Annotated in this window: 49 protein-coding genes; 29 read left to right on the forward strand and 20 right to left on the reverse strand. The window is 66.4% G+C overall.

Features of this window, described 5'->3' with window-relative positions:
- Positions 1 to 94 precede the first annotated feature (94 nt).
- Positions 95 to 1,129 (forward strand): IS110 family RNA-guided transposase, encoded by a 1,035-nt coding sequence (locus D2V04_RS10845; RefSeq protein ID WP_119511379.1) that lies wholly within the window; start codon positions 95 to 97, stop codon positions 1,127 to 1,129.
- 168 nt (positions 1,130 to 1,297) lie between these two features.
- On the opposite strand, the gene D2V04_RS10850 is transcribed toward D2V04_RS10845, so the two are convergent.
- The 5 genes from D2V04_RS10850 to D2V04_RS10870 all read right to left on the reverse strand — a co-directional run bounded on the left by D2V04_RS10850 (position 1,298) and on the right by D2V04_RS10870 (position 3,760).
- Positions 1,298 to 1,708, reverse strand: a complete 411-nt coding sequence (locus tag D2V04_RS10850; protein ID WP_119513723.1) for an SRPBCC domain-containing protein — start codon at positions 1,706 to 1,708, stop codon at positions 1,298 to 1,300.
- Positions 1,705 to 2,031, reverse strand: coding sequence for an ArsR/SmtB family transcription factor (locus D2V04_RS10855; protein WP_119513724.1), 327 nt, complete (start codon positions 2,029 to 2,031; stop codon positions 1,705 to 1,707). The genes D2V04_RS10850 and D2V04_RS10855 overlap by 4 nt, the downstream gene beginning before the upstream one ends.
- A gap of 263 nt (positions 2,032 to 2,294) precedes the next feature.
- Positions 2,295 to 2,681 carry a group III truncated hemoglobin gene (locus D2V04_RS10860; RefSeq protein WP_119513725.1) on the reverse strand — a complete coding sequence of 129 codons (387 nt, stop codon included), beginning with the start codon at positions 2,679 to 2,681 and terminating at the stop codon, positions 2,295 to 2,297.
- Position 2,682: 1 nt separating this feature from the next.
- The gene (locus D2V04_RS10865; RefSeq protein ID WP_119513726.1) at positions 2,683 to 3,042 is read right to left on the reverse strand and encodes a response regulator transcription factor; all 360 of its coding nucleotides are present in this window, start codon (positions 3,040 to 3,042) and stop codon (positions 2,683 to 2,685) included.
- 28 nt (positions 3,043 to 3,070) lie between these two features.
- A complete protein-coding gene (locus D2V04_RS10870; protein ID WP_119513727.1) occupies positions 3,071 to 3,760 on the reverse strand; it encodes an alternative oxidase in 690 nt (229 codons plus the stop codon).
- Between the two features lie 122 nt (positions 3,761 to 3,882).
- Between D2V04_RS10870 and D2V04_RS10875 the strand changes: the two genes are divergently transcribed.
- Positions 3,883 to 5,385, forward strand: coding sequence for a sensor histidine kinase (locus tag D2V04_RS10875; RefSeq protein WP_407672092.1), 1,503 nt, complete (start codon positions 3,883 to 3,885; stop codon positions 5,383 to 5,385).
- Positions 5,375 to 5,986 carry a response regulator FixJ gene (gene fixJ, locus D2V04_RS10880; RefSeq protein WP_119513728.1) on the forward strand — a complete coding sequence of 204 codons (612 nt, stop codon included), beginning with the start codon at positions 5,375 to 5,377 and terminating at the stop codon, positions 5,984 to 5,986. The genes D2V04_RS10875 and fixJ overlap by 11 nt, the downstream gene beginning before the upstream one ends.
- Before the next feature lie 92 nt (positions 5,987 to 6,078).
- Here fixJ and D2V04_RS10885 read toward each other — a convergent pair whose 3' ends face one another.
- Positions 6,079 to 7,449, reverse strand: a complete 1,371-nt coding sequence (locus D2V04_RS10885; protein WP_228766382.1) for a sugar porter family MFS transporter — start codon at positions 7,447 to 7,449, stop codon at positions 6,079 to 6,081.
- Between the two features lie 4 nt (positions 7,450 to 7,453).
- Positions 7,454 to 9,250: a beta-L-arabinofuranosidase domain-containing protein gene (locus D2V04_RS10890; protein WP_182849739.1), complete on the reverse strand. Its 1,797-nt coding sequence runs from the start codon at positions 9,248 to 9,250 to the stop codon at positions 7,454 to 7,456.
- Between the two features lie 460 nt (positions 9,251 to 9,710).
- Here D2V04_RS10890 and D2V04_RS10895 point away from each other — a divergent pair, with 460 nt between their 5' ends.
- From D2V04_RS10895 to D2V04_RS10915, 5 genes are all read left to right on the forward strand, one after another.
- Complete coding sequence (locus D2V04_RS10895) at positions 9,711 to 10,124, forward strand: MbcA/ParS/Xre antitoxin family protein (RefSeq protein ID WP_119513730.1); 414 nt, start codon at positions 9,711 to 9,713, stop codon at positions 10,122 to 10,124.
- On the forward strand, positions 10,121 to 10,846 hold the full coding sequence (locus D2V04_RS10900) for an RES family NAD+ phosphorylase (protein ID WP_119513731.1): 726 nt from the start codon (positions 10,121 to 10,123) through the stop codon (positions 10,844 to 10,846). The genes D2V04_RS10895 and D2V04_RS10900 overlap by 4 nt, the downstream gene beginning before the upstream one ends.
- A 296-nt stretch (positions 10,847 to 11,142) precedes the next feature.
- Entirely contained in the window at positions 11,143 to 13,908 is a 2,766-nt protein-coding gene (locus tag D2V04_RS10905) for a TonB-dependent receptor (protein WP_119513732.1), read from the forward strand.
- 189 nt (positions 13,909 to 14,097) lie between these two features.
- Entirely contained in the window at positions 14,098 to 15,612 is a 1,515-nt protein-coding gene (gene phoA, locus D2V04_RS10910) for an alkaline phosphatase (RefSeq protein WP_119513733.1), read from the forward strand.
- Positions 15,602 to 16,129: a hypothetical protein gene (locus D2V04_RS10915; RefSeq protein ID WP_119513734.1), complete on the forward strand. Its 528-nt coding sequence runs from the start codon at positions 15,602 to 15,604 to the stop codon at positions 16,127 to 16,129. Before phoA ends, D2V04_RS10915 begins: the two co-directional genes overlap by 11 nt.
- Here D2V04_RS10915 and D2V04_RS10920 read toward each other — a convergent pair.
- The 3 genes from D2V04_RS10920 to D2V04_RS10930 form a co-directional block, all read right to left on the reverse strand.
- The gene (locus D2V04_RS10920; RefSeq protein ID WP_119513735.1) at positions 16,074 to 18,395 is read right to left on the reverse strand and encodes a CHASE2 domain-containing protein; all 2,322 of its coding nucleotides are present in this window, start codon (positions 18,393 to 18,395) and stop codon (positions 16,074 to 16,076) included. The two genes, D2V04_RS10915 and D2V04_RS10920, sit on opposite strands and share 56 nt — an antisense overlap.
- A complete protein-coding gene (locus D2V04_RS10925; protein WP_182849740.1) occupies positions 18,392 to 19,627 on the reverse strand; it encodes a FecR family protein in 1,236 nt (411 codons plus the stop codon). Before D2V04_RS10925 ends, D2V04_RS10920 begins: the two co-directional genes overlap by 4 nt.
- A gap of 99 nt (positions 19,628 to 19,726) precedes the next feature.
- Positions 19,727 to 20,413, reverse strand: coding sequence for a response regulator transcription factor (locus tag D2V04_RS10930; RefSeq protein ID WP_119514241.1), 687 nt, complete (start codon positions 20,411 to 20,413; stop codon positions 19,727 to 19,729).
- Positions 20,414 to 20,829: 416 nt separating this feature from the next.
- Here D2V04_RS10930 and D2V04_RS10935 point away from each other — a divergent pair, with 416 nt between their 5' ends.
- The 4 genes from D2V04_RS10935 (at position 20,830) to D2V04_RS10950 (ending at position 23,918) form a co-directional block, all read left to right on the forward strand.
- Positions 20,830 to 21,369, forward strand: coding sequence for a hypothetical protein (locus D2V04_RS10935; protein WP_147391815.1), 540 nt, complete (start codon positions 20,830 to 20,832; stop codon positions 21,367 to 21,369).
- Positions 21,370 to 21,449: 80 nt separating this feature from the next.
- Positions 21,450 to 22,730, forward strand: coding sequence for an Nramp family divalent metal transporter (locus D2V04_RS10940; protein ID WP_119513738.1), 1,281 nt, complete (start codon positions 21,450 to 21,452; stop codon positions 22,728 to 22,730).
- Between the two features lie 16 nt (positions 22,731 to 22,746).
- On the forward strand, positions 22,747 to 23,376 hold the full coding sequence (locus tag D2V04_RS10945; protein WP_119513739.1) for a uracil-DNA glycosylase family protein: 630 nt from the start codon (positions 22,747 to 22,749) through the stop codon (positions 23,374 to 23,376).
- A complete protein-coding gene (locus D2V04_RS10950; RefSeq protein ID WP_119513740.1) occupies positions 23,373 to 23,918 on the forward strand; it encodes a DUF488 domain-containing protein in 546 nt (181 codons plus the stop codon). Before D2V04_RS10945 ends, D2V04_RS10950 begins: the two co-directional genes overlap by 4 nt.
- Here the strand turns inward: D2V04_RS10950 and D2V04_RS10955 are convergent, their stop codons facing one another.
- Genes D2V04_RS10955 through D2V04_RS10965 form a run of 3 tightly spaced genes read right to left on the reverse strand, consistent with a single transcriptional unit; the run spans position 23,919 to position 26,895 of the window.
- Complete coding sequence (locus D2V04_RS10955) at positions 23,919 to 25,178, reverse strand: adenosylmethionine--8-amino-7-oxononanoate transaminase (protein WP_119513741.1); 1,260 nt, start codon at positions 25,176 to 25,178, stop codon at positions 23,919 to 23,921.
- A complete protein-coding gene (bioD, locus tag D2V04_RS10960) occupies positions 25,175 to 25,801 on the reverse strand; it encodes a dethiobiotin synthase (protein ID WP_119513742.1) in 627 nt (208 codons plus the stop codon). The genes D2V04_RS10955 and bioD overlap by 4 nt, the downstream gene beginning before the upstream one ends.
- A complete protein-coding gene (locus D2V04_RS10965) occupies positions 25,798 to 26,895 on the reverse strand; it encodes an 8-amino-7-oxononanoate synthase (RefSeq protein ID WP_228766384.1) in 1,098 nt (365 codons plus the stop codon). Before D2V04_RS10965 ends, bioD begins: the two co-directional genes overlap by 4 nt.
- Before the next feature lie 142 nt (positions 26,896 to 27,037).
- On the opposite strand from D2V04_RS10965, the gene D2V04_RS10970 reads away from it, so the two are divergent.
- The 11 genes from D2V04_RS10970 (at position 27,038) to D2V04_RS11020 (ending at position 38,948) form a co-directional block, all read left to right on the forward strand.
- The gene (locus D2V04_RS10970; RefSeq protein WP_119513744.1) at positions 27,038 to 27,502 is read left to right on the forward strand and encodes an Rrf2 family transcriptional regulator; all 465 of its coding nucleotides are present in this window, start codon (positions 27,038 to 27,040) and stop codon (positions 27,500 to 27,502) included.
- Positions 27,492 to 28,385 (forward strand): NAD(P)/FAD-dependent oxidoreductase, encoded by an 894-nt coding sequence (locus D2V04_RS10975; RefSeq protein ID WP_119513745.1) that lies wholly within the window; start codon positions 27,492 to 27,494, stop codon positions 28,383 to 28,385. Before D2V04_RS10970 ends, D2V04_RS10975 begins: the two co-directional genes overlap by 11 nt.
- A 3-nt stretch (positions 28,386 to 28,388) precedes the next feature.
- Positions 28,389 to 29,066, forward strand: coding sequence for a class I SAM-dependent methyltransferase (locus D2V04_RS10980; protein WP_119513746.1), 678 nt, complete (start codon positions 28,389 to 28,391; stop codon positions 29,064 to 29,066).
- A 49-nt stretch (positions 29,067 to 29,115) separates the two neighbouring features.
- Positions 29,116 to 29,712: a TetR/AcrR family transcriptional regulator gene (locus D2V04_RS10985; protein WP_119513747.1), complete on the forward strand. Its 597-nt coding sequence runs from the start codon at positions 29,116 to 29,118 to the stop codon at positions 29,710 to 29,712.
- Between the two features lie 293 nt (positions 29,713 to 30,005).
- Positions 30,006 to 31,271, forward strand: coding sequence for an efflux RND transporter periplasmic adaptor subunit (locus D2V04_RS10990; RefSeq protein WP_119513748.1), 1,266 nt, complete (start codon positions 30,006 to 30,008; stop codon positions 31,269 to 31,271).
- Positions 31,272 to 31,319: 48 nt separating this feature from the next.
- Positions 31,320 to 34,499 carry an efflux RND transporter permease subunit gene (locus D2V04_RS10995; RefSeq protein WP_119513749.1) on the forward strand — a complete coding sequence of 1,060 codons (3,180 nt, stop codon included), beginning with the start codon at positions 31,320 to 31,322 and terminating at the stop codon, positions 34,497 to 34,499.
- A gap of 8 nt (positions 34,500 to 34,507) precedes the next feature.
- Complete coding sequence (locus tag D2V04_RS11000; protein ID WP_119513750.1) at positions 34,508 to 35,917, forward strand: efflux transporter outer membrane subunit; 1,410 nt, start codon at positions 34,508 to 34,510, stop codon at positions 35,915 to 35,917.
- 234 nt (positions 35,918 to 36,151) lie between these two features.
- A complete protein-coding gene (locus tag D2V04_RS11005) occupies positions 36,152 to 36,607 on the forward strand; it encodes a carboxymuconolactone decarboxylase family protein (RefSeq protein WP_119513751.1) in 456 nt (151 codons plus the stop codon).
- Positions 36,604 to 37,464, forward strand: a complete 861-nt coding sequence (locus D2V04_RS11010; RefSeq protein WP_119513752.1) for a sigma-70 family RNA polymerase sigma factor — start codon at positions 36,604 to 36,606, stop codon at positions 37,462 to 37,464. Before D2V04_RS11005 ends, D2V04_RS11010 begins: the two co-directional genes overlap by 4 nt.
- Positions 37,465 to 37,566: 102 nt before the next feature.
- A complete protein-coding gene (locus D2V04_RS11015; RefSeq protein WP_119513753.1) occupies positions 37,567 to 38,106 on the forward strand; it encodes an NADPH-dependent FMN reductase in 540 nt (179 codons plus the stop codon).
- Positions 38,103 to 38,948, forward strand: coding sequence for an arylamine N-acetyltransferase family protein (locus D2V04_RS11020; RefSeq protein ID WP_119513754.1), 846 nt, complete (start codon positions 38,103 to 38,105; stop codon positions 38,946 to 38,948). The genes D2V04_RS11015 and D2V04_RS11020 overlap by 4 nt, the downstream gene beginning before the upstream one ends.
- Positions 38,949 to 38,957: 9 nt before the next feature.
- Here the strand turns inward: D2V04_RS11020 and D2V04_RS11025 are convergent, their stop codons facing one another.
- Positions 38,958 to 42,251 (reverse strand): glycoside hydrolase family 3 N-terminal domain-containing protein, encoded by a 3,294-nt coding sequence (locus tag D2V04_RS11025; RefSeq protein WP_119513755.1) that lies wholly within the window; start codon positions 42,249 to 42,251, stop codon positions 38,958 to 38,960.
- Between the two features lie 636 nt (positions 42,252 to 42,887).
- Between D2V04_RS11025 and D2V04_RS11030 the strand changes: the two genes are divergently transcribed.
- Positions 42,888 to 44,147 (forward strand): MFS transporter, encoded by a 1,260-nt coding sequence (locus D2V04_RS11030; protein ID WP_228766385.1) that lies wholly within the window; start codon positions 42,888 to 42,890, stop codon positions 44,145 to 44,147.
- 16 nt (positions 44,148 to 44,163) lie between these two features.
- Here D2V04_RS11030 and D2V04_RS11035 read toward each other — a convergent pair whose 3' ends face one another.
- The 4 genes from D2V04_RS11035 to egtB form a co-directional block, all read right to left on the reverse strand.
- A complete protein-coding gene (locus tag D2V04_RS11035) occupies positions 44,164 to 45,711 on the reverse strand; it encodes an MFS transporter (RefSeq protein ID WP_228766386.1) in 1,548 nt (515 codons plus the stop codon).
- Positions 45,712 to 45,773: 62 nt separating this feature from the next.
- Complete coding sequence (locus D2V04_RS11040) at positions 45,774 to 46,475, reverse strand: retropepsin-like aspartic protease family protein (RefSeq protein ID WP_228766387.1); 702 nt, start codon at positions 46,473 to 46,475, stop codon at positions 45,774 to 45,776.
- Positions 46,476 to 46,515: 40 nt separating this feature from the next.
- Positions 46,516 to 47,502 carry an L-histidine N(alpha)-methyltransferase gene (gene egtD, locus D2V04_RS11045; protein WP_119513757.1) on the reverse strand — a complete coding sequence of 329 codons (987 nt, stop codon included), beginning with the start codon at positions 47,500 to 47,502 and terminating at the stop codon, positions 46,516 to 46,518.
- Positions 47,502 to 48,773 (reverse strand): ergothioneine biosynthesis protein EgtB, encoded by a 1,272-nt coding sequence (gene egtB / locus D2V04_RS11050; RefSeq protein ID WP_119513758.1) that lies wholly within the window; start codon positions 48,771 to 48,773, stop codon positions 47,502 to 47,504. The genes egtD and egtB overlap by 1 nt, the downstream gene beginning before the upstream one ends.
- Positions 48,774 to 49,067: 294 nt before the next feature.
- On the opposite strand from egtB, the gene D2V04_RS11055 reads away from it, so the two are divergent.
- Positions 49,068 to 50,636 (forward strand): DUF1570 domain-containing protein, encoded by a 1,569-nt coding sequence (locus tag D2V04_RS11055; protein ID WP_182849741.1) that lies wholly within the window; start codon positions 49,068 to 49,070, stop codon positions 50,634 to 50,636.
- Positions 50,637 to 50,679: 43 nt separating this feature from the next.
- Here D2V04_RS11055 and D2V04_RS11060 read toward each other — a convergent pair whose 3' ends face one another.
- Positions 50,680 to 52,053 (reverse strand): class II 3-deoxy-7-phosphoheptulonate synthase, encoded by a 1,374-nt coding sequence (locus D2V04_RS11060; RefSeq protein ID WP_119513760.1) that lies wholly within the window; start codon positions 52,051 to 52,053, stop codon positions 50,680 to 50,682.
- Between the two features lie 103 nt (positions 52,054 to 52,156).
- On the reverse strand, positions 52,157 to 55,102 hold the full coding sequence (locus tag D2V04_RS11065; protein WP_119513761.1) for a M16 family metallopeptidase: 2,946 nt from the start codon (positions 55,100 to 55,102) through the stop codon (positions 52,157 to 52,159).
- Positions 55,103 to 55,190: 88 nt separating this feature from the next.
- Here D2V04_RS11065 and D2V04_RS11070 point away from each other — a divergent pair, with 88 nt between their 5' ends.
- The 4 genes from D2V04_RS11070 (at position 55,191) to rimI (ending at position 57,583) form a co-directional block, all read left to right on the forward strand.
- Entirely contained in the window at positions 55,191 to 55,769 is a 579-nt protein-coding gene (locus D2V04_RS11070) for a NifU family protein (protein ID WP_119513762.1), read from the forward strand.
- A 24-nt stretch (positions 55,770 to 55,793) separates the two neighbouring features.
- On the forward strand, positions 55,794 to 56,402 hold the full coding sequence (locus D2V04_RS11075; protein ID WP_119513763.1) for a malonic semialdehyde reductase: 609 nt from the start codon (positions 55,794 to 55,796) through the stop codon (positions 56,400 to 56,402).
- A gap of 117 nt (positions 56,403 to 56,519) precedes the next feature.
- On the forward strand, positions 56,520 to 57,131 hold the full coding sequence (tsaB, locus tag D2V04_RS11080; protein WP_119513764.1) for a tRNA (adenosine(37)-N6)-threonylcarbamoyltransferase complex dimerization subunit type 1 TsaB: 612 nt from the start codon (positions 56,520 to 56,522) through the stop codon (positions 57,129 to 57,131).
- Positions 57,128 to 57,583, forward strand: coding sequence for a ribosomal protein S18-alanine N-acetyltransferase (gene rimI / locus D2V04_RS11085; protein WP_119513765.1), 456 nt, complete (start codon positions 57,128 to 57,130; stop codon positions 57,581 to 57,583). Before tsaB ends, rimI begins: the two co-directional genes overlap by 4 nt.
- Positions 57,584 to 57,671: the final 88 nt, after the last annotated feature.

The raw sequence follows: 57,671 nt of genomic DNA on the forward strand, positions 1-57,671 counted from the left end.
AAACCAGATGAGGTGGATGGCTCCCGCTCACGGCATCTAGGTGCCAAGGTGTGAAGACCGTCAGGTATTCACGAGCAAAATGGGAGCCACCCAGATGGATATTAGCACGATCGGTCTCGATTTGGCCAAGAACGTTTTCCAGGTTCACGGCGTAGATGCACAGGGCACGGCCGTTGTTCGCAAGGCATTGCGGCGCTCGCAGATGCTTCCCTTCTTCGAGAAGCTTCCGCCTTGCGTGGTTGGCATGGAGGCCTGCGGCACGTCGCATTACTGGGCTCGGGAGCTGATCAAGCTGGGCCATGAGGTTCGGCTGATGCCGCCGGCTTACGTCAAGCCCTACGTGAAGCGCGGCAAGACCGATGCTGCGGATGCGGAAGCAATCTGCGAGGCAGTGACGCGCCCCACGATGCGCTTTGTGCCGGTGAAGTCAGCGGAGCAGCAGGCGGCGCTGTCGATGCACCGCACGCGGGATCTGTTCGTCAAGCAGCGCACGCAGCTAATCAACATGATGCGAGGGCTTTTGGCCGAGTTCGGCATCGACATCCCCCAAGGCATCAATCGAGCTTTGGAGAAGGCACGTGCGATCGTCGACGGGGAAGCGCCTGACGTGCCGTCCGATGCTCTTCGCATCGTTGAGCGGCTGTCGCAGCAAGCCCTCGATGTCCACGCCCAGGTACGGGAGATCGAACGTGATCTGATCGGGTGGCAGCGCAAGAGCGACGTTGCCACCCGCCTCATGACGATCCCGGGCATTGGCCCGATCGGAGCGACGGCACTCGCAGCGTCGGTCAGTGATCCATCTCAGTTCCGCTCTGGCCGGCAGTTCGCGGCCTGGCTGGGGCTAACCCCGCTTCAGAAGTCCAGCGGCGGCAAAGAGCGGCTCGGCCGCATCTCGAAGATGGGCGACAGGTATCTTCGTAAGCTCCTGGTGGTCGGCATGACGGCAGTGGTGCGGAACGCGAAAAGAAAACCGGAGGCGGTCGATCCCAACGTTCTCGCCTTGCTGGCGCGCAAGCCCGCACGGGTGGTCACCGTGGCTTTGGCAAACAAAACAGCGAGAATCGTCTGGGCCATCATGACCCGCGGGGAAGTCTATCGTGAGCGCCACGTGCCTGCGTTGGCGGCGTAGAGGCAAAACGGAATAGCGGCGAAAGCCACTTCAGGAGTTGTGAGAGCAAAGCGAGATGATGGCGAACCGGTCAGACCGGGAACCGGGACAACCCAGCGAATGGCCGAGGCGATACAGCCTGTAAACCAGTTCGGGACCCAGTTCGCGGACACCATCAGGGCCAGCAGTCTACTTCATGGCTGCATCAACAGGCCGGACAGAAGTCTGCACCCGACCCAAGCGCCAGCACATCGCATTTGCCCTTGCAACGCGGGAGCCATCCACAGAGGTCTGTTCCATCCGCAGCCGTGTGCCGGCCGGCGTTGCATCGAGCGTCCAATGCACCACGCTCTCGAGGCCCGGGCCGTTCCAACGGTAGCTCAGCGACCGTAACGGTTCGATCGCCAGGACTTCCCCTTCGACCTTGCCCCACTCGGCCACCATCTCGAACCGCTCACCCACCTCCGGGCGAAAGTCATTCGGCATGATCCATTCGGCGAGCAGATCGCTCTGTGTCAACGCGCGCCAGAGCCGCTCGGGCGGATGCGCGAACTCGCGTTCGACGACGAGCGTGCGGGTTTCGTTCGGGCTAGCGGTCAATTGTCCATCCTCGTCAGCAGATCGTCGAGATCGTCGAGCCGTGCTTCCCAGAACGTCCGCATCTGACCGGTCCAGTCGTCGAGCGACGCCAGCCGGGCCGGTAGCGCGCGATAGTAGGTGGAACGCCCTGCCCGCCGCCCTTCGACCAGCCCGCCCTCCTTCAGCACGCCGAGATGCTTGGAGATCGCCGGCTGCGAGATCCCCGACCCATGGGTAAGGCCGCCCACGGTCAGTTCTCCCTCGCGGCACAGCCGTTCGAAGATCGCCCGGCGGCTCGCGTCGGCGAACATTCGGAAAAGAGGATCGGGATCGGGCGCAGGCATCGCGAACCCATAACCCGTCAGTTATGGATAAGTCAAATACCCTGCACCGCATCGGTTTGAGAGAAGCCCAACCAAAACCTCGAGATCACTCCCGATAGCGAGTGATCTTCCAGCATTGCTTCGAACAGTTGCCGAACGCATCGCCTGCCACCACGACATTAGCGCCGGCGAGGAGCGAGCGATAGCTATGTGGCGCGGGAGTTGCAGAGCCGGTATTGCCAGAGGGGGGCTATCCATCGCGAATACCGCGTGCCATGCGTTCGCTATGGTCGCGCGGCCCTGTCGCGATAGAACTGAATGCCGAGTTGGAGGCTCTCGGCAATCCGATCGGCCTTGTCCTGGAAAGCTGCGGCAGCCGCAGGCGAGAGAAGGTCGTCGGTGGTTTCCCGCCACAGACCTAGCCAGCGCTCGAACGCTTCGCCGGTCATCGCAGTGTCGTGGCGGACGTGCGCCTGCATGGGATTCCCCTTGTAGCGGCCGCTGGTGAGCATGACCGAGGACCAGAAGGCCTTGAGCTTCTCCAGATGATGCGGCCAGTCGTCGATCGCGCCATTGAAGATGGGACCGAGCAGCGCATCCCGCCGAACACGAGCATAGAATTCCGGCACCAGCCGGTTGATGTCGTCTTCCGTGATGAGGGGATCGGTCAATTTAAGCGGCCTCACAATGGTCGAGCGCTCCGCGCAAGGCGTGCGTCAGCTCTTCGCCGAAGAGCGGTTTTTCTATCACGACGGCGCCGGCGGCGCCGGCGCGGGTACGTGTGCTGGCGGTCGGGTTGGTCACCAGCAGGATTGCCGGCATCGCGTGCCCATCTTGCCGCAGTTCCGCGAGGAAGGCAGCGCCGTCCCCGCAGTAGCCCTGATCCACGACCAGGCAACCGGCGGAGGAGACTTCGACCTCCTCCGCGGCGCCGTTTACGATGTCGAACCCTTCGAGCGCCAGCGCGAATTCGAGCGAGGACAGGACCGGACGGTCGCCGATGAACAGCAGAATGGGCGATCGCGTGCTCATGTCCTGTCCTCGCAGTGGCCGCTTTCGATCAGGCGGCCCGCTTCCAGTTCGGCTGCAGTTCGACGTGCGGCGGGCATTCGGCCACTGCGCCGACTGGCAACCCCGCGAGCTCGTTGGCAAAGCCATGGTTGACGTCGCGGTGATGCGCTTCGTCGGCGCGGACCACGAGCACCACGTCGCGGAGCGTCGCATCCTCGGGCAGGCCCCAGTAACGCTTGGCGATCTCCGGCGCCGGAATGTTCTCGCTGCGCCCCTCATCGATTTCGGCGAGGTAGTGCGTGTAGCTGATCACCGCCTCTTCCTCGAAGTAGCCGACCACCCGGTGCGCCGTCTTCGAGCTGACGAGATAGAGCGCGAAGAAGAACAGGTAGAACACCCATTGCACGCCGATGATGACCGCCCGTTCGAACAGCGTCGGCTTGGAGACCTCGATGAAGGTCATCAGATGCATGCGCTCGTTCTCGGCCTCGTCCATGAGCGTCTTGATCCAGCCCCTGTCGTCGCACATGCGGCGCAGACAGGCGAGGTGGTTGATCGTCGCGCCGACCATGCCCGGCACGGCGGCGACGGTCTCCAGCACGACGGCGCGATGACCGTAACGCTCGGCAAAGAACGTGTCGGCGCACCAGCGCAGCGCCTTGGTGAAGCCGAAGGCGATCCGATCGGAGACCCCGCGGGGCTTGTGATGAATGCCGAGATCGATGAAGGGTGCGGTCATTGAACTTCTCCACTTGGCGGCGCGATCCGTGCGCCGGAAGTACGCCCCATCTACGGAGCCGAAGGGAGCCGCGAAATTTGGATGATCTCCCTAACCTCAGGTCCCTAAGGGCTTTACCGGAGGTGGCCCGGGCGGCCTTTACCAGCCGCTTCCTTCCGCGCCTGTCGGTTCCGACTGCGCTGATGCTGGCCGTGCTCGCTATCGCGGCCGGAGCGGCGGTCCGTCTGCTGTTCGCCGAAGAGCTGGGGCAGCGGGCCACGTTCATCTTCTTCGTGCCGGGGGTGGTCGTGGCAAGCGCGCTTTCGGGTCTTCGCGCCGGCGGGCTGGCCGCACTCGGTGGCGCGGCAGCAGGTCTGTGGTGCGAGCGGATGACGGCCCCTCTCGAAAGCGGCAGCCTGATCGCGGCCGGTGCCTTCGTGCTCTTCGGCCTTGCCATTGCGCTTGGCGGTGAGTGGTTCCAGCGCGCGCGGGTCGAGACCGAGGCCGCCGCCGCGGGCCTCGCACGGCGCGAGGCGCACCTGCGGTCGATCCTCGAGACGGTACCCGACGCCATGGTGGTGATCGACGAACGCGGCCTGATCCGCGACTTCAGCCACGCTGCGGAACGGATGTTCGGCTGGACCGCCGGCGAAGTCGCGGGCCGCAACGTACAGCTTCTCATGCCCGAGCCCTACCGCAGCGCGCACGACGGTTATCTCGATCGCTACTACCGTACTGGCGAGAAACGGATCATCGGCAAGGGACGCGTTGTCGTGGGAGAGCGCAAGGACGGCTCGACCTTTCCGATCGAACTGGCGGTCGGCGAGATGAGCGCCGAGGGACAGCGCTTCTTCACAGGCTTTATCCGCGATCTGACCGAGCGCCAGCAGGCCGAGGCGCGGCTGCAGGAACTGCAGAACGAACTCGTTCACGTCTCGCGCCTGACCGCGCTCGGGGAGATGGCTTCGGCGCTCGCGCACGAAATCAACCAGCCGCTCTCGGCGATCGCCAACTACCTCAAAGGCAGCCGCATGCTGCTTGCCCGGCCCGACGTGCCGCACGAGCGGGTCGCAGACGCGGTAGACAAGGCGGCGACCGAGGCGCTCCGCGCCGGCGACATCATTCGCCGCTTGCGCGAGTTCGTCGCGCGCGGCGAGATCGAGCGCTCGGTCGAAAGCCTGCCCAAGCTGGTCGAGGAAGCGAGCGCGCTGGCACTGGTCGGCGCCAAGGAGCACGGCATTCGCGTGCGATATGCGTTCAGCCCCGACGTGGATCTCGTCCTGGCCGACAAAGTGCAAATCCAGCAAGTGGTGCTCAACCTGGTGCGCAACGCGGTCGATGCGCTGGCAGAGTCCGGCTCCGACCAGCGCGAGCTTGCCATTTCCATCGAGCCGGTGGACGACGGGATGGCACAAGTGACAGTCGCGGACAGCGGCCATGGAATCGCCCCGGAGGTTGCCGAACGGCTGTTCCAGCCCTTCATCACGACCAAGCGCGCGGGTATGGGGGTGGGCCTGTCGATCTCGCGCACGATCGTCGAAGCGCACGGTGGCCGCATCTGGGGGCAGCCGCGCGCAGGCGGCGGCGCGCTGTTCGGCTTTACCGTGCAGCGGGTCGGAAAGGAGGAGCTCTACGATGCCGAGTGAGCCGATCGTCTATGTGATCGACGACGACGAGAGTGCCCGCGATTCGCTGGAGTTCCTGCTCGACGTCTCTGGGATCAGAGTGCGTTCGTTCGCTTCGGCCGATGCCTTTCTCAAGTCCTCCCCGCCGCTGGCCGGTGCGTGCATCGTCACCGATGTGCGCATGCCCGGACGTAGCGGGGTCGAACTGGTTCAGGAGTTGAAGGAGCGTGGCGCCTCGGTGCCCGTGATCGTCATGACCGGACATGCCGACGTACCGCTGGCGATCCAGGCGATGAAAGCGGGCGTGACGGACTTCATCGAAAAACCGTTCGACGACGTGACGATGCTGGCGGCGATCCGCGGCGCTCTGGCCCAGCAAGCGGGCGAGGACCACGCGCAAGCGGAGCGGCAGCAGATACTCGATCGCATGGCCACGCTGTCCCCGCGCGAACGCGAGGTCATGGATGGGCTGGTCGCGGGCCAGGCAAACAAGGCGATCGCGTTCGATCTCGATATCAGCGCGCGCACGGTCGAAGTCTACCGCGCCAACGCGATGATGAAGATGCAGGCCAGAACCTTGTCCGATCTCGTGCGCATGGTGACAGTCGCACGGCTGGCCTGAGGCCGAATCCGGCGCGAACCGTTGGGATGATTCCGGCGTTCAGCTTGCACGCCTAGCTGGGTCTCCTGCCGCCCCAGCCCAGGCTCGTCCGATCATCGAGAGGCCTTTTGCAGGTTCATGTCCTCTAGCGCGATGCCGTTGGTTTCGGGCATCTTCTTCCAGGCCCAGAGAAACTGCAGCAGCATCATCGCGCCGAAGAAGGCGAACACCCATCCGCCCAGGCGGGTGGCGAACACCGGGAAGGCCCAGGTGATCGCGGCCGCCATCACCCAGTGAACGGTGCTGCCGAGCGCCTGCCCCTTGCCCCGGACGGCGCTCGGGAAGATTTCGGAGATGAAGACCCAGATCACAGCGCCTTGGGAAAGTGCGAAAGCTGCTATGAAGCCCAGCAGGCCGATCAGCACGATAGTGCCGTCCGGCCGCGCACTCTCGAACTGCCACGCGACGACGAACAGCGCGGCCGCGGTGGCGATCGATCCGAAGAGGAGCAGAGGCCGCCGGCCAAAGTGGTCGATCAGGAACAGCGCGGCGACCGTGAACACGAGATTCGTACCCCCGATGGCAATCGACTGCAGCAATGCGCCATCCGCTGCCGCCCCGCTCAACTCGAAGATATGTGGCGCGTAGTAGAGCAGTGCGTTGATGCCCGAGAGCTGGTTGAACATCGCGATCGCGATTGCGCAGGCCACGGGAAAGGAATGGGCGCGGCTGAACAGCCGGGGCTGCGCCCGCGTCGCGTCGAGCTCGCGCGCCGCCGCCTCCCGCATGCGGCGTACATCACTGGCCGGATCAGCGAATCCGAGCCGCTCCATGACCGTGAGCGCACGGGCATCACGACCGGCCGCGACGAGCCAGCGGGGGCTCTCGGGCAGCACCAGCGTCACCATCAGGAACAGCGCAGACGGTAGGGTGACAATGCCGAACATCCATCGCCATGCGGTGTCCGGCGGAAATAGCCCGGCGATGACGTAGTTCGAAATGAACGCCAGCAGGATGCCGAAGACGATGTTGAGCTGGTTGAGCGCCACCAGGCGCCCGCGCACATGAGCGGGCGACACTTCGGCAATGTAGATAGGCGTGATGACCGATGCCGCGCCGATCGCCAGTCCGGCGAGGAGGCGGAAGGCGAGGAAGACCGCCCAGCTCTCGGCCAGTGCCGATCCGAGCGAGGAGACGACATAGGCGATGGCGACCGAGAGTAGCACGGCCTTGCGGCCGAAGCGGTCCGACGGCCAGCCGGCGACGAGCGAGCCCACGATCGTGCCGATCAGCGCCGAAGCCACGGTGAAGCCAAGCTGCGCGTCGCTGAGCGCAAAACGCTCCTGGAGCGCGGAGGTCGTGCCGGAAATCACCGCCGTGTCGAGCCCGAACAGCAGACCGCCGAGCGCCGCGCCGGCCGCAGTCAGGATCATGATTGCGGTGAGGCGCCCTTGCGCCGGCGATGCGAAGTGCGTGTTGCTCATGGGATCAGGCCTTCACGATCGGGAATTCGGACATGCGGAGTAGCGTGCATCCGTATGGAACGAGCCGCAGCGTCTCGGCCGGCGCATCGGTCGACACCGGGCTGAACGGCAAGGAGCCATGGGTCTGGTGGTATCGATCCCATCCCGGAATCCTGCGTCCGGTGGTGCTCAGGCTGAACGGCGCGTTGGCGTCGATCCACGGACAGTCCGAAACGGCAGCGGCACGATCGAGACTGACGGCGGCTCCGGGTTCCAGCGCGTAGTTCCATGGCGTCGTCGGAAAGACCTCAGAGGTGGCGATGCCGCTCCGTTCACCGATCTTGTGCCATTCCTCGCCTATCGGAAGGGCGAATACCAGGGGGCCGCGTTCCAGGCTGACGAGCTGCTTGTGCCACATGCTGCGCGTGATCTTCGCCGGGAAGATCAGCTCCACGGTATCGCCCGTGCGCCAGACGCGCTCGAGTCTCGCGATCCGTCCGGAGGAGACGGGCGTCTCATCCTGGCCGTTTATCTTGATCGTCGCTCCCTCGGCCCAGCCCGGAATGCGAAGGTGAAGCGGAAAGGCCATCGGCCGGGCGGTTTGGAGTACGATCCGAACGCCGTCTTCGAACGGGTAGGAGGTCTGCTGTTCTGCCTGGACCTCGACACCGCCGATAGTGACGCGCGCGTTGCTGGGGCCGTAGTTTAGCACCGCCAGTCCGCCGTCCGCGCTCGCCGCCCACATGGATTGGACGAACTTGGGCCAGCCCTGATGCATATTGACGGTGCAGCACGGGTAACCATCCAACAGACCGATCAGTTGGGAGGTGCCGCCATGCTGCTGCGCATACTGCTCGACATCGCGGCTGATCATCACCTGATTGGGCTGCTGGAAGTACTGCCGCGCCATGTAGTCTTCGGTCGTTTGCGCAGGCAGCGCATTGTAGGCGATACGTTCCAAGCGATCGAGAACAGCCACGTCGCCGGTGATCTGGCCGAGCGCTTCCAGTGAGAACATGAACTCCACCACGGTGCAGAGTTCGGTGCCTTGGATCGGGTTGGTACCGTGGAGCGGCTCATCGCCCGAGAACATTCCCGTGACCTGACCGTGATCGCGCTCGAGAAACGCCAGACCGTGGCGGATCGCATCGATGTGCTCCGAGCGACCATCAAGAAGATAAGCCAGCGCGGGCTGCTTCACGCCCATGGCCACGTTGACCCCGTGCGCGGTCGGCGGCTGCTCTGCGGCGAAGCCGGCGGTCCAGTCGCTCGTCTGGCCTACGAGGGTGCGGGCCAGCTCGAGCAGCGACCGCTCGCCCGTCCGATTGTACAGCCAGAGCGCACTTGCGGTGTTTTCGCCACCGCGATGCCGCGCCCATTCGGTCCAGTGGTCGAGCGGCTGGGTCGGGAGCTGCCGCTGCTGGTACGTGAAATAGCGCGACATGAAATCCAGTACCCGGCGATCCCCCGTAGCCTCGTGGTGCTGCTGGAGCACTTTGAGCATGACCATACGGGGCCACCAGTCCGCCGAGTTGGCTCGCTGGATTCCATTCTCGTCCTTGCCGGTTCCTCGATCATCAGGCGGGCCGAAATATCCGCTCGGCTGCTGACTGCGCAGAGCGAACTCGATCCACGGCTGGGCCTTGTCCTTGAGACGCTGGTTATCGAGGATGTGAGCAAGGGGGACCAAGCCGTCGAGCCAGTATGGCCCTCGTTCCCAAGCGTCGCCCTCGCCCCCCAGCCACGCGTTCTGCGGGCCCACCAGCGAATAGAACTCGTCGAGGCGGCCGGTCAGCCCTTCCGCCATCGTCTCGAGTTGCATCGCAAGCCAGCCTTTTGCTCGCACGGCCCCCAGCGGCAGGGGAGCGAAAGGCTGATCCGCCAGAGGTGCCCGGTTGAATATCGCGCCGTTCACAGTGGCCACAGGCGCTCGATTCGTCCTGCCAAGCCCGGCAGCCGGCATCATCGCCAGGCCCACTGCGGCTCCTCCGACGAACTCTCGACGACTGACCATCCGGTCCCCTCCTCTTTTTTAAAACAATTTTCTTTTTTGCTACGCCAACTCTCCTGCCTTGGAAAGCTTTTGCTCGCTCGACCGGTCCGCGGAGGTCGTCCGTCTTCCGCACGACAACCACAAATGCGTCGGCGCCGTGGGCAAACGCCTGAGCAGGTAATGGCGCCGAGGGGCTGGACTGCTTCAATGTCGGCGCCCGCCCGGAGCGGGCAGTCTTGCCATCTGACATTAATGCCTATATAAAATGTCAAATGACAGGAGCCGCACCATGGCCGTTCTGACACGCATCGATACCGAAACCGGGCCTTTCGTCCCCAATCCAATCACCGACGCCGAGGCCGGCGCGATGTTCCGAGCAGCGGTGCGTCTGTTCGGCCATTGGGGTCTGACCGACGAACAAGCCGCGACGCTGCTCGACATCGGCGTCCGCAGCTACCGCCGCTGGAAGGCAGGAGACCCGGGCCGCATCGGTCGCGACGGCAAGGCGCGGTTGTCGAACCTGATGGGCATTCACAAGGCGCTCCGTATCATCTTCACCGACGCCGCGCGCGGCTATCGATGGATCAAGGAGCCCAGCGAAGCATTCGGCGGACGCTCGGCGATCGATGTCATGCTGGGCGGAGAACTCACCGATTTGATGCGGGTGCGGCGCTATCTCGACGCCGAGCGCGGCGGCTGGTGATCGATCCAGCGACCGTCCCCGTCCGCCGCATCGAATGGCGGCGCGCGCGGCGCATTATCCGCAGCGTTCATCCGCCTATCGATCTGTTCGAAGACATTGCCGATCCAGAGGATTGGCCTCTGCTCGTTTCGGCCGAGCAGAAGACCAATCCGCGCCTCATGGAGACAATTGGCAATATCGATCTCGTACCGCCAGCCCGCCGGGTCAGTGGGCCCGGCGCATCGTACCTGATGGCACCGTTCACGCATGTCAGCCGCGATCGTCTCAGCCGATTCACCGATGGCAGTTACGGAGTCTTGTACGTCGCGGACCGGTTCAAGACGGCACTCGCCGAAACCATCCATCATCACGCCCGTTTCATGGCCCGCACGCGCGAGAGCGAAGGCTGGACATCGCAGTTCCGCGAGATCGTCCTCGACATCGCGCTCGACGCACACGACCTCAGGGACGGCGCCAACGCCTTCGACGAAGTGCTCGACCCCGCCAGTCATGATGCCAGCCGGAAGCTCGCCACCGCGCTGCGCGCTGCCGGCAGCGACGGCATTGCCTATCCGAGCTGCCGCGACCGTGACGGGGAATGTACCGCGCTGTTCCACCCCGATCTGGCCTCCCATCCGGTTCAGGGGCGCCACCTCGACTATCACTGGAACGGCGAACGGGTGGACTTCTATCGTGATGCGACAGGCGGCGAAGTCTTCCGGATCGACGAAGACTCCGACTGACCAACGAGCCGTGGGACACTTGCTCCCGGAAACCGGCTCGTGCGCGCCCGCCGACCGACCCGCACAAAAAACGACGCCCGTCACGCCTTCGCAATGAATCCGCAAAGGAGGCGTAACAACTCTTCCCCACCAGCGCCCTCGTTCACATCGGAACAGCCACGAAGGGGCAAGGCGGTGCATTCGTCCAAGGCGATGCCTCCGCTGATTGCGGCTGCCTGAGCTCCCATCCCGGAGCCCGGCGCGCCGCGCGTATGCCGCCGCCCGACTGGCGTGAATTCCAGGGGGAATGAGCGAAAATGAAGAGTACCGTAAACGTCCGCGCCTCGAGTCTTCTTGCCGGGGTCGCATTCGCCGCACTGTCCGCTGCGCCGGTCTTCGCGCAGACTGCGCCGGTCGCGGAAGCGGACGCATCGACCGCAGCCGAAGCCGAAGCAAACGCCATCGTGGTCACCGGCTACCGCCAGAGCCTCCGGGAAGCGATCGACATCAAGCGCGAGACGATCGGCTTTTCGGATTCGATCGTCGCCACCGACATCGCAGATTTCCCCGAGCAGAACCTGTCGGAGGCGCTGCAGCGCATTCCGGGCGTCACGATCGAGCGCGAGAAAGGCCTCGGCACGCGCGTCAACGTCCGCGGCCTGCCGACCGAGTTCACGCTGGTGACGATCAACGATCTCGCCACCGCATCCGGCTCGGGTGGCCGCGACGTCGAGTTCGACATCTTCGCTTCCGAGCTGATCCAGTCGGTCACCGTCCAGAAGTCGCCGACCGCGGCGGACGAGGAAGGCGGCATCGCGGGTTCGGTGAAGATCCGCACCGCGCGCCCGTTCGATAATCCGGGGCTGCGCGTGGTGGGCTCCGTGGAAGGTGCGTACAACTCGATTTCGGAAGAGATCGATCCGCAGTTCTCCTTCCTTGCGAGCCACACGTTCGGGGACTTCGGCGTGCTCCTCTCGGTGTCGAAGGGCCAGAGGACCAATCGCACCGATTCCAACTCCGGCATCAACTTCCGACCGATCTCACGCTGGACCGACCGGGGGAATGCGCAGACGGATCAGGCGCTCGCCGTGCTGGAGCGCGACGCCGGTATCGTGTTCGACGATGTCGGCGATCCCGACGAGGTCAACCGCGTGGTGTTCCTCGACAAGGTCGGCGACCGGATCTACCTCAACGATCAGGACAAGCTGGGCTTCTCGGGTTCGCTGCAATACCGCCCGAGCGACCAGTTCAGCGTGACGTTCGACGCCTTCCTGGGCTCGTTCGACACCGTCGAGGACGAGTACGACGCGGCCGCCTATTCCGCTTCGAGCCGATCGACCCTCGACGTCATTCACGAATATGACGACACAACGCTGGCGGACAGCGGGATCGTCGTCCTGCGCGACGTGTCGTACACGGCAACCCAGCACGAGTTTCTGAGCAAGGAACGGATCACCGAAACCGACTATCGCCAATTCGGCGGTGAAATGAACTGGGCGCCCGGCAACTGGGAAATCGATTTGCTGGCCGGCTATTCGAGCGCCAGCAAATCGCGCGACAATGCGAACCTGAAGCATGTCGCCTACGCCCCGTCGCGCACCCGCTATACCGAAACCGGCGGCGAGACGATCCCGAGCGACGATCCGAACACGATCGACATGTACAACTCGCCCCAATCCTATCTCTTCGAGGCCTACGAGACGACCTACGAAGAGATCGAGGACGACAAGTACACGGCCCAGCTCAACGTCACCTATAACTTCGACGGCGTGCTGAAGCGCGTCAACTTCGGTTCGCGCTACACCAACAAGACGACCGAGCGTCAGTACGGCGAGGAGAAGATCCAGGGGCCAACCCGCGGCGATACCTCGTACGTGAACGAGCGGACGCTGGCGGACAGCGAGCTCGGCTACGTAACCGAGATCGTCGGCGGCAAGGACTATCAGGCTGGCGATCTCGACTGGCAGCAGATCTCCAACGACTACGCGCGCGATTTCTTCCGCCCCGAGGGCTTCCTCTCGCCGTTCGATGACGGCCAGTTCTACCGCGTGAAGGAAGAGACGATCGCCGCCTACGGCATGGCCGACTTCGAGTTCGACATCGCCTCCATGCCCGTCTTCGTGAATGCGGGCGCACGCTACATCAAGACGACCGTGCGCTCGTCGGGCTTCCACCAGGTGCAGAACCCCGACGGCTCGACCGGCTATACCGACGAGCCGGTCTCGAGCGAGGGCAGCTACGAAAAGGTCCTGCCGTCCTTCAACGCGCATATCGAGCTGGCGAGCGACCTTCTGATCCGCGCGGCCGCCTCGCAGACGCTGATCCGCCCGGCACTGACCGACCTCGCCTACAAGCGCACGGCGAGCTGGAACGAGTTCCGCTTCACCGACGGCAACCCCAGCCTCAAGCCGACTTACGCCGACCAGTGGGAAGTCGGCATCGAGAAATATCTCGGCAGCGACGGTCTGCTCGCAGCGTCGTACTTCTGGAAGAACATCAAGGGCGTGGTGCAGAACGAGCTCACCGGCGTGGTCGAGGATGTCACCAAGTACAATGCCAACGGCACGATCGACGGGGTCTACGATTTCGACGTCTACCAGCCGGTGAACGCCGATGGTTCGTACAAGGTGAGCGGCGTCGAACTGGTCGCGGTCGTGCCGTTCCGGTGGTTCCACGAAGCGCTGGAAGGCTTCGGCGTGAACGCCAACTACACCTTCCTCGACAGTTCGCTGACAGGCGAGTCCGATCTCGACATTCCGACATCGCCGATCGGGCTTTCCGACAACACCTATAACGCGACGCTCTTCTACGAACGCGGCCCGTTCGCGGCGCGCGTATCCTACAACCACAAGAGCGCCTATGTGGAGCGGATCGAGCGGAACATGTATCCGGTCTATCGCGACGCCTACGGCCAGGTCGACCTCGCCGTCAGTTATCAGGTGACCGACAACTTCCGGGTCGAACTCCAGGGCATCAACATCACCGACGAGGCGACGACTGGGTACACGATGGATCCCGCCTTCCCGACCACCTACGAATTCTCGGGAAGTCGCATCAGCCTCGGCGTGCGCGCGCAGTTCTGATCGTCCGACTGGATCGACCCCGACGTCTATACGATCCGCACGGCAGTCATTTTGCCGGCACGTCGGACGACCCCGCGCTGCGGCGCCCCGGATTCGAGGCCCGCACATTCCGGGCCTCGATGACGCCGAACCGCTCGAAGGGCGGACGCGCTGACCGCTCTCCTCAAGTTCATACGTCAGGATAAACCAATGCCGCTTCCACTTCGCCGCCCGTCGATCTTGCTGCTTTGTGCGCTGGCCGCAGTGCCCGCGTCCGGTCAGGATCGGGCCGCAACGCCCGCGGCCGATCCGACGCGCGCGGCGCAAGGCGACCTGAGCGTGCCAGCGGGTGCGCGCCGCATCGGCGACGACATGACCGAGCGCTACCGCGACATGCTGGCGGAGCGCGACGTGCGCAACGTCATCCTGCTGATCGGCGACGGCATGGGCGATTCGGAGATCACGATCGCGCGCAACTATGCCGAGGGCGCTGGCGGCGCGTTCAAGGGCATCGATGCGCTGCCGGTCTCGGGCCAGTACACGCACTACGCGCTCGATCGCGAGACCGGGAAGCCCAACTACGTGACCGATTCCGCCGCGTCCGCGACCGCCTGGGCCTCGGGCGTGAAAACCTACAACGGCGCGATCGGCGTCGACATCCACGCCAGGCCGCATCCGACGCTGCTCGAGATGGCGAAGGCGGCGGGCCTCGCCACCGGCAACGTCACCAGCGGCGAGATCGAGGATGCGACGCCGGCGGCGCAGATCGCGCACGTGACGCAGCGCAAGTGCTACGGCCCGGTCGCGACGAGCGAGGTGTGCCCGGCCAATGCGCTCGAAAACGGCGGCGCCGGATCGATCGCGGAACAGGCGCTGGCGCTGCGGCCAGACGTGCTGCTGGGCGGCGGCGAGGCCACGTTCGCGGAGGTCGCCAAGGCCGGACCGTTCGAAGGGCGCACGCTGCTGCAGCAGGCCGAAGCGCGCGGTTACGCGATCGTTCACGACGCAGAGGAGCTGCAGGCGGTGGGGGAAGCGGACCAGCGCCGGCCGCTGCTCGGCCTGTTCGCGCCCGGCGTCATGCCGGTGCGCTGGACCGGCCCGAAGGCCTCGTATCACGGCAATCTCGACCAGCCGCCGGTTCACTGCGCCGACAATCCCGAACGGACCGAAGCCCTCCCGACGCTCGCTGCCATGGCCGAAAAAGCGATCGAACTGCTGAAGGACGACGCGGACGGCTTCTTCCTGCAGGTCGAAGGCGCCTCGATCGACAAGCAGAACCATGCCGCCAATCCCTGCGGCCAGATCGGCGAGACCGTCGATTTGGACGAGGCCGTGCAGGTCGCGCTCGCCTTTGCGCGCGCCGATGGCCACACGCTGGTGATCGTGACCGCCGACCATGCGCACAGCAGCCAGATCGTCGGCAACGGCACCCGCGCGCCAGGCCTGACAGCGGCGCTCAGAACGCACGACGAGGCCGTGATGACAATCAGCTACGGCACCGCCGAAGAGGGGTCGCAGGGCCATACCGGCGCGCAGCTTCGCGTCGCGGCCTATGGTCCGCGTGCGATCAACTTCACCGGCCTGACCGACCAGACGGACATGTTCTACATTATCCGCGACGCGCTGGTCTGGGCGGCTCGGCCTCGGGCGAACAGGAACGGTCTGGGGAGGACCAAAGCAGCGGAGCCGTCCGCCGGTAAAAATTCCGCTATCGGTGGGGGATGACGGCGCGCCGCAGGGCGAGTATCGCTCCGACATGCGCAAGTTCCCCAAGCTCACCGCCTTGCTCGCAATCGCCGCATTGGCGGGTTGCGCGACGCATGAACCGATCACGGCCTCGCGGGGGACCCTGCCGCAGGGAGGGACTTACCGGATCCTCTCGCAGGACGCACCGTCCTACGTGAAGGATCTGATCTCCGAGCAGCTGACCGAGCTCGGGTTCGAACAATCGGACAAGCCTGCTTATGTGATTCAGATCGGCACCTCGGAACGTCCCGCGACGGTCGGAGCGCTCGTGCCCGATCCCGAAGAGCAGCAATGGCTCCGACGGCCGTGGCTCGGTAGCCGGCAGATCGTGCGCGGGGTGACCGTCAGTATGAGCGAGAGCGGGAGCGGACAGGAGATCTATCGTTCGACTGCCGCGGTCAGGAGCGGGACGGACGACGTGCAGGAACATCTGGAGCCGCTCATCGCGACGATGCTGGCGCCTCGCCCTCGTCAGGATATTCCTCCGGCTCGCTGAGCAGCGGAAGACCGAGCACGAAGGTAGAGCCCGCGCCCACGCGGCTTTCGCAGCGAACCCAGCCGCCATGCCGGGCGGCGACGGTATGAACCTGGGCGAGGCCCAGTCCGACGCCATTGCCCTGCCCCTTCCCCGGCGCCTGCCGAAACCGCTCGAACAGGACGGCGAGGTGATCCGGCGCAATGCCCGGTCCTTCGTCGGCGATGGTGCAGGTCACCATCGGATCGCCCTGCTCTTCGATCACGTCGATCGAGCAGCGCAGGCGCGCTCCGGGCGGACTGTGATAGACGGCGTTCTCGATCAGATTGACGACCGCCCGCGTCAGCAGCGAGCGTTCGCCCGCCACGAACAAAGTGGCATCTTCGCCGGTCAGTTCGACATTCAGGTCCTTGGCAGTGATGCGCGGCCATAGCTGGTCGAGCGCATCGACGAGCATGTCGGCCACGTTGACCGGCTCCGGCTGGTAAGGGAGCGATTCGGCCCGTGCGAGCTGCACGAAGCCTTCGGCCAGCGCGATCGTGCGCCGGGCATGACTCTCGATCCGTCCTACGATCTGCGGGTCGACCTGCTGCCCACCGATATCGGCGAGCAGGGCCAGGATCGAGGTCTGCGGCGAGCGCATGTCGTGCGAGAGGAATTCCAGCATATCTTCTCGCTGGCGCAGCGCTTCTGACAAGGTGGTGATGTCTGTCGTCCGCACCACCCAGCCGAGCAACTCACCGCTGGCGGACCAGCGCGGCGCCACGCGAATTTCGAAGGAGCGACCGCTGGCGGAGCGCGCACGATAGCGCCCCGGTTCTTCCGGCGCCGGCCAGGGCGGCAGGTCGCTTCCTTCGGGCTCGAGCCGCCCTTCGGCCGCAGGAACGGGCTGGAAGCGCGCATAAAGCGCAGGCAGATCGCGCTCGTCCGGTGCGAGCCCCAGTTCCTCCGCAAGTGCTTCGGCTTCGGCATTGGCGAGAACGATCGCACCGCTGCGATCGGCGATGAACACACCGTCGGGTAACTGGCGCAGGCTCTCGGTCACGAAGCGGCGCAGATTGCGGCTCTGCCCGATCGCATCATTGAGCAGCGCCATCTGCCGCGACACCGGATCGGGAGCGGACGGCAGCGGACCCGCAGGAGCGAGCACGTCCGGCTCCGCTCGGAAGCGCTCGAGCTCCTCGATCATGTAGCTGTTCGCGGCGGCCAGGCGCCGCCAACCCCACAAGGGATAGACCACCGCGAGAGCAGCCAGTCCGGGCACGGGTGTCAGCCACAGGCGGAACCCCAGCAGCGCCGCTGCCGCAGCCGCGAGCAGGAGGACTGCCAGCCCGGCGATCAGCGCGACGAGCGCCCAGGGCTGCAGCACGCGCAAGGCGGCCAGCAGCACCCAGAGCGGCACAAGCGCGAGAAGGACCCGGGACCAGAGGCTCGCCTCCGCAATCATCCTGTCCGACAGGAGGCCGTCGAGCAGGTGGGCCTGAACTTCGATCCCCGGCAGAATGCCGCCGGGGTTACCCCCGCCTGTGGCATAGCGATCGCCGAGCCCCTCCGCCGTGGCGCCGACCAGCACGAGCCGATCGCGCAGCAGCTCGGCCGGCACTTCACCGCGCAGGACCGACGATGCGCCGATCGTCGGGAAGTGCCCGGCCGAGCCTGCGAACGGAATCAGGAGCGGTCGCTGGCCTTCTTCGGGCAGGTCGGCGGAAGGATCGGCCGCGCGCTGCATCAGCACCATCAGATGCGGCCAGCGGCCGCGCTCGTCCCCAGCGATCAGCTGCGTCCGCCTGACCTTTCCGTCGCTGTCGGGGAGCAGATTGACATGTCCCATCCCGGCCGCCGCCTCGCGCACGGCGGGAACGGGCGGAATGATGTCGAACGGCGCGCCATTGGTGCCCGGCGCCCGCATCAGCAACGGAACGAAGACCGGCGCCGGACCGGCCATGGCACGCCCGAGGGCCATGTCTCCGGCCTTGGGATCGACGAGCAGAACGTCGTAGGCGACGGCAACCGGATCGGCTTCGCCTAGCTTCCCCAGGAGCTCCGCCTGCACCTGTCGCGACCAGGGCCAGGCGCCCGTCTCACGCGTGCTGTGATCGTCGATCGCCACGATCAGGATACGCGGATCGGGATCGTGGCGATCGAACTGCAGGAGGACATCGTAGAGCAGCGCGTCGAGCCCCTGCGTTGTGCGGTCGTGAACCAGAAGCAGCGCCAGCGCCGAGGACAGCAGCGCGACCAGCCACCACTCGGCAGCCAGGCGCCGCTGCCCGGTTCGCCGGATCATTGGTCGGGGCTGATGGTCAGTCGCTCGGTCGGCGACCAGTTCTCATGCACTTCGCCGTCCACGAACTGCAGCGCCATGACCCGCCAGTAGTAGGTGCCCGGTGGAAGATCGGTCACCGCGAAGCTCTGCTCGGTCAGGCCAACTTCGTCCACGACCGGGTCGCTCCCATCTTCCTGACGCGAGAGTTGGAACCGGAACTGCCGCTCGCCGTCGCCCATCACCCTCCATCGAAAGAGATACTGGCGGTAGTCGCCCGTCCGAGTCTCCGTGGCGGTGCCCGAAATATCGTTCAGTCGCCGCTGAAACCCGTAAGTCTCGTACATCCCTTCGAGGCCATGGCCGTCTATAGCGGCCACGCGCACGAACCAGGTTCCGTCCTCGATCGGCGGCAGGCGAACTTCGGTCGTTTGTACCGTGGTTTCGGTCGCGACGTCGAGGAAGCCCGCGTCCTGCGCGATCTGCACGTGGTAGGCCTTCGCCCCTGGGAGCGGCTCCAGTTCGAACGCGAGCTCACGTTGGTCCTGAGTCTCGCCTGGATTTGTGAGGCGCGGCGGTGGAAGCAGCGCGACCGGCGCGCTCAGCTCCGTGCCCGCTGCAACCGCGCCGAATCCGGCGGGAAGATCGCGGCTCACCTCTCCCGAGCTCGCCATCGTCACTTCACCCGAGAGCGTCTCGGTCGCTGCCTGCTTGCCGGCCGCATCATAGCGGATCCGAAATTCGGTCCCGCGCACGGCCGAGACGCTGATCGGCGTTGAAATACGAAACTCGTCGGCCTCGTTAAGTGGCGAGACGATCGCCTTCGCCCGTCCTTGTTCCACCGCAAAAAGACGCTCCACGGCTCCCGTCAGCGACAGCTTGCGCAAGCGCCGGACCGTGACCCTGCTCTGCGACGGCAGCGCCACCGCGGATTGGTCCGGAAGACCCATGGAGACGAAGGAATTCGCCGCGGTCGCCAGTTCGTCGCCCTCGTGCACCGCCATCCCTGGCGACACGGTGAGCAGGCGGCCGTCGCGGCGAAGCTGCACGGCTCCACGGAACGAGATGATGTGGGCCGTGACCGGCTCGTACCGCAACAGGTGCTTGGGAATGCGTATGGACCGCCCGATCGCGATGCGCCGCGGATTGCCGATGCGGTTGAGCCGCTGGACGATGGCATAGTCCTCGATCCGCCGGAAGTGCTGCTGCGCGAGCTCGTAGAGGCTGTCGCCTTCGCGCATGGGGTACAGCACCACCTCCGCCCCCTCCGACTGCTGGGCGCCTGCCGAAACAGGCTGCAGCGTAGCCGCGAGCAGTGGCAGAAGAAGAAGTCGCCAGCGCATGGTACCCCCAAGCTAACCCGTCGGTTCGAGCCGGTACCCATAGCCGTATAGTGGAACAATCCGAAAGCCGTGATCGGCCCGAAGCTTCAGTTTCGCCCGCACTTTCGAAACGTGCGTATCGACCGTGCGCGTCTGCACATCGGGATTTCCGCCCCAGACGGATTCGAAGATGTACGACCGCGACAGGCTGCGGTTGAGATTGCGGAAAAGCAGGAGTGCAAGCGAGAACTCCTTCATCGTGACCGGTATGACCTCGCCGGCAACGCTGACCTCCGCCGCCTGGACATCGAAGCGATACAGGCCGAACTGCTCGAACCTGTCCTTCGGCGGCTCCGGATAGGCGCGGCGCACGACTGCATCGATCCGTGCGAGCAGAACGGCCGGTTGCACCGGCTTGGTCACGTAGTCGTCGACACCGGCGCGGAAAGCGGCGAGGACGTCTTCCTCCACGGAGCGGACTGTGATCATCACGATCGGCGGCGACGCCTCGATCGTATCGGTCACCCAGCGTGCGATCTCGAGCCCCGACATGTCCGGAACGTTCCAGTCGAGCAGCAGCATGTCGATTGTTTCGCTGCGGAGGAACTTCATCAACTGCTTCCCGGTCTCAAAGGTGAAGCAGTGATGCCCGGCTGCGGACAGGGTCGTGTTCAACTGGTCCGCAACGGTGGGGTCGTCTTCGAGAATCGCTATGCGCATCGATACATTCTGCCCCTGGAGGAAACGCTGAAACACGCGTCGGGTCGTCGCACGGAAGGTTCCGCATTCCCTTGCGTCAGTCCGCGCCCTCAGGACATCGTGACGGCCCGTATTCCAAGCGCCAAAGCGTCGATTTTACATTCCTTTACAGTTTGAAGACGGTCGCCCGACGCTTGTATCCTTTGCAGATTCGGTACTGCCGATCCACCGTCTTGCCCGAATTTCTTTGGGCTTGCGCGATCCCCGGGCCGCTGCTCTGAACTTGCGGTGGAGAGGGAGATCGTATGGCAACGTGCAACCGCTGGCGCTTGGCCGCCGTGCTGGCATTGGCCGTCTTCACAGCGTCGAGGGCGCAGGCGCAGGAGCCCCCGTGCGGCTCTGGCGCGCAGTCTGCCGTATGCTTCGGGACGATCGAGGTGCCGGACGATCAGCGGGCGGCCTTCTCACTGGCGGCGAGGCAGGCCGTCGATGCGCTCCACTCCGGGGAGTTCGCCGAGGACCTAGAGGTTTTCATCGCGCGCCATGGAACGGACGGCGAGCATGCCGCGGCATGGGCGGCAGTGGACCCGGCCGCCACCATCGCAGCTTTGAAGGCCGGTATCCCCGGGCAAAGGGTCGCCACTTACGGGGGCTTGCGCGGCTGGTTTCTCAAAACCTTCTTCGGCAACGTGGCCTACGACGGATCGGCCGACGGTCCGATCCTGTTGAACAGGGCGGCATTGCCGCGTTCGGTGCCGTCGATCGCCAACACTTTCGCTCATGAAATCGCGCACCGCGCCGGCTTGCGTCACCCGCACAGCAGCGGCGATCTCGCGACCGCGCGATGCGAGCCGCCCTATGTTATCGGCACGCTTGTCGAGAAACACGCGGCTGGCCCGGACTGGCGGCCGGACAGCGATGACTGCCATCTGTTTCGCAGCCGACCGGCAGTGGCCATGACGGCGCAGGGACTGTAGAGCCACACGCACGAAGACGCGAGCCGAGGGACCGGCGCGAGCCTCGTAGTGAGGCGGATTTGCGAGCGGGGGAGCGACAGTTGCAGCCAGAGGATCGTGCGCCGAGCGAACCGGACAGCGACCGCACGTCCCCTCCGCGCACGAACCGCTGGAAGCTGATCGGCCCCGGCCTCGTCGCTGCGGCCACCGGCGTCGGCGCGGGCGATCTGGTAGCAACGCTCGTCGCAGGTTCGCGGTTCGGCTACGCGCTGCTCTGGGCGGCCGTGCTCGGCTGCATCGTGAAGATCGCCCTGTCGGAAGGCGCGGCGCGCTATCATCTCTCAACCGAATCGACGATCTTCGAAGGCTGGCGCTCGCTGGGTGCATGGACGAGTTGGTACTTCGGCATCTACATTCTCGTCTGGGGCTTCATCTACGGCGCAACCGCGATGAGCGCGACAGCTCTGCCGCTCGCGGTCCTGTTCCCGGTCCTGCCCCTGCCCGCCTGGGCGATCGTCGCCGGCGTCGCCAGCTTCCTGTTCGTCGCGCTCAATCGGTACGAGACCTTCGAACGGGTGATGAAGGTGCTCGTCGCCGTCATGTTCGTGGTCATCACCGGCCTCGCCGTCCTCGTTGCCCCGGGTCTGGGCGGCGTCCTTGGCGGCCTCGTTCCTTCGCTGCCGGAAGGATCGGTGTTCTACACGCTCGGCCTGATCGGGGGCGTCGGCGGGACGATCACCACCGCGGCCTACGGGTACTGGGTGAACACCAAGGGATGGCGGGGGCCAGCGTGGATTCCGATGATGCGGCTCGACAACGGCGTCGCCTATGCGGTCACCGGGACATTCGTCGTCGCAATGCTGATCGTGGGCGCCGAGCTGCTGCACAGTGCGCAGATCGCCCTTGCGGCGGGTGACAGGGGCCTCCTCAACCTCAGCGACGTGCTCGAGGAGCGGTTTGGCCAGCCGGTGGCGATCGCTTTCCTCGTCGGGTTCGCCGCGACGGCGATGTCGTCGCTGTTCGGCGTCTGGCACGGTGTGAGCCTGCTGTTCTCCGACTTCGTCGAGCATATGCGCGGGCAGACCGAGCGGAGCGAACGACCCGAGCGCCAATGGCCATTCCGCGCCTATCTCGCCTGGCTCACCTTCCCGCCGATGCTGCTGCTGTTCTTCGACGAGCCGTTCCTGCTCGTCATCATCTACGGCGTGGTCGGGGCTTTCTTCATGCCGTTCCTGGCGGTCACGCTTCTGCTGCTGCTCAATTCGAAGCGTGTTCCGGCCGAAGATCGCAATGGCTGGCTGTCGAACGGCGTGCTCGCGGCGGCGGCGTTGCTGTTCCTCGTCCTGTGCGTGCAGCAGATCTGGTCGTTCCTCGCGGCGTAAGGGCGCGCGGGATGACATGGATAGTTTCGCGGGGCCGTTCGTTCGCTATCGTGTGACACCTCCTGTGACCGACTTCGACGAACTTGCCGCCTCCGCCCGGGCATGCCGCGCATGCGCCACCGTGCTGCCGGTGGAGCCGCGGCCAGTGTTCCAGATCTCGCCGACGGCGCGGTTGCTGATCGCGGGCCAGGCACCGGGAAGCAAAGTGCACGCATCGGGCGTCCCCTTCGCCGATGCTTCCGGCGACCGGCTTCGCGAATGGATGGGCGTCGCCGACGCCGAGTTCTACGACGCGCGCCGCATCGCGATCCTCCCGATCGGCTTCTGCTATCCGGGCCGCGCGAAGAGCGGCGACGCGCCGCCGCGTCCGGAATGCGCGCAGCTCTGGCGCGAGGACTTGCTGGCGCTGATGCCGCAGATCCGCCTGACTCTGCTGGTCGGCACTTACGCTCAGCGGGACGCACTGGGCCCGGGCAAGATGCGCGAGCGCGTGGGCCGGTTTCGTGATTTCCTGCCCGACTACTTCCCCCTTCCCCACCCGTCATGGCGCTCGCACATCTGGATGCGCGACAATCCCTGGTTCGAAGCCGAAGTCCTGCCTGAGCTCCGCGCGCACGTGCGAGGCGCGCTGGAGGCCGAAACGTGAGTTCGCAAACCGACGCAAAGCCGGTCCATACGATCGGCCATTCGACGCGCACGTTGGAGGAATTCGTCGAGATCCTGCGCGCCGCCGACGTCCGCTGCGTGGTCGATGTGCGGAGCATCCCGCGGTCGCGGACCAATCCGCAATACAACCTCGACACCTTGCCCGAGGCGCTCGGCGAGTGGCAGATCCGGCATCGCTACATCGCGGAACTGGGCGGTCGGCGGTCGCGGCAGCGCGAGGTGGATCCGGAGGTCAACGCCTTCTGGCAGAACCAGAGCTTCCACAACTACGCCGACTATGCCCTGTCCGAGAGCTTTCACACCGGCCTGAGCGAACTCGAGGCACTTGCCGACGAGACACCGTGTGCCATCATGTGCTCCGAAGCCGTCTGGTGGCGCTGCCATCGCCGCATCATCTCGGACTACCTGCTGTCGCGCGGGCGGACGGTGCTCCACCTGATGGGACAGGGGCGTATTGAACCGGCGCGAATGACCGATGGCGCGCGGGTCGTCGAGGAAGGCGTCGTTTATCCTGGCGAATGATCAGCCAGCGAGTTCGTGCAGCGCGCCGGCTATTCCCGCGTAGAGCGCCGCGAGGTCCGTCTCCTCGATGCAATAGGGCGGCATGACATAGACGGTGTTGCCGAGCGGGCGAAGCAGCAGCCCGCCGTCACGGAAGCGGGCGAGCATCCGCGGTCCGACCGCCGAGAGATAGCCGGTGTCCCGCACCTCGACATCGAGTGCGGCGATCGTGCCGATGCGGCGCGCCCGCGCAACGCCGGGCAGCGATGCTGCTTCATCCAGATGTCGCGCCTGCCGGGCCGCAAGATCGTCGATGCGGCCACGAACGGGTTCCTCCCGCCAGATCGCGAGGTTGGCATTGGCCGCCGCACAGGCGATCGGGTTCGCGGTGTAACTCGACGAATGGTAGAGCGCGCGCGAGCGGTCGGTGGAGTAATGGGCGTCGAAGATCGGCGGCGTCGCCATCGTCACGGCGAGCGGGATGGCGCCGCCCGTAAGGCCTTTCGACAGGCACAGGATATCCGGCACGACATCGGCCTGCTCGCACGCCAGCAGCGAACCGGTCCGGCCCCAGCCGGTCATGACTTCGTCCGCGATGAAGAGCACGCCGTGGCGGGCGCAGATCGCCCGCATCTCGGCGAGGACCCGCGGAGTATAGATCAGCATGCCCCCCGCGCCGAGGATCAGAGGCTCCACGATCAGCGCCGCGGGCGCTTCCTCGCGGCAAATGGCCTCGAGCCGGTCGAGCGTCGCCTGCTCGGCCCCATCGTGCGGGAACGGGATCTCGATCACGTCGAACAGCAGCGGCGCATAGGCGCGGTTGAACACGCCGCGCGCGCCGATCGACATCGCGCCGATCGTGTCGCCGTGGTAGCTGTGCTCCATCACCACGATCCGGTGGCGCGGCTCGCCTCGGTGAAGCCAGTAGCCCAGCGCCATCTTGAGCGCGACCTCGACGCTGGTCGAGCCGCTGTCCGAGAAGAACACGTGCGCCAGCGGATCCGGCATCAGATCGACGAGGCCGCGGGCCAGCGTCTCGGCCGGCTCATGCGTCCAGCCTGCGAAGATGACCTGGTCGAGCTTTGCGGCCTGCTCGGCAATCGCCTGCACGATCCGCGGATGGCCGTGGCCGTGTGTGGTGACCCACCACGAGGAAATACCGTCGATGATCCTCCGCCCGTCTTCGGTCCAGAGGATGGCGCCCTCGCCGCGTGTCACCAGCGGGACCGGCTCTTCCAGCCCATGCTGGGTGAACGGGTGCCAGACGGGGCTACGCGTCATCGGAAGTCCTCGAGATCGAAATTGGCATTGAAGGCGGCACGCAGCGCCGCGCCATCGAGCTCGGGCAGATGCGGCAGCCGGCCGAGACGCTTCACGCCGCCGATCCGGCAGATGACCGCCTCGCTGTCCTGATGGGGCTCGCCGACGAACGCAATGCCGTGGATGGCGATCCCGCGCGATCGCAGCGCCTCGATCGTCAGCAGGCTGTGATTGATCGTGCCCAGCGCCGTGCGCGCCACGACGATGACCGGCGCGCGCCAGTCAGCGAAGAGGTCGAGATAGAGGTAATCGGCGCGGAGTGGGACCGCTGCTCCGCCCGCGCCCTCTACGACAAGCGGGCCAGCCACTTCGGGCATTCGCAGGCGAGCGGGATCGATCTCGACCCCGTCGATCTCGGCGGCGCGATGTGGCGAGCAAGGCGTGGTGAGCCGATAGGCTTCCGGCAGAATGCGATCCGCCGGCAAGCCGGACAAGTCGGCCACCGTGCCCCTATCGGTGCCCTCGTCCAGCCCTGCCTGGACCGGCTTCCAGTAGAACGCGCCGAGACTGCCCGCCAGCGCAGCGGAAAACACGGTCTTGCCGACGCCGGTGTCGGTGCCGGTCACCACAAACGTGCGGCTCATGTCAGCACCTCCTCGAGCGTGGCCGCGAGGCCGGCGATATCGTCGAGGCTTGCGTTCAGCGTGACCGAGATACGCAGCCGCGCAGTCCCCGCCGGCACCGTCGGCGGCCGGATGCCGCGCACGTCATAGCCGGCCGCCTGGATCGCCGACGCAGCTGCCATCGCCCGTGCATCGTCACCTATGATGACTGGCAGGATCTGCGTGCCCCGGCAGACCGCACCGAGGGGGCTAAGAAGGCGCGCCGCCTCGTCGATCCGCGCAACGAGCGCCTGGCGGTGTTCGGGCTCGCCGGCGAGAATGCGCAGCGCCTCGCGCACGGCGCTGGCCATCAGTGGCGACGGGGCCGTCGAGAAGATGAACCCCCGCCCCCTGTTGATGAGGAAATCGCGCATGAAAGCGGGACCGGTCAGCAGCGCGCCCTCGCAGCCGAGCGCCTTGCCGCAGGTACGCAGGACGATGACGTTCTCCAATCCCTCCAGATGCGCCGCAAGCCCGCGGCCTTCCGGGCCGAACACGCCGGTCGCATGCGCCTCGTCGATGAGCAGGAAGGCCTCGCGCTCGTCCGCGAGAGCGCGGAAGGCATCGAGCGGTGCCCGGTCGCCGTCCATGCTGTAGAGGCTCTCCAGCGCGATCCAGACGCGGCCCTTCCCGCCGCCGTGGCGCCAGGCACGGATTACGTTCTCGAACGCGGTCGGGTCGTTATGCGTGGCGGCGACGCACTCGGCGCGGCCAAGGCGCATGCCCTCGTGCGCACTGGCATGGACGAGGGCATCGTGGACCACGAGATCGCCGCGTTGTGGCAGCGTCGCGAACAGGGCCGCATTCGCCGCAAAACCGCTGGAAAAGAACAAGACCGCCTCGCTTCCGAGGAAGCGCGCGGCTTCCTCCTCCAGCAGTTCATGCTCCGGGTGATTCCCCCGGAGGAGCCGCGACCCGCCCGATCCCGTGGGCACGCCGCGGTCGAGCGCCTGGCGAATGGCCCGGGCGATCCGCGGCGACCTGGCAAGCCCGAGATAGTCGTTGGACGAGAAGTCCACACCCTGCGGGGGTATCAGCCGGCGCAGCCGCTGCCGGTCGGCAAGGTCAGCGAGCATGCGCCGGTGGTCGGCCGCCAAATCCGTTGCTTCCGAAATCATGCGAGCGCCGTAGCGTCACGCTCCTCGATGACCCAGCTAATTTCTCTTCTCGCAAGCGGAGGAATTGACAAACGGCGACTCACGTATCATTTGAAGTTACATGAAACGCGACAGCCGCCTCTCCGGAGTCCTTCACATCCTGCTGCACATGGCGCGGCAGCCGGGGCCTCGGACGTCCGAGATTCTCGCCCGCGCGATGGAAACCAACCCGGCGGTGGTCCGGCGCCTGATGGCCGGGCTGCGTGAAGCGGGCCTCGTCCGCTCCGAGAAGGGGCATGGCGGCGGCTGGATCATCGCCCGCGATCTCGAACGGATCACGCTGCGCGACATCTACGAGGCGCTGGGCGAACCGGAGATCCTCGCCATGGGCAATCGCACCGAGGCGCCGGGCTGTCTCGTCGAGAAGGCCGTCAACGCCGCGCTCGGCAGCGCTTTCGACGAGGCTGAGGCTCTGCTGCTCCGCCGCTTCGGCGAAGTCACCCTGTCGCAGTTGAATACCGACGTGGTCGCGATGATGCCGGATGCGGCGGACACCATTACCCTGGAGAATGCACATGAAGCATGACGCCGTCATCGTCGGCGGGAGCTTTGCCGGGCTCGCCGCAGCGACTTATCTGGCACGCGCCCGGCGCAGCGTCCGCGTGATCGACACGGGCAAGCCGCGCAACCGCTTCACCGAGGCGTCGCACGGTTTTCTGGGGCAGGACGGCAGCGATCCGCGCCAGATCCTCGACACGGCGAGCACGCAGCTTTCCGCTTACCCGAGCGTGGAGATTCTCGACGGTGAGGCCGTTCAGGCCCGTGCGGATGGCGACGCTTTCCGCATCACACTTGCCGGTGGCGCCGAGCTTACCGCAAGCAAGCTGATCCTGGCCTTCGGACTCCGCGATGTCCTGCCCGATATCCCGGGCCTTCAGGAGCGATGGGGCAAGACGGTGCTGCACTGCCCCTATTGCCACGGGTTCGAGTTCAGCGACCGCGCGCTCGGGGTTCTCTACCGCACCCCGATGTCGGTCCATCATGCGCTTCTGATCGCCGAGTGGGGGCCGACGACGCTGTATCTCAACGGCGCCGATCTCGATCCCGCGGATGCCGAAACGCTCGCCCAGCGCGGTGTCGCGGTCGAGCCGGGTGTCGCGATGCGGCTGGAGGGTGACGGCACCTCGCTTTCGTCGATCGCGCTCGAGGACGGTCGCCACCGGCAGGTCGAAGCGCTCTACATTGCCCCGCAATCCTGTCTCTCCAGCCCCCTCGCGGAACAACTGGGTGTTGCAATCGAGGACAGCCCGTTCGGGCCGCTGATCGGCACCGACGAGAACAAGATGACCTCGGTGCCCGGCGTCTATGCCGCCGGCGATATCGCCCGCGCGCCGCACAGCGTGAGCTGGGCCGTCGCAGATGGGGTGACCGCGGGCACCTCGGCGCACCGGGCGCTGGTGTTCGGCTGATAGATGGATCTGCTGTCTCCCTTCACCGACCCTGCGATGGTCGCGCACTATGCGGAGAGCACGCCGCAGAAGGTGCCCGGCTTCGCGGACCTCCAGCGCATGGCGATGCTGCTGCTTGCCGAGCACGCGCCCGGGCCGGCGGACATTCTCGTGCTCGGCGCAGGCGGCGGACTGGAACTGAAGGCCTTCGCCGATGCGCAGCCGCGCTGGCGGCTGGTGGGCGTCGATCCCTCGGCAGCGATGCTCGATCTCGCCCGCGACGTTCTCGATGGGCGCATGACGCAGATTCGGCTTGTGCACGGCGTGATCGACGACGCACCGGCCGGCCCGTTTGACGGTGCGGCCTGCTTGCTGACGCTCCATTTCCTGCCGCAGGCGGAGCGGCTGCGCACACTGCGGGAGCTTCGGCGGCGCATGGCACCGGGCGCGCCGCTCGTGGTCGCGCATCATAGCGCCCCGAAGGGCAGCGACATTCGGCGCTGGTTGACCCGGTCGATCGCCTTCGCAAACCGCGACGGGGGCGACTTCGCGCAGGCCTCCGCGACCGCCGCAACCATGGCACAGCACCTGCCGGTCCTTCCGGCCGAAGAGGACGAAACGCTGCTGGCCGAAGCGGGTTTTTCCGACATCGCCCTGTTTTATGCCGGCTTTTCCTTCCGCGGCTGGGTTGCCACGGCATGACGGGCGTTAGCTGGACTCTTGTTTGCAGCAACATTACATACCGTTCGATATGGAACAGGTTGCTCAGAGAGGGCGCCCGCGGGAATTCGATACCGACGAGGCACTTGCCAGCGCGCTACGCGTGTTCTGGACGAAGGGGTACGACGGTGCCTCGCTTACCGACCTGACCGAGGCGATGGGGATTACCCGACCAAGCCTCTATGCCGCGTTCGGCAACAAGGAAGCGCTCTTCAAGCGCGCGCTCGATCTCTATCAGGCGGAGAAGCTCGCCTATGTCGAAAGCGCGCTCGAAGCTCCGACCGCGCGCGGCGTGGCCGAGCGCATGCTCTCCGGCACGATCGAGAACATCACCAGCGAATGCCCAGGCTGTCTCGGCGTGATCGCCTCGGTCAGTTGCAGCAACGAGGCGTCGCCGATCCGCGACGATGTTCAGGCCCGCGCGCAGACCGCGCGCTGTGCGATCGTGGAGCGAATGCAGCGCGCGATCGACGAAGGCGATTTCACCATCCCGGTCGAGGCGGAAGCGATGACCCGTTACCTGCTCGCCCTGCTTCAGGGCATCTCCGTTCAGGCAGGTTCGGGCGCGAGTCGGGACGAATTGGAGCGCGTTGCGGAAGCCGCTTTGGCGATCTGGCCGGGGCGCTAAGCGCCTGAAAATGCTGCGCTGCAGAAAAAAGTATCGGTCGGTACAGAACTAGCCCTTGACCTGAACGCCAGATTACATACTTATCAGTATAGAACGTTGCGGGGTGGTTCTGCGCGGGACTCATAGCGTCTCCGTGCGGCTGTCCCTCAGCATCTCTTGCCCGACATCCACGCCCGGAATTCCGGGCCTCTGATTGCTCGAACAGTTTTACTCCTCCGGGTGCCTCGCTCCCCGGAACGGCTGCTTGCGCCCATCGAACGGGCCGGCAGTCGTGCAGAATTGAGGATCGCCAGATGAATGACCTGACGCCCATCGAGATGACGCAACTGGAGGACGCCGAGGATGCGGATCTCCCTGCGCAATCGCGCTCGCGGCGGCGGCTGATGTGGATCGTTCCGCTCATCGTCGCCGTAGCGCTCGCGTGGTATCTGCTGCGCGGCGACAGCGCGCCCGCCGCAGTTCCGCCGCCGCCAGTGGTGACGGTTGCCGCTCCGCTGCAACAGGAAGTGACCGAGTGGGACGACTACATCGGCCGCTTCGAGGCGAGCCGCAGCGTCGAGCTGCGCCCGCGCGTGTCCGGCGAGATCACCGCCGTGCATTTCCGCGATGGCGAGATCGTCCGCAAGGGGCAGCCGTTGTTCACGATCGACCCCCGCCCCTACCGTGCCGCCCTCGCCGAAGCGCAGGCCGGCGTGGCCACCGCACGTAGCGACCTGGCACTCGCCCGCACCGAGCTGGAGCGCGCGCGGCGCCTGATCGACGACAATGCCGTGGCGCAGAGCGAGATCGACGCGCTGGAAGCGCGAGTGACGGCCTCCCAGGCTGCACTGGCGGCAGCGCAGGCACGAGTCCGTTCCCGCAGCCTCGATGTCGAATTCACGACGGTCCGCGCCCCGATCACCGGGCGTATTTCCGACCGCCGTGTCGATCCCGGCAACCTCGTTGCCGCGGGCGATGGCCCCTCCGCCACGCTGCTGACCACGATCAACGCGACCGACCCGCTCTACTTCACCTTCAACGGGTCCGAAGGTCTGTTCCTCGAAGCACGCCGCGAAGGGCGCGAGCGCGGGGCGCAGATCGATATCCGCCTGCAGGACGAAACCGACTACGCCTGGCACGGCACGCTCGATTTCACGGACAATGGCCTCGATCCCAACTCCGGCACGATCCGCGCGCGCGCCGTGGTGCGCAATCCCGACAACTTCCTCTCCCCCGGGATGTTCGGCAACATGCGCATGGCGAGCGGCGGTACCGAGCAAGCCCTGCTCGTGCCCGACACCGCGATCCAGACCGACCAGACGCGCAAGCTGGTGCTGGTCGTCGCCAAGGACGGTACGGTCGCGGCCAAGGAGGTCGAGCTCGGCCCGGTGATCGGCGGCCTGCGCGTGATCCGCAGCGGTCTTTCGCCAAACGACCGCGTCGTCATCAAGGGCACGCAGATGGCCATGCCGGGCGCAAAGGTGACCCCGAAGGCCGGCAAGATCGCCCCGCCCACCTCCGACAAGCCGGAAACTGCCGTTGCCGGGGCACCTCCCGGCGAGGCGACGATCGCCGGCTGACGGCTCCCCTCCTCTTCCTGACCTGATCGATTCCACCAGGAGGCCGCAATGCGCCTGTCCCGTTTCTTCATCGACCGGCCGATCTTCGCCGGGGTGATCGCCGTCATCATCACGCTGATCGGTGCGATCTCGTACTTCTTCCTGCCGGTCTCCCAATATCCGGAGGTCGTGCCACCCACCGTCACGGTGACGGCAACCTACCCGGGCGCCTCGGCCGAAACGGTGGCGGAGACCGTCGCCAACCCGATCGAGCAGGAAATCAACGGCGTCGACGGCATGCTCTACCTCTCGAGCCAGTCGACCGGCGACGGGCGAGTGACGATCACCGTCACCTTCGAGCAGGGCACCGACCTCGACGAGGCGCAGGTGCTCGTGCAGAACCGCGTCGCCATCGCGGAGCCGCGCCTGCCCGAGGAAGTGCAGCGGCTCGGCATCGTCACCCGCAAGACGACGCCGGACTTCCTGCTGATCGTCAACCTGATCTCGCCCGACGGATCGCTCAGCCGCGAATACATGTCGAACTACGCGCAGACCCGGATCAAGGACCGGCTCGCGCGGATCGAGGGCGTGGGCGACGTCCAGCTCTTCGGCAGCCGCGAGCTCGCCATGCGGATCTGGATCGATCCCGGCCGCGCCGCGGCGCTCAACCTCACGGCGGGCGACATCGTTTCCGCCCTGCGCGCGCAGAACGTGCAGGTCGCCGCCGGCATCCTCGGTCAGCAGCCTAGCCCCGAGAGCGCGTTCCAGCTCAACGTCGAGACGCAGGGACGCTTCACCGACCCGGCGCAGTTCGGGAACGTGGTGATCCGCACCGATGCCGACGGGCGCCAGGTGCGCGTCAGCGACGTCGCCCGGGTAGAGATCGGCGCGCAGGACTACAGCACCTCCGCCTATCTGAACGACAACGAGTCCGTCATCATTCCGGTCCTGCAGGAGCCCGGTTCCAACGCCCTCGCCTCGGCCGAGGTGGTCAAGGAAACGATGGACGAACTCGCCGCCGATTTCCCGGCCGGCCTCGAATACCGCATCGTCTACAACCCGACCGAGTTCATCCAGCAGTCGGTCGACGCAGTGGTCGACACACTGCTCGAAGCGGTCGTGCTGGTCGTACTGGTGATCGTCGTCTTCCTGCAGAAGTGGCGCGCCTCGCTGATTCCGGTGCTGGCCATTCCGGTCTCGCTGATCGGCACTTTCGCGGTGTTGGCGGCGCTCGGCTACTCGCTCAATAATCTTTCGCTCTTCGGGCTGGTGTTGGCGATCGGCATCGTGGTCGACGACGCGATCGTGGTGGTCGAGAACGTCGAGCGCAATCTGGAAGCGGGCATGTCTCCCTTGCAGGCTGCCCGCACGTCGATGGACGAGGTCGGAGCGGCCCTGGTCGCGATCGTGTTGGTGCTCTGCGCCGTATTCGTGCCGACGCTGTTCATCGGCGGCCTGTCGGGCGCCTTCTACCAGCAGTTCGCGGTGACGATCTCGGCGGCGACGGTGATCTCGCTGATCGTCTCGCTGACCCTCTCGCCCGCTCTATCCGCCCTGCTGCTTCGCCCGCACCAGCACGCTCCCGAAGGTGCCCGCTGGCGCCGGACGATCGAGCGCGCCGGCGACGCCTTCAACCGCATGTTCGACCGCTTCAGCGAAAGCTACGGCCGATGGACTGCGCGGATGGTCGCCATGCCCCGGCGCATGATGGCCGCCTATGCCGGTCTGATCGCGCTGACCGGCGCCGCGCTGTGGATGACGCCGACCGGCTTCGTTCCGCAGCAGGATCAGGCGTACTTCCTGACCGTGGTGCAGCTCCCGGCAGGGTCCGCCACCTCGCGCACCGATGCAGTGATGAAGCAGGTGGCCGACCGCGTCCTGCCGATCGACGGAATCGACGGTGTCGTCATGCTCTCGGGCTTCGACGGCACGTCCGAGACGCAGTCCGCCAGCTCCGCCGCCGCCTACTGGGTGCTCGACGACTTCGACGAGCGCGCGGACAAGGGACAGACCGTCGACGCACTGATCGCCGAGGCGCAGAAGGCGACCGCCGACATCAGCGAGGCGCGCCTGATGATCGTCAAGCCCCCCGTCATCCGCGGCATCGGCTCGGCCGGCGGTTTCCGCATGATGGTGCAGGACAAGAACGGCCAGGGCTATCGCGAGCTCGAGAAGATCGCCCAGGCGGTCATCGCGAAGGCCAACGAGCAGGAAGGACTCGCCGGCGTCTATACCTTCTTCGAGACCGGTACGCCGCGCGTGCGCGCCGATATCGACCGGGACAAGGCGCAGATCCTCGGCGTTTCCCCGTCCGACATCTTCAACACGCTGCAGGTCTATCTCGGCTCGGCCTTCATCAACGACTTCAACCTGCTCGGCCGCACATACCGCGTGACCGCGCAGGCCGACGCCCAGTTCCGCGACAACCCGGCGGACATCGCCAACCTGCACATGCGCTCCGCCAACGGGGCGATGGTGCCGATAGGATCGGTCGCAACGCTGAGCGACACGACCGGACCCTACCGGGTCACCCGCTACAATCTCGCACCGGCGGTCGCGGTCGACGGCGATACGGCACCCGGCTTCTCCTCGGGCCAGTCGCTGGACACGATGGAGGCGGTCGCCGGCGAGGCGCTGTCGCGCGGGTACGACTTCGAATGGACGGGCATCGCCTACCAGCAGAAGTTCGCCGGCAACACCGCCGCGCTGGTCTTCGCGCTCGCCGTGCTGCTCGTCTTCCTCGTCCTCGCGGCGCAGTACGAGAGCCTGGTCATGCCGCTCTCGATCATCCTGATCGTGCCGATGTGCCTGCTCGCGGCGATGATCGGGGTGAACTTGCGCGGGATGGACAACAACGTGCTGACGCAGATCGGCCTGGTCGTGCTGATCGCACTGGCGGCGAAGAACGCGATCCTGATCGTGGAATTCGCCCGTCAGGGCGAGGAGCAGCACGGGCTCTCGCCGGCTCAGGCGGCGGTCGAGGCGGCGAAGACCCGCCTGCGCCCGATCCTGATGACCAGCTTCGCATTCATCCTCGGCTCGGTGCCGCTGGTGATCGCAACCGGGGCCGGCGCCGAGCTGCGGCAGGCGCTGGGAACGGCGGTGTGCTTCGGCATGCTGGGCGTGACCGGTTTCGGCCTGATCTTCACCCCGACCTTCTACGTCGTCTGCCGTGCCCTGGGCGATCGCATCGCCCGCCTGCGCGGCGGCCGCAGCAGCGGCGATTACGCCCTACAGCCTGCCGAATAGGTGCCATAATGAAGTTCCGTTCCCTTGCTCTCTCGACCCTTTCCGCGCTCGCCCTTTCGGGGTGCGCGGTGGGGCCGGACTACGCCCCTACTCCCCCCCGCCCCGCGTCGTCCGGCCCTTTCCTTTCTGCGAGCGATCCGGTGTTCACGCCTGCACCGCTGCCCGCCGACTGGTGGCGTCTCTACGACGACCCCGTGCTCGACTCGCTGGTGCAGGACGCGCTGAGGGCGAACACCGACGTGCGCCAAGCGGTGGCCCGCATCGAGCGCGCCCGGGCCGGTCTGCGCGGTGCGCGCGGCGACCGCCTGCCGCAGAGCTCGATCGGCGCCGGCGGCACTTACGGCCGGGCGCCGGAAGGCCAGGTGCCCCCCGGTGCGGACCGGGAGGACTGGTCCTACGATGCCGGGATCGACGTCTCCTACGAAGTCGATCTGTTCGGACGGGTGAGCCGCGGCATCGAGGCGGCGCAGGCCGATCTCGCCGCGAGCGAGGCCGACGCGGATGCGGTGCGAGTCATGGTCGTCGCCGACACCACGCGCGCCTATGCGGATGCCGCCTCGGGCGCCGAACGGCTCCGCGTGGCGCGCGAGATCGTCGCACTGCTGGACCAATCGCTCACGCTCACCCGCAAGCGGTACGAGGCCGGGCTCGAAAGCGGCCTCGCGGTCGCCCGCATCGCTACCCTGCGCGACCAGCGCGCGGCGGACATCCCCTTGCTCGAGGCCGCGCGTGCCTCCGCCCTGTTCCGCCTCGCCACGCTGACCGGGCGCGCGCCGGCGGAACTGCCGCCGATCGCCGGGGAACGCAGCATCGTGCTCGAGATCGAGCAGCCGTTGCCGGTCGGCGACGGGGCACAGCTCCTCGCGCGCCGGCCCGACGTGCGCGCGGCCGAACGGCGCCTCGCCGCGTCGACGGCGCGGATCGGGGTGGCGACCGCCGATCTCTATCCGCGCATCACCTTCGGCGCCTCGGCCGGGTCGACCGGGCCCGACATCGGCGACATCTTCACCGGCGGCCCGCTGCGCTGGCTGCTCGGGCCGCTGCTGAGCTGGACGTTCCCCAACCAGGAACCGGTGCGCGCCCGGATCGATGCGGCCGAGGCCGATACCAAGGGCGCGCTGGCGGCCTTCGACGGCGCCGTCCTGACCGCGCTGGAGGAAACCGAGACCGCGCTGTCCAACTACGCCCGTGCGATCGAGCGCCGCCGCGCGCTGCAATCGGCGAGCGAGGAAGCGGAACGGGCTTTTCGCATCGTCGGCGCACAGCAGCGCGAGGGGCAGATCAACTCACTCGACCGGCTGGACGCCGAACGCACTCTCGCGGAAACGCGGGCGCAGCTCGCGGCTCAGGACGCCGAAGTGTCGCGCGCGCAGATCGACGTGTTCCGCACGCTGGGCGGCGGATGGGCTGGCGATTGAGGGGATAATCCCTCGCAATGCCTTGAGCGGAGCGCGTCCGACAGGTCGCCCACCCCGCTGCGACTAGCCTCGCCCGCGGCTCGGCAAGTCTCGCTCCCCTCCCGCTTGCGGGAGGGGTTGGGAGTGGGTGATGCGCCTTTTGCAAAGCGATAGCCGCCAAACTTTTTTCAGCCCGATGTCACATTCGGCGGGGGCCATCTCGTCTTGGTTGCGGAACCCACAAGGAGACCGACCATGACTGCCAAGATTGACCCTTTCTCTGCCGCTCCCGCTCTGATGAAGGACTGGCTCGATACTTCGACCCGTGTTGCGGGCAGCCTCGAGCCATCGCTGATCGAGCTGGTGAAGATCCGCTCGTCGCAGATCAACGGTTGCGCCAACTGCATCAACATGCACACCGCCGAGGCACGGGCCAAGGGCGAGACCGAGCAGCGGATCTATCTTCTCTCGGCCTGGCAGGAGGCGCCGTGCTATTCCGAGCGCGAACGCGCCGCCCTCGCCTGGACAGAGGCATTGACGCGGTTGTCCGAAGGGCACACGCATCACCAAGCCTACGAAGCCCTGCAGGCGCAGTTCACCGAGGAGGAGCAGGTGAAGCTCACCCTGATGATCAACGTGATCAACGGCTGGAACCGCCTCGCGGTCGGCTTCGGTCTGTGGCACGAGCCTGCCGTCCGGGCGGCGGCGTGACCGGCACGGCGCAAGCCGACGAGGCCGCAGCGGGTTTCGACCCGCTGCGGCCGATGCTGCTGCGCCTCGGCTATCGCATGCTCGGCTCGGTTGCCGATGCCGAGGACGTGGTGCAGGAGGCTTTCATCCGCTGGATGCGCTCCGACCGTTCCGAAGTACGCGAGCCCGAGGCTTTCCTGCGCCGTACGGTGACCCGGCTGTGCCTCGACCAGCTCAAGTCCGCCCGGCAACGCAGGGAAACCTATGTCGGCCCGTGGCTCCCCGAACCGATCGTGGAGGAAGAGGACGAGGAGGACGTCACCCTGCCGCTGATGCTGGCGCTCGAACGGCTCTCGCCGCTGGAGCGCGCGGCGTTCCTGCTGCACGACGTGTTCGGCCTGTCCTTCGATGAAGTGGCGGCGACGGTGGGGCGCGATACGGCCGCATGCCGGCAGCTTGCTTCACGGGCCCGCGCACACGTCCGCGACGCGCGGCCGCGCTACAAACTGGAGAAGACGCGCGGCCTCGAACTGGCCGAAGCATTTTACGCCGCTTCGAGAAGCGGCGACATGAGTGCGCTCGGTGCGCTGCTGGCGGCGGATGTCAGCATGCACGCGGACGGCGGAGGCAAGCGTCCGGCGGCGCCGCAGCCGATCATCGGGTTCGACCACGTGATGAAGGTACACAAGGCGCTGGCTGCCCTGTTCGTCAAGCGCCACTCCACGCTCGTGCGGACCGGCTTCATCAGCGGCCTGCCCGGCTTCGTGACGCGGGAATCGGACGGGGAACTGCAGACCACTGCGTTCGAGATCGAGGACGACCGGATTGTCGCGATCTACGTCATGCGCAACCCCGACAAGCTGAAGCACCTTCACTAGACTGATTTCTGTGAGCGGAATTTCCGTTTATCGCTGTGCTTGACCTAAACCTTACTTGAAGTTTCATAAGCACGTCCTCTACTCGCTTTAAGGAGGAACACGATGCATCATCCGCTACGGCTTGGCCTGATCTATGGAAGCGCGCGACCCGGCCGATTCTGCGATACGATTGCCGCGTGGATCACCGAGCGCCTGAATGCCGATGGCGGCTTCGAGCTCGACCCGATCGACCCCCAGGCCGTCAATGCTCCGGCGCTGGTGGAGAAGATCGAACGGGCCGATGCCTTCATCGTCGCCACGCCCGAATACAACCACAGCTTCCCTGCCCCGCTGAAGGAACTGATCGATGCGGCCCGCGCCGAATGGGAGGCGAAGCCGGTGGCGTTCGTCTCCTACGGCGGCGTTTCGGGCGGTCTGCGTGCGGTCGAGCATCTGCGCGGCGTCTTCGCCGAGCTGCACGCGGTCGGCATCAGGGACACGGTGAGCTTCGTCAACGCGTGGGAGCAGTTCGACGGCGAAGGGCGGCTGCAGTATCCGGAGCGAGCCGAAGCGTCGATGCGACTGATGCTCCGCCGGCTGGTATGGTGGAGTCTCGCGCTGCAAGAAGCCCGCGCGGCGCGGCCCTATGGAGAGGCGGCATGAGCGCGGTCGTGCTCCCCCAACGCGAATCGCCAGCCGTTGACCTCCGCGCCTATTGCGCCAGGATCGGCTATTCGGGGCCGCTCACGCCCACGCTGGAAGCGCTTGCTGCCTTGCAGGAGCTTCACCCGGCATCCATTCCGTTCGAAGCGATCGACGTGCTGCTGGACCGCGGCATCGATCTCGCCCCGGCCGCAGTCGACGCCAAGCTGGTCGGCGCACGGCGTGGCGGGTACTGCTACGAGCACAACGGGCTGTTCAAGCGCGTGCTGGAGGCCATCGGGTTCGAGGTCGAGGGCCTGATCGCACGGGTCAACTGGATGTCGCCGCCCGATGCGCCGCTGCGTCCGCCGTCGCACATGGCGCTCCGCGTTACGATCGACGGCGAGCCATGGATGGCGGACGTCGGTTTCGGAAGCTGCGTGCCGACGGCGCCTCTGCGCCTCGACAGCGCGGAGCCGCAGCAGACCGGGCACGAGGCCTTTCGTTTCGTGCCCGTTGCTGGTGAATTGCAGCTCGAGGCGCTTATCGAGGACGAATGGGGGCCTACCTACCGGATCACGGGCGCGCCGCAGATGGACGTCGATTACGAGCTGGCCAACTGGTACACCGCGACCCATCCGAGTTCGCATTTCCGCCATCGGCTGATCGTCACCCGCACCACTCCGGAGGCGCGCCACGTTCTTGCCGGGCGGCGCCTGACAGTACGCGCGGCCGACGGCACGGCCGAACGCCGCATTCTCACCGCCGACGAGATCGAGTGGGAACTGGCGGAGCGCTTCACCCTTCCCGTCGCGCCCGAATGGAGACCGGTGATCGAGCGCGCGGCAGCGACGGAGGACTAGCTGCGGCCGTCACTCGGCAGCGTGAACACGAACCCAGTCGACCTCCATTGTGATCTCGCCCGCCTTGATCCGCTCGACCGTCTCGGCCGGCAGACCGTTGTACGGCTCCTCGATCCCATTCGTCTTGAACGGGTAGGCGCCGCCGAGCGCGAAGTTGAGGATCACGAACTTGGGCGTGTCGAAGACCCATTGGCCGTAATGCTCCACCATCGGCCGGGTGGCGCGGTAGATGGTGCGGTCGTCGACGGTGAACACGATCTCGCTGTCGGACCACTCGACGGCGTAAACGTGCCACTGGGTGACGTCCGTGCCATCTTCGAAGAAGTGCTTGTTCACCAGCGGAGTTTCGCCCGAGTAGCCGGGACCGTGCAGCGCGACGCCGACCCAGTCCTTCTCGCCGACGTATTCGAGGATGTCGATTTCGCCCGTATCGGGCCAGTTGCCATTGCCGAGCAGCCAGAAGGCCGGCCACACCCCTTCCGCATCGGGCATGCGGATGCGGGCGGCGGCGCGGCCATGGGTGAAGTCGAACTTGCCGCGCGTATTGATGCGGCCCGAGACGAAGTCCGCCACGCGGCCGGTCGGCGTCTCGAAGCCTTCGCTGAACCGAGGTTGCAGCACCAGCACGCCGTCTTCCGCTCCGGGCACCGCACCTGCGGGCAGAAAACGGATGGTCTCCGGTGAATCGACATAGGCCTGCTGCTCGTTGTTGACCCAGAATTCCGGGCCGACGACGCTCCACTTGTCGCGGTCGAGCGAACCGGCGTTGAAGTCGTCTGAAAAAATCAGTGCCCCCCGATTTTGTGCGTCCGCGCCCGACCAGCGGGTGCAGTCGGGATCCTCCTGCCCCTCCTCCAGCCGCGCTTCGAGCAGCGTCAGCGCAAGACCGCGGTCACCGTCGATCCGGACGACGTTGCCAACCGTTTTCAGCACCTCTCCCTCCGCGAACAGACAGCGCAGCGGCACACGCAGCGTGGCAACTTCGCCGCGCGGCGCCGCAGCGAGCCAGGAGGTCAGCGGGACCGATTGGCCGTGCATCGCCAGCTGTGCCTCGCCGCTCCCCGGATCGTCCACACGCATGTCGATCCGCAGCACATCGCCGGCTTCATGCTGTGCCGAGAGATTGGCCGGCGGGCCTTCGATCAGGACTTGCCCGGCTCCGGACCAGGTAAAGGCCTTGCCGTCTTCCTGTGCGGTCACGTCGACCGAGCGAACCGCGACGGCCCCACCCGGGCTGGCTGCCGCGCCCGGCCCGACCGGACGCTTGCCGCCCGCGTCGGCCACTGCCAGCACCCAGGGATCCTGCGCTCGCCCGTCGGCGAAGAAGGTCTCCAGATTGAGCGCCTCTGCCAGATCGATGCCGAGATCTTCCGACAACTGCGGAATGGTTTGCGATGCGGCATAAGTCAGGCCGTAGCCGCGGTCGAACAGCGGCTCCGTGACCGGAGAGCGCGCGTCGGCCGGCCAGTCGAACGGCAGCGTGCCGCTGAAGTCCCGCGCCGGCTCGCCCGAGCGGCGCGCCACGAGGACGTCGGCAATGCCGTTCGCCTGCGTGCCCGGCAGCCAGGCGGCGACGAAGGCATCCGACGCGTTGATCTCCGGGCTGGTGAACATCGGGCGGCCCGAAAGGAATATCGAGACGACCGGAATGCCCTGCCCCTTCAAGCGCCGGAGCAGCGCGAGATCTTCGGCTCCGATCGGCTGGTAATCGAGTGTGGGAACGTCGCCCTGCATCTCGGCATAAGGGGTCTCGCCAAGCACGACCACGGCAACGTCCGGACGGCTGTCGAACGATCCGTCGGCGGACAGCGTGGCCGTTCCCCCGGCATCATCTATCGCGCTCGAGAGCGCTTGCCAGATCGTCTGGCCGTTGGGGAAGTCGGCCTTGGCCACGTCCGTGCCCTGCCAACTGATAGTCCAGCCCCCGTTCTGCATCGCCATGTTGTCGGCGCCTGGCCCAGCAACGAGCACCTTCGCGCCGGGGCGGATCGGCAGGACGGACCCGTTGTTCTTCAGCAGGACGAGCGACTTGGCGACCGCTTCGCGCGCGAGGGCCAGATGGTCGGCCGAGCCGATCGCCGAATAGTCCGCGCGCTCGCGCAGCGGATCGTCGAGCAGGCCCAGCTTCGCCTTGACCCGCAGGATGCGGCGCACCGCGTCGTCGATGCGCGCCATCGGGATCGTGCCGTCGCGCGCCTGGGCGAGCGTACTTGTATAGAGCGCCTTCCAGCTATCGGGCGCCATGAACATGTCGAGTCCTGCGTTGATCGCGGCGGCGCACGAAGTGACGGTACAGCCGGCGACCTGGCCGTGACCGTTCCAGTCGCCGACCACGAAGCCGTCGAAGCCCATCCGGTCCTTCAGCACGTCGGTCAGCAAGCTATGGTTGCCGTGATGCTTGACGCCGTTCCAGCTCGAGAAGCTGGCCATCACCGTTAGCGCGCCCGCCTCGATCGCGACCGGATAGCCCGCGGCGTGAATGCGGACGAGGTCCTCTTCGGAAATCGTCGCGTCGCCCTGGTCGACGCCGTTGTCGGTGCCCCCATCGGCGAGGTAGTGCTTCGCGGTAGCCGCGACCTTGCCTTCGGCAAGCGGGACGCCTGCCTTCAATTCCCCCTGCAGCCCCTGCACCATCGCTTCTGCATAGGCTGCTACGAGCTTCGGATCGGAGGAGTAACCCTCGTAAGTCCGCCCCCAGCGCGGGTCCTGCGGAACCGCCAGCGTTGGGGCGAAGGTCCACTCGATCCCGCTCGCCGCGATCTCGCGCGCGGTCGCCGCGCCGATGCGGCGGATCAGGTCGACGTCGTGCGCAGCGCCGAGCCCGATGTTGTGCGGGAAGACGGTCGCGCCCGGAATATTATTGTGGCCGTGGACCGCATCGACACCGAAGATGATCGGAATCGCCAAGCCGTCGCCCGCGTTGGCCAGCGACGCGGTGCGGAACTCACGCACGAGGCGGTTCCAGTCCGCGGCGCTCGCGCGTTCGTTGCCATAGGGCCCGCTGTTGCCACCCGCGAGGATCGAGCCGACCGGATAGGCGGCGAGGTCCGCAGGTTCGATCGCGCTGATGTCGGCCTGAATGAGCTGCCCGACTTTCTGCTCCAGCGTCATCTTTGCGAGTAAGCCCTCGATCCGCGTCTCGGTCGCAGGATCGGTCAGCGCGTCGGGCGAGGAAGCGGCCGGCCATAGTTGCGGGTCGGCTTCAGCCTGCGGTGTGGAGACCGACGTTGCGTCCTGCGCCATGGCGCCTCCGCAGGCCGTGACCAGCAGACCCAAGGCCGCCATTTCGATGCGCCAATTCATTATGATCCTCCCCCGGTGCGAATGTTCTTTTCGAGTAGAGCGCACGCCAGGCTGACGGTGGGCCGGCGCTCCGATATCTTCGGCCGCGTCGGCGTCGAAGAACGTGTCCGCCTTGTGCCTGTGGCGCGAAAGCCGGGGACCGTTCCAGCGACCGATCCGCGGACGTCGACAGGGGCTCACGGAACGCGGGCTGAAGCCGGACAAAATAACCCTCTCGAAACATATCGGCGGGGTGTCCCCGCTCATTCCCAAATCATTGCCTACACACCGTTGTGATCGTTCTCAAGAAAAAGATGAACATTCACAATTTGCCGGTCGGAGCCGAGCTGAACCCGAGCAAGAGAACACGAGCTGGACCGCGGCCGGCCCATCGGGATGGGCGGGCGCAATGCGATGGCCAACACGCTGCCGATGGACAAACTCGGGGGAGAGATCGACGGGATCAACGCTTCCTCCCCACAGCGGCGTTGACCGCGAAGGGAAAAGGGTTTCGAACGAGAACTGCGACATCGAAAACGGAACCCGAATCGCGGGTCCGCGATCTCGCATCAGGGAGAGCGCCACCATGATCCGAAACACTCGCCGTTCGTCGACCGCCGTGGACCAGGCCTGAAACGCCGCGCCGATCATTCGTCGATGACTTCCGGACGCACGACCAGCATGCCGCTGACGGCACCCACCGTTCCAGTGGACCACGGGAAGGACGCCGCTCCCCCCACGCGGCAATCCACCCGCTTCCTCTACCTCTACGCGCTTGCCGCCGCGGGCGGCGCGGTTGCCTATGTTCCTTTTCTGACGATCCTTCTCCCGGTCAGAGTGTCGTCGCTCACCGGGGAGGACGCGGTTTCCGTACTCGCCTACACCGCCTTCGCCGGAGCGACCGCGGCAAGCCTGGCGAACATCGCGTTCGGCTGGCTCAGCGACCTGACCGGCGATCGCCGCCCATGGATTGTGGCGGGACTCGTCCTGTCGTGCCTGCTGCTGTTGTCGGTGAGCACGGCGACCAGTGTGCCGGTGCTGATCGGGGTCATCGTGCTCTGGCAGATCTGCCTCAACATGATGCTGGCGCCGTTGGCGGCCTGGGCGGGAGACCTGGTGCCGGACAGCCAGAAGGGGCTGCTGGGCGGCCTCCTGTCCTTCGCACCGGCGCTCGGCGCGCTATCGGGTGCGCTCGTCACTTTGCCGGCGATGGCCTCACCTGACGAGAGGCTCGGCCTCGTCGCGGCCATGGTCATCGGCCTCGTCTTGCCCGCCCTCCTGTTCGGCGCGCCCCGCCCCATGCCGCAGCTCATGGCGCGGCGGGAGCCTGCGGAAGCCGACGAGAGCAAGGCCGCCACAGGCGGAACGGCGGTTGCACGCATGTGGCTGGCGCGCCTGCTGGTCCAGATCGCCGAGGCCATGCTGTTCGCCTACTTGCTGCTCTGGTTCCGCAGCATCGAGCCCGGCTACAGCGACAACGACACCGCCACGCTGCTTTTCATCGTCCTCGGCGTCGGCGTGCCCCTGGCGCTGCTGACCGGCCGCTGGTCCGACAAGGCCGACCGGCCGATCGCCCCGCTGGCCGCGGGCGCCGGTATCGCGGCGGTCGGACTGCTGGTCATGGCGCTCGCCCCTTCATTGACGCTGGCGATCGCCGGCTACGTGGTCTTCGGCCTCGCCAGCACCGTGTTCCTCGCGCTCCATTCCAGCCAGACCCTGCGCGTCCTGACCAAGCCTCAGACGCGGGGACGAGATCTCGGGTTGTTCAACCTGACCAATACCGTCCCGTCACTCATCATGCCGTGGTTCGCGCTGGCACTGGTGCCTGCGTTCGGCTTTGCCGCGCTCTTCCTGCTACTCTCCGGATTGGCGCTGCTGGCGTGCATTCTGCTGCTGAGCATAGCGCGCCGGACCTAGCGCACCGCCGAGTGCTCTAGGCCTCCAGATCGCGCAGGCTGCGCCCGCGCGTCTCGCGCCCGGCCCAGGCGACGAGCCCGCCCGAGGCGGCCATCGGGACGAGCAACCCCAGTGCCGCTCCGCCCAACGTCGGGATCAGACCGACCAGCGCGAAGACCTGAACGGCGACGCCGCCGAACTTGCTGCTCGCCGCCACCAGCCCGGTTGCCCGCCCCCGCGTGCCGAGCGGATAGTTCTCGGCGGTATAGGGCAGGAGCACCGCGATCATCCCATTCGTGCCCATGATCAGCATGGCGATCACCACCAGCAGCAGCGGCTCCCAGGAAAGCAGCTCCGGAGGGAGCAGTGCGCCGACCAGGCCGACCAGCGTGAGCGTGATCGTCCCCACCAGCGTCCACTTGCTGCTCCAGCGGCTGTAGAGCCAGGCGGCCAGCATCACCGTCGGCAGGGCGACCAGCGCCGAGCTCGCGATCGTCCCGCTCGCCAGTTCGGCCGAGTAGCCGCGCGCCTGCAGGTCGCTGGGCAGCCACAGCAGCAGGCCGAAGTTGACGAAGCTCCACGACAGCGCCGCGATCGCGAGCGCGAGCGTCAGGCGCCCATGTCGTTGGTGTGCGACCGGCGCATCCGCGGGCGGTGAAGCTCGGCCCCGCGGCACGATCCCGAATTTCCGTTGCATACTCGCAAGCTCGGCATGGCGCCCCCGCTCCGCCAGAAACCGCGGCGATTCCGGGATGAGCCGGGCCAGGGCGAGCAGGAGAATCCCGGTCGGAAATCCCTGCAGCCACAGTGCGCGCCAGCCGAACACGGGCTCGAAGAGGTGGGCCGAAGCGCTGGCGGCGAGATAGCCCCCGACGAGGCCGGTCCCGCCCACCAGGACCAGTACCCAGCTCCGGTGCCGGGGTGGCATGACTTCAGCGAGCAGCGCATAGACCACCGGCAGCATGCCCCCAGCGGAAACGCCCATCAGGAAGCACATGACGAGGTTCCACTCGAAGGCGGGCATGGCGCCGCAGATCGATGTCGAGACGAACAGGATCGTGGAGAGCAGGATCGAGACTCGCCGGCCGTAGACGTCGGCAAGCCAGCCCCAGATGAAGGAGCCGACCGTCGTACCGATCAAGGCAATGAGGGGTAGCAGCGCTGCGGTCGAAGCGGTGATCCCATACTCGCCGGTCATGCCCGGCAACACGAAACCGAGCGTTGCCGGCTTCATGACATCGATCACCAGCCCGAGGGTGAGGACGATCAATACACCGGCGTGCCAGCGATTGAGCGGCGTCGAATCGGGCGCTTCATAGCTGGTCCCGGCATCGTCGGCGTGCCTCGGCCTCCGCTTCGGCAGTGCGCCGTAACAGGCGAGGGGCGCGCCGATCACGATCAGCGCCATGCCGAGGTACATCCATGGGTCCATCGCCATTCCCACCAGATGGTTGTCCATGGCATGCGCATGCGCCAGCATCGGCAGGTGGAGCAGCACGCCCAGGCTGATCGCCGCGCATCCGGCCCAGAACCAGGCGCCACGCTCACCGATGACCGAACCCGGCCGTCCCCCCATCTCGTCCATAACCGCGCGAGTAAGCCGCTTTGAGCCGGGCATCAATGACTGGGGGAGCGAGACCGCTCCTGTCAGCCCGCCGGCGCCTGTGGGTGATGGGGAACGAGGATCAGGGTGTTGTCCTCCACGCGCCACGACTGGAGGCGCGAGAGGAGGTTCATCCCGATCACGCTGGTTTCGCCCAGGTTCGGGGCGATCACCGCGTCGAGCCCGCGAGCGGCGACGTTGCCGAAGCGTAACTCACCGATCGTCGTGATGTCGGCCGAGATCGTGCCATTGGCGGTATTGAGCCGCACGGGAATACCACCGGTGCGCGGCTCGAGCCCGACGCGGTCCGCGACTTGCGTGGATACCGCCGTCAATGTTGCGCCGGTATCCACCATGAAGGCGACCGGCTCCCCATTCACCTCGGCGCGAAGCCAGAAATGGCCGTCGGGCGCGAGGGGAATGCGGGTCTCACCGCCTTCCACGACCTGCTCGGGCAGGCCGATCTGCGGCACCGCAAGTTCGATCCGCGGATCGAAGCGCGAGAGCTGGAGCACGAGAACGACGAGGATGCCGGCCAGCACCAGCGTGCTCACGCGCCGGATGAACAGGCCGAACGGCACGTCGCGCCGTGCTAGGATCGAACCGGCCCAGCCGGCAAGGAGCGCCGCGACGGTCGCCAGCAGGAGGCCGGAACGCGGGATTTCCGCGATCACTCCGGCGACGGCGTTGTAGAGGGCATCGAGATCCACGTTGCGGATATAGGCGTTCGCGGCGTCGGGTTCCATGCCGAACGTCGGGCGCGATGCCGAAGCAGATCTCCCCGGCTTAGGGTGCGCTGCGCGGGATGGTCGCTTCTGCGAGGATCAGCGAGAAACGCTCGCTACTGTCGGTCCAGCGGGATACCGGCGTCCATTCCCCCGCCAGCAGCAAGGTGTTGGCGCTGCGGCGGGAGAACTTGTGACTATTTTCCGTATGGATCGTCTCCCCTTTCTTAAGCGAGAACCTCTCGCCCGCGACCTCGAACGCCAGGTCGCGCCGTGCCTTCAGGTGCATCTCGATCCGGGCGAAGCCGTCGTTCCAGTGTGCCACATGGCGCAGGTCGTCGACCGGGATCGTGCCGCCCAGTTCGCGGTTGATCCGCCGTGCGAGATTGAGGTTGAACTCCGCCGTCACGCCGGCGGCATCGTCGTAAGCAGCTTCGAGCACCGCCGGATCCTTGATCAGGTCCATTCCGATCAGCAGCTTCGCGCCGGTCCCCAGCGTGGCCCGCATGGTGCGCAGGAGATCGACCGCGGTGCGCGGAACCATGTTGCCGATCGTCGAGCCGGGAAAGAAACCGAGTTTGGGCATCCCCTCCACCGCTTCGGGCAGGGCGACCTTGCGCATGAAGTCGGCTTCCACCGGGTACACTGGCAGGCCGGGGAACTTGGCCGCCAGTTCGTCCGCGGCCATGCGCAGGAAGTCGCCCGCGATGTCGAGCGGCACATATGCGGCAGGCTCGATCGCACGCAGCAGCAGCGGCGTCTTGACCGAACTGCCACTGCCGAATTCGACGACCGCGCGGCCAGGGCCGACCATATTCGCGAACTCCCCGCCCCGTTCGGTCAGGATCTCCGTCTCGGCGCGGGTCGGATAGTATTCCTCGAGCTGCGTGATGTCCTCGAACAACTGCGAGCCCGCATCGTCATAGAGCCAGCGCGCGGGCACCGCCTTCTGCGGCTGCCGCAACCCTGCGAGGACGTCGGCGCGGAACGCCCGGTCGACCCCGTCCCCGTCGAACTCGACGAGTGTCATCCCCTCGTTTGCGGCCATCAAATATCCCTTGCGAGCCGCAGGCCGGTGAACTGCCAGCGCTGATGCGGGTAGAAGAAGTTGCGGTAGCTGGCGCGGGAATGGCCGCGCACGGTGGCACAGCTCGCGCCTTTCAGCACGAATTGGCCGCTCATGAACTTGCCGTTGTATTCGCCGACCGCGCCTGCCGCCGGCGCGAACCGGGGATAGGGCAAATAGGCCGAGCGGGTGAACTGCCAGCAGTCGCCGAACAGCCCAGCGCCGCCCGTGGGCAGCGGCGGGCTGGCGCCATCGAGCTGGTTGCCGCCGGCGGGATTATGCGCTGGTGCATCACCCTCGTGCTGTCCGCGCGCGATCGCTTCCCACTCGAATTCGGTCGGCAGCCGCGCGCCGGCCCAGGTCGCGAAGGCGTCTGCCTCGTAGTAGGAGATGTGGGTGACCGGCGCCTCCGGATCGCGCGGCTGCCAGCCGGCGTGGGTGAATTGCTCCCCCTCCCGCCAGTAGAGCGGCGCCTCCACGCCATGCCGAGTGACCCAGGCCCACCCGTCGGACAGCCACAAGCGCGCCTCGCGGTAGCCGCCGTCGGCAATGAACTCGTCCCATTCGCGGTTGGTGACGAGGCGACGCGAGAGCGCAAAGGGCTCGAGCAGCACGCGGTGTCGCGGCCCCTCATTGTCGAATGCGAAGGCCTCGCCATCCTGGCCGATCATCGCGATCCCTCCGGGGTGGCTATGCCAGCCCTGCTGCCCGAGGTCCCCGCCTTCGCCGGGATTCACGCTATCATTGCCCTCCCACATCGCCGGGCCGAGGGGATTCTGGAACAGCGCGTGCTTGATGTCGGTCAGCAGCAGCTCCTGATGCTGCTGCTCATGCGCGATGCCGAGCGCGATCAGGGGGGCACATTCGGGATCGCCGAGCAGGCCTTCCATCGCCGCATCGACATGCGCGCGCCAGTCCAGCACTTCGGCCAGGGTGGGCCGCGAAAGCATTCCGCGGCGGCCGCGAGCCACCCGCTCGCCCTCAGCCTCGTAGTAGGAGTTGAACAGGTACGGCCAGTCCTCGCGATAGAGCCGGTAATCCGAGCCCCGGTCCCGCAGCAGAAAGGTCTCCCAGAACCAGGTCGTGTGCGCGAGGTGCCACTTGGCCGGCGAGGCGTCTTCCATCGACTGAATCGTCGCATCGGCATCCGACAGCGGCGCAGCGAGCCCTTCGCTCAGCGCACGCGTGCGGCGGAACGCGTCGACCAGGCTCGGTACATCCTCCGCTCGACCGGCTGCTTCGGGCTGGGGCACGGAACTCTCCTGTCGCTACCAGTCCGTAGCAATGATGGCGCATATGGCTGGCGAAGGAAAGGGCCGGCATGGCAGCGATCGCAGCGGATGCGGGAAACCTGGCATGAACCCGGATATGCACTCCACCGAGGTTCAAAGGAGGGGAGCGTTACAACCTAATTGGTTCCCGGTGACCAATCTGAGCACCAACGCAGCCTCCGCCCACTCGCGAAAATCTCGGCCTCCATGGACCATGGGTATTCACCCGCGCGTGCTTTGCCACTATTGTTCCCACGGGGAAAAATGGGGGGATCAATGAGATACCTGGTCGCATTTCTGTTTGCGGTGAGCGCAAGCTCTCCGGTCTTTGCGCATTGGCACGAGGCACAATCGGAACACTTCGTCGTCTATGCCGACGACAGTGCCGACGACGTGAAGAAATTCGCCGAGATGCTCGAGCGATACCATTCGGCCCTGGGTTTCCTGACGCGGCGCGATATTCCTTCACCTAGCCCGTCGAACCGGGTGACGATCTTTGCCGTCGGCAACGAGCGTGACGTGCGCAAGCTCGTCGGAGAGAATGCAAGCAACGTGGCCGGATTCTATATCCCCCGCGCCGGCGGGTCGCGGGCCTTCGTACCGGACGTCCGCGTTTCGCATGGCGACCCGCATTTCTCGTTTATCGTGCTCCTCCACGAATACGCGCACCACTTTCTCATCGGCAGCTCGCGCTACGCAATGCCGAACTGGCTGAGCGAGGGTGCGGCAGAATTCTTCGCGTCGAGCCGATTCCCGCGTGACGGGTCGGTCCAGATCGGGCGCCCGGCGTATCACCGTGCGGCGGAGCTGTATTACGCGGCTGACGTGAGGGTCGAGGAGCTTCTCGATCACGAGCTTTACGAACAGAACCGCGGCAAAGGCTATGACGCATTCTACGGTCGCGCCTGGGCGCTGTACCATTATCTGACCTTCTCGGAGGAACGGGGCGGTCAGTTGGCGGAATACTGGCGCGTGATCGCCGAAGGGACGCCTGCGAGAGCGGCGGCGGAACAGGTCTTCGGGGATCTCGACAAGCTGGAACGCGAACTCGACTCCTACTTGCGGCAGCGACGGATTCACACGTTCAACCTGAAGCCGGAACTGGTCCCGATCGGAACCGTCACCGTACGCCGACTGAGCGAGGGCATGGATGAAGCCATGCCGCTGCGCATCCGCTCGCAGCGCGGGGTATCGCGTGAACAGGCGCTCGAACTGCTGCCGGACGCGCGCAAGGTGGCCGCGCGCTACCCGAACGATGCAGACGTTCTCGCCGTGCTGGCGGAGGCAGAGCACGACGCCGGCAACGATGCAGAAGCGATCGCGGCGGCCGACCGCGCGATCGCTATCGATCCGACCGTGGAGAACGCCTACGTGCAGAAGGGGCTGTCGCTGTTTCGCATTGCCAGCGAGGCCGACGACCCCGACGCTGCCTATGCGGCCGCGATGGTGCCGTTCAGCAAGCTCAACAAGCTCGAGAACGATCATCCGCTACCGCTGATCTATTACTACCGCAGCTTCCTCGAGCGCGGCGAAATGCCGACCGAGACCGCGAAGCACGCGCTCGAACGGGCGGCGGAGCTGGCGCCGTTCGATCGCGACCTGGCCCTGAATGCCGCGATCATGCAGATCAGCGAAGGCAAGATCGGACTCGCCCGCTACAATCTCAAGCCGGTCGCCGCAGATCCGCACGGCGGCGGCATGGCAGACCAGGCCCGCGCTCTGCTGGCGAAGCTCGAGGGCGTCGACGAGGGGACCGCGCTGCTTGGCGGCGAACTATGGAGCGAACCGGAGATTGCCGCGAGCGATACGCCCGCGGAACCCACCGAAGAGACGCTGCGCAACTAGCGCGCCGTGCCTCGCGCGACGGTCATTCCGGCGCGCGCGAGATCTAGGCGGCGTCCGCCTGGCGACCGCCCGCTTCCAGCCGGATCATGTCGGCGAGGAGGAAAGCGAGCTCCAGCGACTGCGCGGCGTTGAGGCGCGGGTCGCAGTGCGTGTGATAGCGGTCGCCCAGCGCCTCGTCGGTGATCGCGATCGCGCCACCGGTGCATTCGGTCACATCCTGCCCGGTCATCTCGATATGGATGCCGCCGGCGTGAGTGCCTTCCGCACGATGGACCGCGAAGAAGCCCTTCACTTCGCTCAGGATGCGGTCGAATGGCCGCGTCTTGAAGCCGCTATCCGACTTCACCACGTTGCCGTGCATCGGATCGCAGCTCCACACCACCGGATGCCCTTCCCGGGTGATCGCGCGGACGAGGCGCGGCAGGCCGGCTTCGACTTTGTCGTGCCCGAAGCGGCTGATCAGCGTGATCCGCCCTGGCTCCCGCGCGGGGTTGAGCGTGTCGAGCAGCGTCAACAGGTCGTCCGGCTCCAGGCTCGGGCCGCACTTGAGGCCGAGCGGGTTGCCGATACCGCGCGCGAATTCGATGTGAGCGCTGCCGGGGAAGCGCGTGCGGTCGCCGATCCAGACCATGTGTGCACTGGTGTCGTACCAGTCGCCGGTCAGCGAATCCTGCCGCGTCATCGCCTGCTCGTACGGCAGCAGCAGCGCCTCGTGGCTGGTGTAGAAGCTTGTCCCCTGGAGCTGCGGCACGGTCGCCGGATCGATCCCGCAGGCTTCCATGAAATCGAGCGCTTCGCCAATGCGATCGGCGGTCTCGGCGAATTTCTGCGCCCACGGGCTGCGGCCCATGAAATCGAGCGTCCACTGGTGCACCTGGCGCAGATTGGCATAACCGCCGCCGGCGAAGGCGCGCAGCAGGTTCAGCGTCGCGGCCGCCTGCGAATAAGCGCGCACCATACGTTGCGGATCGTTGCGGCGGCTTTCCGGGTTGAATTCGATGCCGTTGACGTTGTCGCCGAGGTAGCTCGGCAGCGTGACGCCATCCTTGGTCTCGGTCGGTGCGCTGCGGGGCTTGGCGAACTGACCCGCCATCCGGCCGACCTTCACCACCGGCAGCTTGCCAGCGAACGTCAGCACGACCGCCATTTGCAGCAGCACGCGGAAGGTGTCGCGGATGTTGTTCGGGTGGAACTCGGCGAAGCTTTCGGCGCAGTCGCCGCCCTGGATCAGAAAACCCTCGCCCTGCGCGACGCCGGCGAGCTCAGCCTTGAGCGCGCGCGCCTCCCCCGCGAACACGAGCGGTGGATAGGTGCCAAGCGTGGCCTCCGCATCGGCGAGCGCCTGAGCGTCGTCGTACTGCGGCAGATGCCGCGCTTCCTGCGCCTTCCAGCTATCGGGAGTCCAGTTACGAGCCACGTGCCGATCTTTCCGTATTTGCAAGGCCGTGCATTGAAAGCCAATGCACGGGGCGCCGCAAGGGCAATTAACTTACAGCCGCTATGGTTGCGCTATGCGCCGATCAGCGGCCGGCGGCCGCCGTTTCGGCGGGAGGCGCAGCGCGGACCAGTTCCTGCCCCTGCGGAATGACCGCGAGGCGGAAGCCCGGCCGGGCGGCGAGGTACCGCTGGGCAAGCTGCTGCATCGCCTGCGGAGTGGTCACCGTATAGTCGTTGAGCAGCGAGCGCACCAGTTGCACCCGGCGCGGGTCGCGGCTCGATCCTTCCAGCTGGTACATCCAAAACGTGTTGCCGGTCGAAGCGCGGTTGATCAGTTGGCGCAGCGGCTCGGTCACTCGCGCGAGCTCGTCCTCGCTTGGCGGGTTGGCGACCAGGTCGGCGGCGATCTCGTCCGCCGCGGCGAAAAATGCCGGGACATCCTCCGGCCGGAGCTGTGCGATCGCGGTAAGCCGTCCGCCCTCCTGCAAGTCCACCGGCCAGGTGTTCATCACCTGCGGCGCATAGCTCGCGCCCGCCCGCTCGCGCATGGCGTCGATCAGGCGGTTGCTGAACAAGTTGGCGAGGATCTCGAGCTGGCGCGATTCCGGCAGGCGTTCGACGCCGCCGCCCGTCGGCCAGGCGATGACGGCCGCAGCCTGGTTGGCGTCGCCTCGGTGATGCAGCACCACCGTGTCGGCCGAAGGCGCCGGGAAGTCGGGCGTGCGCGCGGCAACCTCGGCCGGAATCGGCGTGCGCTCTGGAAGGGCGCCGAAAGTCTTGCGCAGCGCCTCCAGCGCGGCGGCACGGTCGAATTCACCGAAGATCGCCACCTCGATCGGGCCTTGCTTGAGCAGCGGTTCCCAGACCTTGCGGAACCCTTCCGGCGTTGCACCCTCGAGCATGGTGAGATCAGGGGTGGCGTAGCGCGGATCCCGATCCCGCAGATAGTATTCGAGGTCGCGGTTGAGCACCGAGCTCGGACTGGTGGAGTAGCTCTCATAGGCGAGCCGCGCGGCAGCCTTGGCACGCAGCACGGGGTTCTCGTCCCAGCGCGGCAGCGCAAGCTTGGCGGCGAACAGATAGAGCTGGTCGGCGAGGTCCGCGTTGCGGGTCTGCGCCGAGAACGTGAAAGTCGAATCCTCCACTCCGAAATCGAAGCCGAGCTTGCGGCCCGTCGAAATCCGGTCGAGCTCTTCCTGACCCAGATCGCCGAGCCCGGATTGAACCAGTGCCGCCTCGCCCAGCGCGCGATAGACCGCATCGGCTTCGTCGAACGCCCGGTGACCGGCGCCGAAGCGCACCCGAACGGCCACGCGGCCGGGTTCGGCGTCGTTGGCCCAGAGAATGGCGGTGACGCCGTTGTCGAGTTCGATCCGCTCGATTCCGAGCAGGCCCAGCGGTCCCTCGCTGACGATCTGACCGGGCTCCCCGATCGCCGGAAGATCCGCGAACGAGATCGGCTCGCCCTCCAGCCGCGCACTCGCATCGGGCGCGACTTCCTTCACCAGCGCTGCCTTGAGCGCCGCCGCATCGGCTTCTCCGGTCGCGGGCGTAACGTAGACCGAGCGCACGACATCGCCCGAGAACAGCGTTCGGGTGTGCTCGAGAACGGCCGCGGGCGTGAACTTGTCCTTCATCCCGCGGAACACGGACAATACCGTTTCGGGTGCGGCCACGGTCTCCCGAATGTCGACCGCGTTGACGATATCGTCGGCCAGCTTCGAGCCCGCCATGACGGCGCGCTGTTCGACCATGCTGGCAAAGGCAACGTCGAACTCGGCCATCTCGCGCGCGATCTCCTCCTGCGTCGGGGGAGACGCGAGCGCGTCGGCGATCACCGCCCGCACGTCGGTCAGCGCGGCTTCCCAGTCTTCGCCGAGGGGCGCCACCGTAACGAATGTCGCATCGGTCGAGCGGCTGACATCGTCCTGCTGAACCTGAGCGTAGAGATACGAACCACCTGCCCGCGCGCGCGCCTCCAGCCGGCGATTGATCAGCGCCTGCGACAGCGAGTCGAGCAGCAACCCCTCGTTGTACACGATCGTATCGTCGACCTTCCGCCACGGACGCATGACTGCATAGGTCAGCGAGCGCGGCATGTCCGGCTCGACCAGGACGGCGGTCTTGCCGACCGGATTCTTGCCGGTCGCGCCGGGCGGCGGCACGGGGTCGCCGAAGTCGGGCGCCTCCACATGGGGGCCCTTGCCCTGCCAGTCGCCGAACCACTGTTCGACGAGTTGCGCCAGCCTCACCGGATCGATGTCGCCCGCGGCGACGATCACGGTGTTCTCCGGCCGGTACCAGCGGTCGTGGAATGCCTGCACGGCCTGCGCGGTGGCGCCCCTCAGCGTCTCCTCGGTGCCGATAGGCATGCGCTCGGCCAGCGGCTGGCCGGCGAACAAGGTCGTGCGTGTCCCTTCGACAACGCGTTCGGCCGCACCGCCACGCTCGCGCTTCTCGGCCAGCACGATCGGCACCTCGGCAGCCAGGTTCTTCTTGTTCAGCACAGGCTCGCGGATCATGCCCGAAAGCAGCTTGAAGCTCTCCTCCAGCGCCTGCGGCGTCGCGTTGGGAAGATCGAGCTTGTAGACCGTGTGCGTCGGCGTGGTTTCGGCATTGGTATCGCTGCCGAACGTCGCTCCGAGCCGCTGCCACGTCGGGATTGCCATGGCCGGGCCGAGGTACTTGCTCTCGCGGAAGCTCAGGTGCTCCATGAGGTGGGCAAAGCCGCGCTCGTCGTCCTGCTCGTGCAGCGATCCCGCGTCGATGCGGATGCGGATCGAGACTTGGCGCGGCGGGACGCCGTTCTTGCGCACGGCGTAGCGCAGGCCATTGTCCATCTCTCCGAACAGCCATTCCTTGTCACGCGGAACGTCGCTCCCGCGATAGATCCACGGCACCTCGTCGCCGGTCTGGAGCGACTCGGGTGCACCTGCGGGCAGAGCCTGCTGCGCCGTTGCGGAAGGCGACAGAAGGGCGAGGGGAAGGAGGAGCGCGAGGCGCCGGACGGCGCGCGGGAGAAGAGTCATGCGCGCGGTTATAGGGAGCCGGGCGATGAAGGGATAGTGAATGCGTGCAGCCCTTGCCCGGCGGGTTCCTCGACCCTACATCGCGGGCATGTTCATCGAGACCGAAACCACGCCGAACCCCGCGAGCCTGAAGTTCCTGCCCGGGCGGCAGGTCATGCCCTCCGGCACGCGCGAGTTCGCCAGCCCAGAAACGGCCGAAGCGAGCCCGCTGGCGCAGGCGATCTTCGACACCGGCGAGGTCACCAACGTGTTCTTCGGCGGCGATTTCGTGTCGGTTACTGCGGCGCCGGGCGTGGAGTGGTCCTCGCTCAAACCGCAGGTCGTCTCGATCCTGCTCGATCACTTCATCTCCGAAGCACCACTGTTTGCGGGCGGCGACGCCAGCGGCATCGCAGTGCCGGGCGAAAGCGAAATGCTGGTGGAGGAAGACCCGGAAGACGCGGACATCGTGGCGCAGATCAACGACCTGCTCGAAACGCGAGTGCGCCCTGCGGTCGCCGGCGACGGCGGTGATATCCAGTACCGCGGCTTCCGCGACGGTGTCGTCTATCTCCAGCTCCAGGGTGCCTGTTCCGGCTGCCCGAGTTCGACCGCGACGCTCAAGCACGGGATCGAGGGCCTTCTGAAGCACTACGTGCCCGAGGTCGTCGAGGTCCGCGCGGCCTGATTTTCCAACTTCGGTGGAGTTTCGATGACCAAGCAGTTTCACGACAACGTCCTGTCGGCCGACGCGCTCGACCAGCTCTTCCACGAGGCGCGCAGCTATAACGGCTGGCTCGACGAGCCGGTGTCGGACGACCAGATTCGCGCGATCTACGAACTCATGAAGATGGGGCCAACCTCGGCCAACATGCAGCCGGCGCGGATCGTCTGGGCGAAGTCCGCCGAAGCGAAGCAGAAGCTTTCCGATCTCGCTTCGGAAGGAAACAAGAAGAAGATCGAAACCGCGCCGGTCGTCGCCATCATCGGTTACGACATCGATTTCCACGAGCATCTGCCGTGGCTCTTCCCCCACACCGACGCGAAGAGCTGGTTCGACGGGGACGAGGCCGGGCGCGAAACGGGCGCCTTCCGCAATTCCTCGCTGCAGGGGGCCTATCTGATGCTCGCAGCGCGCGCGCTCGGGCTCGACTGCGGGCCGATGTCGGGGTTCGACAACGCGGCGGTTGACAAGGCATTCTTCGCCGACCAGCCGCGCGTGCGCAGCAACTTCATCTGCGGCATCGGCTATGGTGACGCCTCGACGATCTTCGATCGCAGTCCGCGGCCCGACTTCGACAAGTTCAACGTCATCGCCTGATTTCCGGCCGTCAGGCGTCCTCCGCGCTTGACGGCTCCTCCCGTCATTGCAAACCCGCAGCCTGAAGCCGTGCGGACAGGTCGCGCCCGCGGTTAAGGGAAGGGTTGAGCGCGAAACATGCGAACGCTGGCGATCGAATGCGCGACCGAGGCCTGCTCGGTCGCGCTGTTCGAGAACGAGGAACCGGTCGCGCACGATCATCGCGTGCTCGGCCGCGGCCATGCCGAGCGGCTGGTGCCGATGATCGCCGCTCTGCCCGAACGTGGGCGCGCCGACCGCATCCTCGTCTCGCTCGGTCCCGGTAGCTTCACCGGCGTGCGCATCGGCCTCGCAACCGCACGCGCGCTCGGCTACGCTTGGCGCGCGCAGGTCGCCGGCTATCCGACGCTCGCGCTGATCGCGGCCATGATGCAGGCCGAGCATGCCGGGGAGCCGGTCGGCGTCTGCACTACAGGCGGGCACGGCGAATGGTTCGTGCAGCCGTTCGGCCGCGAAGGACTGCCCGAAGCCGATGTCCGCTCGCTACCGCCCGAAGAAGCCGTGCGCGCGATCGGCGCGCCGCTGGTCGGCGGAACCCAGGCCGAAGCGCTCGTGGCCCGGCGCGGAGACGGCCGCGCCCTCCCCCTCCATCCCGACGCGCGCTTCGCTCTGCAGGTCCCCGGCTCCCTCCTGTCCGCCGATCCGCGGCCGATCTACGGCCGGCCACCCGACGCGAGGCCTTCCGCATGAAGGACGATCTCGACCGGATCATGGACGTCATGGACGCCGCGTTCGATCCGGCCTGGGCCGAAGCGTGGAACCGCCGCCAGGTGTCGGATTCGCTGGCCCTGCCGCACACGCACTACCTTCTGGCCGGCCCGGACGGCGAGCCGCTCGCGGAGGAAGGTGACGCAGCCGGTTTCGCGCTGACCCGCTTCGCCCCCGGCGAAGAGGAGCTGTTGCTGATCGGCGTGCGCCCCCACTTGCGCGGCAAAGGCATCGGCCGGGCTCTGCTAGCCCGCGCCTTCACGGAAGCGCGCGGCCGCGGGGCCGAGCGCATGTTCCTGGAAATGCGCGACAATAACCCGGCCGCCTCGCTCTACCGGTCGATGGGCTTCGAGCCGATTGGCCGCCGCAAGGCGTATTATCGGTTGCCGTCGGGGCAGTTTCTCGACGCGATTACGTTCGGGCGCGATTTATAACACGAAGGTCTAAAGCGCCCACGTTTTGATATAGGTTCGCAATTCACGAGTATTGAAATATTTATATTCCTCGTCCATGAAGTGGGCG

The organism is Pelagerythrobacter aerophilus (assembly GCF_003581645.1).
Taxonomy (GTDB): domain Bacteria; phylum Pseudomonadota; class Alphaproteobacteria; order Sphingomonadales; family Sphingomonadaceae; genus Pelagerythrobacter; species Pelagerythrobacter aerophilus.

Coding starts and splice junctions, on each gene's coding strand:
- D2V04_RS11035 (WP_228766386.1), bottom strand. CDS start 45,711: ATGGACGAGATGGGGGGACGGCCGGGTTCGGTCATCGGTGAGCGTGGC.
- tsaB (WP_119513764.1), top strand. CDS start 56,520: ATGCGAACGCTGGCGATCGAATGCGCGACCGAGGCCTGCTCGGTCGCG.
- D2V04_RS10995 (WP_119513749.1), top strand. CDS start 31,320: ATGCGCCTGTCCCGTTTCTTCATCGACCGGCCGATCTTCGCCGGGGTG.
- D2V04_RS11030 (WP_228766385.1), top strand. CDS start 42,888: ATGACTTCCGGACGCACGACCAGCATGCCGCTGACGGCACCCACCGTT.
- D2V04_RS10990 (WP_119513748.1), top strand. CDS start 30,006: ATGAATGACCTGACGCCCATCGAGATGACGCAACTGGAGGACGCCGAG.
- D2V04_RS10870 (WP_119513727.1), bottom strand. CDS start 3,760: ATGACCGCACCCTTCATCGATCTCGGCATTCATCACAAGCCCCGCGGG.
- D2V04_RS10955 (WP_119513741.1), bottom strand. CDS start 25,178: ATGACGCGTAGCCCCGTCTGGCACCCGTTCACCCAGCATGGGCTGGAA.
- D2V04_RS11065 (WP_119513761.1), bottom strand. CDS start 55,102: ATGACTCTTCTCCCGCGCGCCGTCCGGCGCCTCGCGCTCCTCCTTCCC.
- D2V04_RS11000 (WP_119513750.1), top strand. CDS start 34,508: ATGAAGTTCCGTTCCCTTGCTCTCTCGACCCTTTCCGCGCTCGCCCTT.
- D2V04_RS10985 (WP_119513747.1), top strand. CDS start 29,116: ATGGAACAGGTTGCTCAGAGAGGGCGCCCGCGGGAATTCGATACCGAC.
- D2V04_RS10885 (WP_228766382.1), bottom strand. CDS start 7,449: ATGAGCAACACGCACTTCGCATCGCCGGCGCAAGGGCGCCTCACCGCA.
- D2V04_RS11040 (WP_228766387.1), bottom strand. CDS start 46,475: ATGGAACCCGACGCCGCGAACGCCTATATCCGCAACGTGGATCTCGAT.
- D2V04_RS10895 (WP_119513730.1), top strand. CDS start 9,711: ATGGCCGTTCTGACACGCATCGATACCGAAACCGGGCCTTTCGTCCCC.
- D2V04_RS10855 (WP_119513724.1), bottom strand. CDS start 2,031: ATGCCTGCGCCCGATCCCGATCCTCTTTTCCGAATGTTCGCCGACGCG.
- D2V04_RS11020 (WP_119513754.1), top strand. CDS start 38,103: ATGAGCGCGGTCGTGCTCCCCCAACGCGAATCGCCAGCCGTTGACCTC.
- D2V04_RS10970 (WP_119513744.1), top strand. CDS start 27,038: ATGAAACGCGACAGCCGCCTCTCCGGAGTCCTTCACATCCTGCTGCAC.
- D2V04_RS11055 (WP_182849741.1), top strand. CDS start 49,068: ATGAGATACCTGGTCGCATTTCTGTTTGCGGTGAGCGCAAGCTCTCCG.
- bioD (WP_119513742.1), bottom strand. CDS start 25,801: ATGAGCCGCACGTTTGTGGTGACCGGCACCGACACCGGCGTCGGCAAG.
- egtD (WP_119513757.1), bottom strand. CDS start 47,502: ATGGCCGCAAACGAGGGGATGACACTCGTCGAGTTCGACGGGGACGGG.
- D2V04_RS11075 (WP_119513763.1), top strand. CDS start 55,794: ATGACCAAGCAGTTTCACGACAACGTCCTGTCGGCCGACGCGCTCGAC.
- fixJ (WP_119513728.1), top strand. CDS start 5,375: ATGCCGAGTGAGCCGATCGTCTATGTGATCGACGACGACGAGAGTGCC.
- D2V04_RS10845 (WP_119511379.1), top strand. CDS start 95: ATGGATATTAGCACGATCGGTCTCGATTTGGCCAAGAACGTTTTCCAG.
- D2V04_RS11070 (WP_119513762.1), top strand. CDS start 55,191: ATGTTCATCGAGACCGAAACCACGCCGAACCCCGCGAGCCTGAAGTTC.
- phoA (WP_119513733.1), top strand. CDS start 14,098: ATGCCGCTTCCACTTCGCCGCCCGTCGATCTTGCTGCTTTGTGCGCTG.
- D2V04_RS10865 (WP_119513726.1), bottom strand. CDS start 3,042: ATGAGCACGCGATCGCCCATTCTGCTGTTCATCGGCGACCGTCCGGTC.
- D2V04_RS10965 (WP_228766384.1), bottom strand. CDS start 26,895: ATGCTCGCTGACCTTGCCGACCGGCAGCGGCTGCGCCGGCTGATACCC.
- D2V04_RS10980 (WP_119513746.1), top strand. CDS start 28,389: ATGGATCTGCTGTCTCCCTTCACCGACCCTGCGATGGTCGCGCACTAT.
- D2V04_RS10890 (WP_182849739.1), bottom strand. CDS start 9,250: ATGCAACTCGAGACGATGGCGGAAGGGCTGACCGGCCGCCTCGACGAG.
- D2V04_RS11025 (WP_119513755.1), bottom strand. CDS start 42,251: ATGAATTGGCGCATCGAAATGGCGGCCTTGGGTCTGCTGGTCACGGCC.
- D2V04_RS10930 (WP_119514241.1), bottom strand. CDS start 20,413: ATGCGCATAGCGATTCTCGAAGACGACCCCACCGTTGCGGACCAGTTG.
- D2V04_RS10920 (WP_119513735.1), bottom strand. CDS start 18,395: ATGATCCGGCGAACCGGGCAGCGGCGCCTGGCTGCCGAGTGGTGGCTG.
- D2V04_RS11015 (WP_119513753.1), top strand. CDS start 37,567: ATGCATCATCCGCTACGGCTTGGCCTGATCTATGGAAGCGCGCGACCC.
- D2V04_RS10975 (WP_119513745.1), top strand. CDS start 27,492: ATGAAGCATGACGCCGTCATCGTCGGCGGGAGCTTTGCCGGGCTCGCC.
- D2V04_RS11005 (WP_119513751.1), top strand. CDS start 36,152: ATGACTGCCAAGATTGACCCTTTCTCTGCCGCTCCCGCTCTGATGAAG.
- D2V04_RS10945 (WP_119513739.1), top strand. CDS start 22,747: ATGGATAGTTTCGCGGGGCCGTTCGTTCGCTATCGTGTGACACCTCCT.
- rimI (WP_119513765.1), top strand. CDS start 57,128: ATGAAGGACGATCTCGACCGGATCATGGACGTCATGGACGCCGCGTTC.
- D2V04_RS10905 (WP_119513732.1), top strand. CDS start 11,143: ATGAAGAGTACCGTAAACGTCCGCGCCTCGAGTCTTCTTGCCGGGGTC.